This is a genomic window from Corynebacterium sp. HMSC055A01 (assembly GCF_001809405.1).
In the GTDB taxonomy this organism is placed as follows: Bacteria; Actinomycetota; Actinomycetes; order Mycobacteriales; family Mycobacteriaceae; genus Corynebacterium; species Corynebacterium hesseae.
This window is the reverse complement of the sequence record NZ_KV797557.1, coordinates 1-57,671: the sequence shown is the minus strand read 5'-3', so window position 1 is coordinate 57,671 and position 57,671 is coordinate 1. Positions and strand designations below refer to the sequence as shown.

40 protein-coding genes, 1 tRNA gene and 2 pseudogenes (1 of these 43 running past the window's edge) are annotated in these 57,671 nt (G+C 63.6%); 28 read left to right on the top strand and 15 right to left on the bottom strand.

Annotated elements, in window-relative coordinates:
- On the top strand, window positions 1-1,692 hold the 3' portion of the coding sequence (locus HMPREF2604_RS04160) for an ABC transporter ATP-binding protein (protein ID WP_070517736.1). 42 nt of this gene lie to the left of the window's left edge; 1,692 of the gene's 1,734 nt are visible here — the last part of the coding sequence; its start codon lies beyond the left edge, outside the window; the stop codon is at window positions 1,690-1,692.
- Window positions 1,693-1,709: 17 nt separating this feature from the next.
- On the opposite strand, the gene HMPREF2604_RS14040 is transcribed toward HMPREF2604_RS04160, so the two are convergent.
- Window positions 1,710-1,877 carry a hypothetical protein gene (locus HMPREF2604_RS14040; RefSeq protein ID WP_154736589.1) on the bottom strand — a complete coding sequence of 56 codons (168 nt, stop codon included), beginning with the start codon at window positions 1,875-1,877 and terminating at the stop codon, window positions 1,710-1,712.
- Between the two features lie 12 nt (window positions 1,878-1,889).
- On the opposite strand from HMPREF2604_RS14040, the gene HMPREF2604_RS13860 reads away from it, so the two are divergent.
- The 13 genes and pseudogenes from HMPREF2604_RS13860 (at window position 1,890) to HMPREF2604_RS04095 (ending at window position 21,771) form a co-directional block, all read left to right on the top strand.
- A complete protein-coding gene (locus HMPREF2604_RS13860) occupies window positions 1,890-2,264 on the top strand; it encodes a hypothetical protein (protein ID WP_141746424.1) in 375 nt (124 codons plus the stop codon).
- A 541-nt stretch (window positions 2,265-2,805) separates the two neighbouring features.
- Window positions 2,806-2,964 (top strand): annotated as a pseudogene (locus HMPREF2604_RS04150) (protein tyrosine phosphatase); the annotation flags it as partial.
- 94 nt (window positions 2,965-3,058) lie between these two features.
- Window positions 3,059-5,011, top strand: coding sequence for a glycosyltransferase (locus HMPREF2604_RS04145; protein WP_070563423.1), 1,953 nt, complete (start codon window positions 3,059-3,061; stop codon window positions 5,009-5,011).
- Window positions 5,001-5,528 (top strand): phosphatase PAP2 family protein, encoded by a 528-nt coding sequence (locus HMPREF2604_RS04140; RefSeq protein ID WP_070563420.1) that lies wholly within the window; start codon window positions 5,001-5,003, stop codon window positions 5,526-5,528. The genes HMPREF2604_RS04145 and HMPREF2604_RS04140 overlap by 11 nt, the downstream gene beginning before the upstream one ends.
- The gene (locus tag HMPREF2604_RS04135) at window positions 5,525-6,532 is read left to right on the top strand and encodes a decaprenyl-phosphate phosphoribosyltransferase (protein WP_070523811.1); all 1,008 of its coding nucleotides are present in this window, start codon (window positions 5,525-5,527) and stop codon (window positions 6,530-6,532) included. The genes HMPREF2604_RS04140 and HMPREF2604_RS04135 overlap by 4 nt, the downstream gene beginning before the upstream one ends.
- 48 nt (window positions 6,533-6,580) lie before the next feature.
- Window positions 6,581-8,326, top strand: a complete 1,746-nt coding sequence (locus HMPREF2604_RS04130) for an arabinofuranosyltransferase AftB family protein (protein ID WP_070523808.1) — start codon at window positions 6,581-6,583, stop codon at window positions 8,324-8,326.
- Window positions 8,327-8,470: 144 nt separating this feature from the next.
- Window positions 8,471-9,502 carry an alpha/beta hydrolase gene (locus HMPREF2604_RS04125; protein ID WP_070531877.1) on the top strand — a complete coding sequence of 344 codons (1,032 nt, stop codon included), beginning with the start codon at window positions 8,471-8,473 and terminating at the stop codon, window positions 9,500-9,502.
- A 302-nt stretch (window positions 9,503-9,804) separates the two neighbouring features.
- Window positions 9,805-11,718, top strand: a complete 1,914-nt coding sequence (locus tag HMPREF2604_RS04120) for an alpha/beta hydrolase-fold protein (RefSeq protein ID WP_369816029.1) — start codon at window positions 9,805-9,807, stop codon at window positions 11,716-11,718.
- A 10-nt stretch (window positions 11,719-11,728) separates the two neighbouring features.
- Window positions 11,729-12,253 (top strand): DUF732 domain-containing protein, encoded by a 525-nt coding sequence (locus tag HMPREF2604_RS04115; protein WP_070563414.1) that lies wholly within the window; start codon window positions 11,729-11,731, stop codon window positions 12,251-12,253.
- A gap of 54 nt (window positions 12,254-12,307) precedes the next feature.
- The gene (locus tag HMPREF2604_RS04110) at window positions 12,308-13,246 is read left to right on the top strand and encodes a cutinase family protein (protein ID WP_070531885.1); all 939 of its coding nucleotides are present in this window, start codon (window positions 12,308-12,310) and stop codon (window positions 13,244-13,246) included.
- Window positions 13,247-13,384: 138 nt separating this feature from the next.
- Entirely contained in the window at window positions 13,385-15,244 is a 1,860-nt protein-coding gene (locus HMPREF2604_RS04105; RefSeq protein ID WP_070563411.1) for a FadD32-like long-chain-fatty-acid--AMP ligase, read from the top strand.
- A 210-nt stretch (window positions 15,245-15,454) separates the two neighbouring features.
- Window positions 15,455-20,227, top strand: coding sequence for a type I polyketide synthase (locus HMPREF2604_RS04100; RefSeq protein ID WP_070563407.1), 4,773 nt, complete (start codon window positions 15,455-15,457; stop codon window positions 20,225-20,227).
- Window positions 20,224-21,771, top strand: coding sequence for an acyl-CoA carboxylase subunit beta (locus HMPREF2604_RS04095; protein WP_284847604.1), 1,548 nt, complete (start codon window positions 20,224-20,226; stop codon window positions 21,769-21,771). Before HMPREF2604_RS04100 ends, HMPREF2604_RS04095 begins: the two co-directional genes overlap by 4 nt.
- 270 nt (window positions 21,772-22,041) lie before the next feature.
- Here the strand turns inward: HMPREF2604_RS04095 and HMPREF2604_RS04090 are convergent, their stop codons facing one another.
- The 6 genes from HMPREF2604_RS04090 to trmB form a co-directional block, all read right to left on the bottom strand.
- Complete coding sequence (locus HMPREF2604_RS04090; protein WP_070563404.1) at window positions 22,042-23,055, bottom strand: HNH endonuclease signature motif containing protein; 1,014 nt, start codon at window positions 23,053-23,055, stop codon at window positions 22,042-22,044.
- A 127-nt stretch (window positions 23,056-23,182) separates the two neighbouring features.
- Window positions 23,183-23,530 carry a DUF3054 domain-containing protein gene (locus tag HMPREF2604_RS04085; RefSeq protein WP_070563401.1) on the bottom strand — a complete coding sequence of 116 codons (348 nt, stop codon included), beginning with the start codon at window positions 23,528-23,530 and terminating at the stop codon, window positions 23,183-23,185.
- Window positions 23,531-24,541 carry a lysylphosphatidylglycerol synthase transmembrane domain-containing protein gene (locus HMPREF2604_RS04080; RefSeq protein WP_070563398.1) on the bottom strand — a complete coding sequence of 337 codons (1,011 nt, stop codon included), beginning with the start codon at window positions 24,539-24,541 and terminating at the stop codon, window positions 23,531-23,533. It abuts the gene before it with no gap.
- Window positions 24,538-26,886, bottom strand: coding sequence for an MMPL family transporter (locus tag HMPREF2604_RS04075; RefSeq protein WP_070563395.1), 2,349 nt, complete (start codon window positions 26,884-26,886; stop codon window positions 24,538-24,540). The genes HMPREF2604_RS04080 and HMPREF2604_RS04075 overlap by 4 nt, the downstream gene beginning before the upstream one ends.
- Before the next feature lie 7 nt (window positions 26,887-26,893).
- Window positions 26,894-27,505 (bottom strand): NYN domain-containing protein, encoded by a 612-nt coding sequence (locus HMPREF2604_RS04070; protein WP_070523775.1) that lies wholly within the window; start codon window positions 27,503-27,505, stop codon window positions 26,894-26,896.
- Window positions 27,505-28,278, bottom strand: a complete 774-nt coding sequence (gene trmB / locus HMPREF2604_RS04065) for a tRNA (guanosine(46)-N7)-methyltransferase TrmB (protein WP_070563392.1) — start codon at window positions 28,276-28,278, stop codon at window positions 27,505-27,507. The genes HMPREF2604_RS04070 and trmB overlap by 1 nt, the downstream gene beginning before the upstream one ends.
- A 357-nt stretch (window positions 28,279-28,635) precedes the next feature.
- On the opposite strand from trmB, the gene HMPREF2604_RS04060 reads away from it, so the two are divergent.
- Window positions 28,636-30,456: a phosphoenolpyruvate carboxykinase (GTP) gene (locus HMPREF2604_RS04060; RefSeq protein WP_070531911.1), complete on the top strand. Its 1,821-nt coding sequence runs from the start codon at window positions 28,636-28,638 to the stop codon at window positions 30,454-30,456.
- Window positions 30,457-30,511: 55 nt separating this feature from the next.
- On the opposite strand, the gene HMPREF2604_RS04055 is transcribed toward HMPREF2604_RS04060, so the two are convergent.
- On the bottom strand, window positions 30,512-31,276 hold the full coding sequence (locus HMPREF2604_RS04055; protein WP_070563389.1) for a class I SAM-dependent methyltransferase: 765 nt from the start codon (window positions 31,274-31,276) through the stop codon (window positions 30,512-30,514).
- 24 nt (window positions 31,277-31,300) lie between these two features.
- Here HMPREF2604_RS04055 and HMPREF2604_RS04050 point away from each other — a divergent pair, with 24 nt between their 5' ends.
- Window positions 31,301-32,392 (top strand): glycosyltransferase family 4 protein, encoded by a 1,092-nt coding sequence (locus HMPREF2604_RS04050; RefSeq protein WP_070563386.1) that lies wholly within the window; start codon window positions 31,301-31,303, stop codon window positions 32,390-32,392.
- Here HMPREF2604_RS04050 and HMPREF2604_RS04045 read toward each other — a convergent pair.
- Together HMPREF2604_RS04045 and HMPREF2604_RS04040 are read right to left on the bottom strand one after the other, a co-directional pair.
- The gene (locus HMPREF2604_RS04045) at window positions 32,316-33,794 is read right to left on the bottom strand and encodes an MmpA family trehalose lipid delivery protein (RefSeq protein WP_083299166.1); all 1,479 of its coding nucleotides are present in this window, start codon (window positions 33,792-33,794) and stop codon (window positions 32,316-32,318) included. The genes HMPREF2604_RS04050 and HMPREF2604_RS04045 overlap by 77 nt on opposite strands.
- 12 nt (window positions 33,795-33,806) lie before the next feature.
- A complete protein-coding gene (locus tag HMPREF2604_RS04040) occupies window positions 33,807-34,781 on the bottom strand; it encodes a PorA family protein (protein ID WP_070563381.1) in 975 nt (324 codons plus the stop codon).
- A 53-nt stretch (window positions 34,782-34,834) separates the two neighbouring features.
- On the opposite strand from HMPREF2604_RS04040, the gene HMPREF2604_RS04035 reads away from it, so the two are divergent.
- Window positions 34,835-36,001, top strand: a complete 1,167-nt coding sequence (locus HMPREF2604_RS04035) for an acyltransferase family protein (protein ID WP_070563377.1) — start codon at window positions 34,835-34,837, stop codon at window positions 35,999-36,001.
- 159 nt (window positions 36,002-36,160) lie between these two features.
- On the opposite strand, the gene HMPREF2604_RS04030 is transcribed toward HMPREF2604_RS04035, so the two are convergent.
- Genes HMPREF2604_RS04030 through HMPREF2604_RS04020 form a run of 3 tightly spaced genes read right to left on the bottom strand, consistent with a single transcriptional unit; the run spans window position 36,161 to window position 40,138 of the window.
- Window positions 36,161-39,400, bottom strand: coding sequence for an alpha-(1->3)-arabinofuranosyltransferase domain-containing protein (locus HMPREF2604_RS04030; protein WP_070563374.1), 3,240 nt, complete (start codon window positions 39,398-39,400; stop codon window positions 36,161-36,163).
- A gap of 1 nt (window position 39,401) precedes the next feature.
- The gene (locus HMPREF2604_RS04025; protein WP_010188604.1) at window positions 39,402-39,599 is read right to left on the bottom strand and encodes a DUF2613 domain-containing protein; all 198 of its coding nucleotides are present in this window, start codon (window positions 39,597-39,599) and stop codon (window positions 39,402-39,404) included.
- Between the two features lie 32 nt (window positions 39,600-39,631).
- Window positions 39,632-40,138: a universal stress protein gene (locus tag HMPREF2604_RS04020; protein WP_070525873.1), complete on the bottom strand. Its 507-nt coding sequence runs from the start codon at window positions 40,136-40,138 to the stop codon at window positions 39,632-39,634.
- Window positions 40,139-40,196: 58 nt separating this feature from the next.
- Here HMPREF2604_RS04020 and HMPREF2604_RS04015 point away from each other — a divergent pair, with 58 nt between their 5' ends.
- From HMPREF2604_RS04015 to HMPREF2604_RS04005, 3 genes are read left to right on the top strand one after another with little or no spacing between them, the layout of a single operon-like run.
- Complete coding sequence (locus HMPREF2604_RS04015) at window positions 40,197-41,258, top strand: glycoside hydrolase family 3 N-terminal domain-containing protein (protein WP_101736121.1); 1,062 nt, start codon at window positions 40,197-40,199, stop codon at window positions 41,256-41,258.
- Window positions 41,259-41,292: 34 nt separating this feature from the next.
- A complete protein-coding gene (locus tag HMPREF2604_RS04010; protein WP_210384661.1) occupies window positions 41,293-42,984 on the top strand; it encodes a VanW family protein in 1,692 nt (563 codons plus the stop codon).
- Between the two features lie 3 nt (window positions 42,985-42,987).
- Complete coding sequence (locus HMPREF2604_RS04005; RefSeq protein ID WP_070563368.1) at window positions 42,988-44,760, top strand: ABC transporter ATP-binding protein; 1,773 nt, start codon at window positions 42,988-42,990, stop codon at window positions 44,758-44,760.
- Window positions 44,761-44,791: 31 nt separating this feature from the next.
- Here the strand turns inward: HMPREF2604_RS04005 and HMPREF2604_RS04000 are convergent.
- Window positions 44,792-44,865, bottom strand: a tRNA-Gly gene (locus tag HMPREF2604_RS04000).
- Between the two features lie 87 nt (window positions 44,866-44,952).
- Between HMPREF2604_RS04000 and dcd the strand changes: the two genes are divergently transcribed.
- The 7 genes and pseudogenes from dcd to HMPREF2604_RS03965 form a co-directional block, all read left to right on the top strand.
- The gene (gene dcd, locus HMPREF2604_RS03995; protein ID WP_070523734.1) at window positions 44,953-45,525 is read left to right on the top strand and encodes a dCTP deaminase; all 573 of its coding nucleotides are present in this window, start codon (window positions 44,953-44,955) and stop codon (window positions 45,523-45,525) included.
- 53 nt (window positions 45,526-45,578) lie between these two features.
- On the top strand, window positions 45,579-46,910 hold the full coding sequence (locus HMPREF2604_RS03990) for a UDP-glucose dehydrogenase family protein (RefSeq protein WP_198530969.1): 1,332 nt from the start codon (window positions 45,579-45,581) through the stop codon (window positions 46,908-46,910).
- A gap of 644 nt (window positions 46,911-47,554) precedes the next feature.
- On the top strand, window positions 47,555-49,081 hold the full coding sequence (locus HMPREF2604_RS03985; protein ID WP_070523729.1) for a SpaH/EbpB family LPXTG-anchored major pilin: 1,527 nt from the start codon (window positions 47,555-47,557) through the stop codon (window positions 49,079-49,081).
- A gap of 120 nt (window positions 49,082-49,201) precedes the next feature.
- Window positions 49,202-50,119, top strand: coding sequence for a class C sortase (locus HMPREF2604_RS03980; protein ID WP_070523726.1), 918 nt, complete (start codon window positions 49,202-49,204; stop codon window positions 50,117-50,119).
- Entirely contained in the window at window positions 50,112-50,939 is an 828-nt protein-coding gene (locus tag HMPREF2604_RS13855; protein ID WP_141746423.1) for a pilin N-terminal domain-containing protein, read from the top strand. The genes HMPREF2604_RS03980 and HMPREF2604_RS13855 overlap by 8 nt, the downstream gene beginning before the upstream one ends.
- Window positions 50,940-51,040: 101 nt before the next feature.
- The gene (locus HMPREF2604_RS03970) at window positions 51,041-54,622 is read left to right on the top strand and encodes a DUF6923 family protein (RefSeq protein ID WP_070563365.1); all 3,582 of its coding nucleotides are present in this window, start codon (window positions 51,041-51,043) and stop codon (window positions 54,620-54,622) included.
- 94 nt (window positions 54,623-54,716) lie between these two features.
- A pseudogene (locus HMPREF2604_RS03965) lies at window positions 54,717-54,962 on the top strand (UDP binding domain-containing protein); the annotation flags it as partial.
- Here the strand turns inward: HMPREF2604_RS03965 and HMPREF2604_RS03960 are convergent.
- A complete protein-coding gene (locus HMPREF2604_RS03960; RefSeq protein WP_070563359.1) occupies window positions 54,892-56,118 on the bottom strand; it encodes a YibE/F family protein in 1,227 nt (408 codons plus the stop codon). The pseudogene HMPREF2604_RS03965 and the gene HMPREF2604_RS03960 overlap by 71 nt on opposite strands.
- Window positions 56,119-56,239: 121 nt before the next feature.
- Between HMPREF2604_RS03960 and HMPREF2604_RS03955 the strand changes: the two genes are divergently transcribed.
- Window positions 56,240-57,589: an HNH endonuclease signature motif containing protein gene (locus tag HMPREF2604_RS03955; RefSeq protein ID WP_070563356.1), complete on the top strand. Its 1,350-nt coding sequence runs from the start codon at window positions 56,240-56,242 to the stop codon at window positions 57,587-57,589.
- The last annotated feature ends 82 nt before the right edge of the window (window positions 57,590-57,671 follow it).

The window sequence follows — 57,671 nt, the reverse complement described above, 5'->3', positions numbered from 1 at the left end:
ATGACGCTGGCGTGGCTCATTGCGTTGGCCGCGCTTGCCGCGCTGGCACAGGGTGCGGCGTTCGTCGCGCTGCTGCCGCTGCTGTCGGCTCTGGCCGTGGGAGATGATGCGACGGCGTGGCGTTTCACCGGCGTCATCGCCGGCCTCGCGGCCGCCCATGCGGTGCTGTCCCTCGCCGCGGGGACGGTCGGCAGGGCGAATTCCGCAGCGGTGCTGTCGTCCCTGCTGCGTTCCCTGGGCGAACGCGTGCTGACGTTGCCACTCGGGTACGTCACCAAGTCCACGGCCGGCCGCTTTTCGGAGATGGCGTCTTCGGGCATGGCGTTCGCGGCGTCCGTGCCGCACGTGATCCTGAGGCCCGTCATCGCTGCTGTGGTTGCGCCGACCGTCATCGCTCTCGGAATTCTGGCGGTGGATTGGCGCGTCGGGTTGGTTCTCGTCGCGTCGGCGCCGGTGCTCTTCTTCGCCTACCGGGCCATTGGCCGGGTTGGCGGGGAGTCGGACGAAGCGCATGCTGACGCCGTAGCTGCCGTCTCCGGCAGGCTGATCGAGTTCACCCGCGGCCAGCAGGTGATTCGCGCCGCGGGCGACGGTTCGGCGGCGGACGCGATGGTGGATGAGGCGATCCAGGCCCAACACGATGCGTTCGCGAAGGCGACGTCGACGCAAGGCGCGGCCATCGGACGGTTGGGCTCGGTCGTCCATGCGGTGTTCACGGCGGCGGTGGTCGTCGCCGTGGCGGTCGCCGCGACGGGCGGGATGTCACCGGCGCATTTGGCGCCGATGCTCATTGTGGTCGTCCAGTTCACCGGACCGATCACCACGGCGGGAGCGTTGTCCGGCGGTTTCGGCGCGGGCCGCAACACGTTGGCTGCGCTGCGTGACCTGCGGGCGATCCCCGCCCTTCCCGAGCCTGCCGCACCGGAGCTGCCCGACGGGCATGACGTGGAGTTCCGCGGCGTGAGCTTCGGGTACGGGGATAAGAAGGTTCTCGACGGCGTCAGCTTCCGTGCACCTCAGGGAGCACTGGTTGCCGTAGTGGGACCGTCGGGGGCGGGCAAGACGACGGTCATGCGGCTGCTGTCGCGTTTTCATGATCCGGACTCGGGGGAGATCCTCATTGGCGGGGTGCCCTTGCCTCGGATCGGCACCGACGGCGTAAACTCGCTGGTGACCCCGGTGTTCCAGGAGACGTTCCTCTTCGACGCGTCCGTGCGGGACAACGTGGTCTTCGCCGACCCCGGATTCGGTTCCAAGCCCGGCGACGGAGACCGCTTGCGCGAGGCCGCCCGGCGATCCGGGGTGGACCGCATCGTGGAGCTGCTGCCTTCCGGGTGGGATAACCCGGTGGGGGAGGAGGGGACGCTGCTGTCGGGAGGCGAGCGGCAGCGCGTCGCCATCGCCCGGGCGCTTCTGAAGGATTCCCCGGTGGTGCTTTTCGACGAGCCAACGTCCTCGCTGGATGCGGCCACTGAGCAGGCGATTGTCGGCACGATGGAAGCGTTGCGCGGCGATCACACCGTGATCGTCGTCGCCCATCGCCTGCACACCGTCCGCGATGCCGACCTCATCGTCGTGCTTTCGGAGGACGGGACGGTCGCAGAACGGGGCACGCACGATGAATTGCTGGCGAAGGGCGGCCGCTACGCCGAGTCGTGGACGTGCCGGACGGGAGGCTCCCCGGGCGCCTGATCCTCGTCCGTCGAGGACTATCGCTCCGGTCCGGTACCGGTGCAGTGGTCCCGCCACGCCGTCCCGGTCAGCGGGTCCTCGACGATGCCCTGGGCGACAGGGGCGTAATTGAAGCCGTAGTGCTCGGTGCGGTGGGCGGGGCACACGTCTTGGACGGTGATGTTGGTGACGCCGGGTTCCCGCACGAAGGAGTTTTAGTGGGGGAGCACGGCATTGTCGTGCCGCGTGCCCAGGAAGGTGTACCGCACGCTCGGTCGAGTGATGTCGCCGATGGTCAGCTCATTCAGCAGCATGGAACCGGAGATCTGCTGTTCCCAGGCAAGCGCGTTCGTTTTGCCGGCGTTTCGGGAGTATCCGTGGCGCATCTCGGGGTGGACGTCAAAGCGATCGGCTGCGCTGTGCTCCCGGGGCCCGTGGTTCGAGGCACCGGTACCGATGAGCTGTTCGACGACCCGGTCCCGGGAATGAGGATGACGGGCAATTCACCGTCCCGGGGTGGCACCGGAAGTCGTTGGCGCCGGGGGCACCAGACTGGGCTTGGCCATGGACAGGGCCCGGGCGGCCGCGGGTGAGGTTTGCCGGCGGCCGGGCCACCGGTCGGGAAACCGCCGTCCGACAGCGACGAGGGGATTCTCGTCACCTCGTCGGGGCGTGTTCCTATATAGGTTGTGAACTCCACGGGTGGGCTTGGGGCCTGACCCCCGGAGAGTAGACACGTCGGGGGTCAGGCCCATCCTTGGTTCCTCATTGGGGCATGTGATGGCGGGGATTTCTCTGAAGGTTTCGTTTTCCCTTGCTGGCGTTCTTTTTGCAGCATTTCTTGTTTGTACCGGCGTTTATCTCACTTGGGGAGCAGTTGGGAAGAGGTTCGCTAAAGTCGACTCTTTGAGCTGACTGAAATAGGAAGAAAGACACTCTGATCATGTGTTGCTATGAGGAGTATCCTTCTTATTGCACAGAGTTAATAGTTGTCAGTTAGCGAAAAATTAGTCAGTATTGTTCTCTACTTTCTCAATCTCCCTCCGATTCGACACTCTCTTGAGCCTCTGACAATTGCGGCCACGAGTTCGTGACCATCGAGGTCGATTTCCTTTTGGCGCCGCAATCATAGGCGACGAAGTCGGCAAGGACATCAAGATTTGGGATATCGCTACGGCAGAAACCGTAGAGGAGACCCGCGAGCTGGCTGACGACCTCGGCGCCCGCGTGCTTTACATGCTCAACCGTCTGGGCATCGAACCCATCTCGGAGGATGCACCCCTCTCGGCTTAGCTTTCAGCCGCGTGGGAACTCAGCTGAAGAGTGCGAAACCACTAATCTTGGTTCCTGAATACTGTCGAAACCTGTGTGGAGAACCGAAAATATCGTGACTGCCAACAAATCTGCTGCGTACGAACCCGTACAGCGCATCCTGCTGCCCAAGCGTGGCGAGCCGGTCGACGTCCGCATGCTCTACCTCATCGAGTCCGAGCAAAACCGCGAGCGCCTCAGCTGGAGCGGCCGCACCTCCGTGACCATCCCGGCCGGCGAGGAAGCCTCCTTCGAGACCTACTTCAACGCCTTCCCGGCCGCCTACTGGCGCCGCTGGTCTCAGCTGAAGTCCATCGTGCTGGTGATGGACGTCGAGGGCGAGGCCAACATTTCCCTCTACCGTTCCAAGCAGGATGGCCAGCGCATCGCCGTGGCCAACCACGTGGTGACCACCGGCCACCACGAGTTTGAGCTGCCCCTGAAGAACTTCGAGGACGGCGGCCTGCTGTGGTTCGATGCCTCTGCCGTTGAGGACACCGTGCTTGCCGACGCCTCCTGGTGCGCCCCCCACGCCCCGAACCCGCAGCTCCTACCGGACGGCAGTGAGTACCCGGCGCAGGACAAGCGCGTCGCCGTGGGCATCCCGACTTTCAACCGCCCCACCGATGCCGTCGCGGCGCTGCAGGCGCTGGCAGAGGACCCGGTGGTGGACGGCATCATCGACTACGTCCTTATGCCGGATCAGGGCAACCAGCACCCGGCGGACGAGCCGGGCTATGACGAAGCGGTGGCGCACTTCGGTGAGCGCTTCCGCGAGTTCCGCCAGGGCAACCTGGGCGGCTCGGGCGGCTACTCCCGCATCATGTTCGAGGCGCTGGAGAATACCGACTCGCCCTACATCCTCTACATGGACGATGACATCGCCATCGAGCCGGATTCCATCCTCCGTGCGGTACAAGCGGCGCGCTACGCCGCCAAGCCCTTCATCGTGGGCGGCCAGATGCTCAACCTGCAGGAGCGCTCCCAGCTGCGCACCACCGGCGAGCGCGTCAACCGCGCCGACTTCATGTGGGGCGCGGCCGAGCACGCCGTTTACGACCACGACTTTGCCAAGTACCCGCTGCGCGCCATCGGTGACGCCCAGTCCCACCTCGACCCGAAGAAGTACGACTCCCGCGCGCTGCACCGCCGCGTCGACGTGGAATACAACGGCTGGTGGATGTGCCTCTTCCCGCGCGTCGTCGCGGAGAGCATCGGGCAGCCGCTGCCGCTGTTCATCAAGTGGGATGACACCGAATATTCCCTGCGCGCTGCCGCCCACGGTTTCCCCACGGTGACCTGGCCGGGCGCTGCCATCTGGCACATGGCGTGGGCGGATAAGGACGATGCCATCGACTGGCAGGCCTACTTCCACCTGCGCAACCGCCTCATCGTGGCGGCCCTTTACCACGAGGGCGATGCGCGCGGGATTACCAAGTCCATCTTCAAGTCCACCCTCAAGCACACCATGTGCATGGAGTACTCCACCATGGCCATCCAGCTGGAGGCCATGAAGGACTTCCTGGCCGGCCCGGATCAGCTCTTCGACATCCTGGAGTCCTCGCTGCCGCGCATCGCGGCGATCCGCAAGGAATTCCCGGACGCCGTCATCATCGAGTCGGCGGATCAGCTGCCCGCGCCCACCGGCGCGCCGGGCGTGCCCACCCGCAACATCGGCGGCCGCCTGGGCAAGATCAAGAAGATTCCGTGGCTCATCAAGTCTGCCAAGCACCTGGTTACCAAGGAAGACCCGGCCCATCACGAGGCGCCGCAGCTCAACCTCACCCCGGAGGAGGCCCGCTGGTTCACGCTCTCCCGCGTCGATTCCGCCACCGTCTCCACCGCGGGCGGCACCGGCGTGGCCTTCCGCAAGCGCGACCGAGAGCTGGCCCTCGAGCTGGTGAAATCCACCCGCGAGCTGCTCAAGGAAATCGAGGAGAACTTCGATGACCTGCGCGCCGAGTACCGCGCGGCCCTGCCGGAGCTGACCTCCCGCGAGTCCTGGCGAAAGGTCTTCGATGCCCAATAAGCTGTCTATCGCCGAATCCCACGTCCTCGAGAAGATTCAGGACGTGGCCTTCGAGGCCCCCGGCGTTCTGCCCACCGCGCGGGGCTTAAGCCACTTCGGCGAGCACGCCCTGGGCTGGCTGGCTCTCTCTGGTCTGGGTGCTGCCGTGAGTTACCAGAAGCCGGCGCGCCGCCGCCAGTGGGTGGCTGTTGGCGTGGGCGCTTTTACGGCGCACGCGGCCAGCGTTGTGATCAAGCGCATTGTGCGCCGCAAGCGCCCGGATTATGACTACGTCAAGGTGGGCGTGAAAACCCCGTCTAAGCTGTCGTTTCCTTCTTCTCACGCGACGTCCACAACGGCGTTCCTCGTGGGTGCCGCGCACGTCATGGGAACCCCGGCACCGCTCGTCGGTGTGCCGGTCATGATGGCCTCGCGTATGGTGCTCGGGGTACATTACCCATCCGATACGGCGTTCGGCGCCCTGCTGGGGGCCGCCACCGCGGAAGCATGTCACCGCTATGAAAGGAAGACCGCATGAGCGAACGACCAAACCGCGTCGACGACGGTGAGCAGAGAGTCTTCCACTCTGAGCCGCACACCTCCGGCATCGATACCGGCCGCAAGCGCAAGCCCCCGAAGAACCTCGCCGACGGCATGGTCAAGGCCCTGCGCCCCAAGCAGTGGGTCAAGAACGTCCTGGTCTTGGCCGCCCCTGCGGCCGCGGGTGCGGACTCGCTGTTCCATTCGCGCGTGCTACTCGACGTCCTCCTCGCCTTCATCGTCTTCTGCATGGGCGCGTCCTCCATTTACCTCATCAACGATGCCCGCGATGTGGAGGCTGACCGTGCGCACCCAACGAAGCGCTTCCGCCCGATCGCAGCGGGCGTGCTTCCGGTGGGCCTGGCCTATGTCATGGCGGCCGTGCTTATCATCGGCTCGATTGGCCTGTCCTTCCTGGCCACGGCGGGCCTGCAGCTCGCCATCGTCATGGCCATTTACATTGGCCTGCAGCTGGGCTATTGCTTCGGCTGGAAGCACATGCCGGTGATTGACATCGCCCTGGTGTCCTCCGGCTTCATGCTGCGCACCATGGCCGGCGGCGTGGCGGCGGGCATCGAGCTGTCCCAGTGGTTCCTGCTGGTGGCTGCGTTCGGCTCCTTGTTCATGGCCTCGGGTAAGCGCTACTCGGAGATCCTTTTAGCGCAGCGCACGGGCGCCAAGATCCGCAAATCCCTGGAGGGCTACACGCCCACCTACCTGCGCTTCGTCTGGACGCTGGCGGCTACTGCCGTGGTCATGTCCTACTCCCTGTGGGGCTTCCAGCTCTCCAATGAGTCTGATGGCCCGGCCAGCGTGTGGTACCAAATCTCCATGGTGCCGTTCACCATCGCCATCCTGCGCTATGCCGCCGATGTGGACCGCGGCAATGGCGGTGCACCGGACGAGATCGCCTTGGAGGACCGCGTCCTCCAGATTCTGGCCCTGGTGTGGCTGGCATGCATCGCCATGGCGGTCTACATCATGCCGGTAATGGTGGGCTAGCCAGCGGCGATCGGGAACAGGGCAAGGCAAGTGCTAAACTCTCTCCTCATGCGAAAATCCGATACACGTACCGCGGCCGCGCTCAGCGCGCTGGCCTCGGTCATCGTGATCGGAGTTTTCTCGTTTTGGGGTGGATTCGCCCGCCGCTGGATCTCCGACGACGGCCTGATTGTCCTGCGCACTGTGCGCAACCTCGAGGAGGGAAACGGGCCCGTCTTCAACGCGGGCGAGCGCGTCGAGGCGAATACCTCGACGCTGTGGCAATACCTGATCCTCCTCGTGCGGTGGGTAACGAACGCCCCGCTGGAATCCATCGCCGTCAACCTGGGCCTCGTGCTGGCGGTTGCGGCGATGGTGCTAGGGGCGTGGGCCACGGCACGCGCCTTCTTCCGCTCGGGCCAGTTTGCCGCACCGCTGGTGGCTCCCGCGGGTGCGCTGGTCTACCTCGCGCTGCCCCCGGCCCGTGACTTCTTCACCTCCGGGCTCGAATGGGGCCTGTCCATCTTCTACCTCGCGGCCCTGTGGGCGCTGCTGCAGCACTGGGTGCAGTCCCGCGATAGCGCCAGCGCCTACTGGCTAGCGCTGTGGGCCGGGCTGTCCTGGCTCGTGCGCCCGGAGTTCGCGCTCTACGGCGGACTGGCCGGCCTGCTGCTCTTGGCGGCACACCGTAATTGGAAGGCGTGGCTGGGCATCCTCGGCGCGGCCCTTCCCATCCCCGCGGGCTACCAATTCTTCCGCATGGGCTACTACGGCCTGGTGACTCCGCACACGGCGGTGGCCAAGTCGGCGTCGTCAAGCGCGTGGGGCAGCGGCCTGAACTACCTGAAGGATTTCGTGGGGCCTTATGCCCTGTACCTGCCCGTTCTCGTGCTGGCGGGTGCGGCGTTGTGGACCTTCCGCGCCCAGCTGCGCCCGGCAGCGCTGCGCAGCGCCACGACCGTGACCTACCTGATGGTCGGGGCGGCGGCGGTGCACGTGCTGTACGTGCTGCGCGTCGGCGGTGACTTCATGCACGGACGTATGCTGCTGCTGCCGCTCTTCGCCGCCCTTCTCCCCGTTTTCGTGCTGCCGCTCAAGGGTCTTGTGTCTTCGCTCGCGGTGGCCTTCTGCGCGGTGTGGGCATTCATCATCGTGCTGCGCGGGCATCCGACGGATTGGGATGCCTATGAAAAGCCGCTGTCCATCGTGGATGAGCGTGATTTCTGGACCTATGCCACCCACCGCGAGGCGGGCCACCCGCCGCGCTCGGCGCGGGATTACCTGGGGATGAAGTTCATGCGCGGCTACGAAGAAGCCGGCGAGAAACTCGTTGGCGGAGATGCCCTGGCCACCATCTATGTGGAGGATAAAGAAAAGGACCTGCTCAACTGGCTCACCGTTCCGCGCGAGCCGGGAATGAACGAGCCACCGACGGTGTACTTGGTGAACTTGGGCATGACGTCGATGAACGCGCCGCTCAATGTCCGGGTTCTTGACACGATCGGTCTGGCCACGCCGATGGCCGCGCGCATGCCCCGCGAGGAAGGCGGGCGCGTGGGCCACGACAAATCCCTCGAGCTGGAATGGCAAGCAGCACTCACGGGCGCGGACATCGAGTATCTCCCGCCGTGGTATGACAAGGACAAGACCCGCCAGGCGCGCGCCGCGCTGGACAGCCCAGAAGTGCAGGAACTCATCGCTTCCTATAGCGCGCCCCTGACGTGGGAGCGCTTCCGCGCGAATCTAGCTTTCTCGCTGACCTCGGGGCGCACGCTCATGTTGCCGTCTGACCCGAGCGATTATCCTGTCCATTAGCTTGGTGTGAGCTGGGGAGCACCCCCATGGGTAGGCGAAAATTGCCAGGGTGCGTTACGCTAAACAAGATTCTTGTTATTGATCTGTAACTATCGCTGGCGTGTTGGCGATGTAGTAGTGGCAGTAAAAACGTTAAGGAGAAACATGAGTTCACTAAGCTCTGGCCTGCGGACTCGGGTCCTCTCAGTGGTGGCAGTCATCGCTGTGGCTTTGGGTCTGGTAGTGACCGCGGGTACGCAAGAAGCATCCGCCGCCAACCGGGACTGGCTGCGTGGCGACGCCACCGGTGCCTGCGAGTGGGACCGCGTCGGCTACTGGGTACAGCGCTGCGACGTGTGGTCCCAGGCAATGGGCCGCAACATCCCAGTGCAGATCCAGCCGGCTAAGAACGGCGGCAACGCAGGTCTGTACCTGCTCGATGGCCTGCGCGCTACCGATTCCACCAATGCCTGGATCAATGACGTCAACGCCGCGCGCACCTATGTAGACCACAACATCACCCTGGTGATGCCGGTGGGTGGCGCAGCGTCCTTCTACGCGGACTGGAACGGCCCGGCCACCTATGACTTGGTCAAGCCGGTCAACTACCAGTGGGAAACCTTCCTGACCCAGGAACTGCCGGCCTACCTGGAGGGCAACTTCGGAGTGGCCCGCAACAACAACTCAGTTGCCGGCCTGTCCATGGGCGCTACCGCTGCCATCACCCTCGCTGGCAAGCACCCGGAGCAGTTCCGCCAGGCGCTGTCCTACTCCGGCTACCTCACCACGACCTTGCCGGGCGCTCAGACCTTTATGCGCCTGGCGCTTCTCGACGCTGGCGGCTTCAACATCAACGCCATGTACGGGTCCATCATCAACCCGAAGCGCTTCAGCAATGACCCCTTCAATCTGATTCCGGAACTGGCTGCGAACGGAACGGATGTTTATGTCTCCGCCGCGTCCGGCATCCCAGGGCCGCTGGATCAGCAGCGCTACCGTCCGGAGCACATCGCGGCCGGCGTGGCCTTGGAAGGCTTTGCCAACGGCACCACCCGCCTGTGGGAGCTGAAGGCCCGCGCAATGGGCGTTCGCCTGCAGACGAATTACCCGGCGCAGGGCCTGCACAACTGGGAGCAGTTCGGATACCAACTCGAACGCTCCAAGCCACAGGTGCTTAACGTAATGAACGCCTGGTAATCATCTCCTGCGTGGCCGCCGTGCTCTTGAGCACGGCGGCTTTTTCATAGCCATGGTGGGCGTGTCCCCCTTCCCAAAGTCTCAAGTTAAACTTAAACTTGAGAACACATTAGACCGCTCACTACGCGTACGGTGGCGAGTTCCGCAGGAGGGGAACCTGCGGAGCCCGCTCGCGGTAGCGCGTGCCCTCATCTCGATTTACCCCTAACAAGGACTCTTCAATGCCGAACACTGCGTCAACTCAGCCCCGCCGGTCCGCCAAGGCTTCCGGCCTGCGTTCCCCGTCCGCAGCCCGCAAGGGCCTGACCATTGCTGCACTGCCCACCGCCGTGGCCGTGGGCTTTGCGCTGCTGCCTATTGCAAACGCGCAGTCTTCCGGCTCTTCCAGCGACGGAATTACTGATCTTCTGGGCAGCTCCAACCTCTCCGATTCCTTCGCCCCGTCCAATCCGCCGCAGCGTACCCCGGTGGAGACGGAATACCCGAAGATCGAGGGCTTGCCGGAGGGCGTGTCCGTGTCCCGCGTTGAGTACCTGACCAACCGCCACCTCAAGGTCTACATCAAGTCCGCCGCCATGCCGGACAAGGAGCAGGTTGTGCAGATCCAGCTCGCGCGTGACTGGTACTCCAACCCGGACAAGACCTTCCCGGAGGTCTGGGCTCTTGATGGCCTGCGCGCCCGCGACGACGAGTCCGGCTGGACCATCGAGACCAACATCTTGTCCCAGTACGCTGACCGCAACGTCAACCTCATCATGCCGGTGGGTGGCGAGTCCTCCTTCTACTCCGACTGGCAGAAGGAAGACAACGGCAGGCACTACATGTGGGAGACCTTCCTGATGAAGGAACTCATCCCGATCCTGGAGAAGGGCTACCGCTCCAATGGCAAGCGCGCCGTCACTGGCATCTCCATGGGCGGTACCGCCGCTGTCAACCTTGCTGAGCGCAACCCCTGGGCCTTCAAGTACGTTGGCTCCTTCTCGGGCTACCTCGATACCACCACCACCGGCATGCCGGAGGCCATTACCGCCGCGCAGGCCGATGCCGGCGGATTCACCTCCACCAACATGTGGGGTGACCTGTACTCCCAGGATTGGATCGACCACGATCCGAAGCTGGGCATCGAGAACCTCAAGGACATGAAGGTCTATGTCTCCGCCGGTAACGGCAAGGATGACTACGGCCAGATCGGCTCGGTGGCCAAGGGCCAGGCCAACATGGCCGGCGTGGGCCTGGAGGCCATCTCCCGCATGTCCACCCAGACCTTCGTTGATTACGCTAAGCGCGCTGGCGTCGAGCCGGTGGTCAAGTTCCGTCCGACCGGCGTTCACAGCTGGGAATACTGGCAGTTTGAGATGACCGAGGCATGGCCTTACATCGCTGATTCCCTCGGCCTGGACAAGAGCGACCGCGGCGCGGACTGCACCCCGGTTGGGGCCATCGCTGAGGCCACCAAGTCCGGCATCATCGGTAGCTGCGTGAACAACGAGTATGACGTCGCCGAGCGCGGCAAGGCCCAGGACTTCCAGGCCGGTACCGCCTACTGGTCCCCGGAGACCGGCGCACACGCCGTGATCGGCCGCATCGGCGCTCGCTACTCCGAGCTCGGTGGACCGACCTCCTGGCTGGGCTTCCCGACGACCGGCGAGGAAAAGACCCCCGACGGCCGCGGCCGCTACGTCCACTTCGAGCACGGCTCCATCTACTGGACCCCGGAGACCGGCGCTTGGCCGATCCCGAAGGACTTCTTCGATGCATGGGGCAAGAACGGCTTCGAGGGCGGCGACCTCAAGTACCCGGTTGCCGAGGCACGCAAGGTCGGCGACGGCCAGGTCCAGGACTTCGAGGACGGCGTGCTGACCCGCAACCCGGACGGTTCCTTCCACATCGTGCACGGCGCTATCGGCGCGAAGTACAAGGAGCTGAAGGCTGCTGAGTCCGAGCTGGGCTTCCCGGTTGGTGAGGAAAAGGCCGTCAACGGCGGCTTCTTCCAGGAATTCGAGCACGGCAACATCTACTGGTCCATGGACTCCGGCGCGCACTACATCCTCAAGGGCAAGATCTTCGATGAGTGGGGCAAGCACGGCTGGGAGCAGGGCGAGTTCGGCTGGCCGACGGAGGACTACACCTCCATTCCGGCCGGTGGGCTGACCCAGTCCTTCCAGCATGGCGTCATCCGTGAGGTCATGGGCCAGGTCCAGGCGGATAAGAAGTAGGAGAACCGCCATGCGTCTTTTCTGCGCGCGTCCCGCTGCGGCAGCCGGCGCGGCCGTGCTGCTCGCCGCCGGTGCCCTGTTGAGCGGTTGCGGTTCCGCCACCGTCGAGGAGGGCGAGGCCACCGACACCTCCGTGGCGCCGTTGGAGCGTTCCTCCGCGGCGAGCGGCGGGGCGTCGGCAAGCTCGGCGTCAGCTAGTGGGGCGTCGGAAAGCTCTTCGTCGGCGTCGCGCACCGAAGAGGAACAGGACGGGGAGCCGGAAGACCGCGGCGCACGCGAGATCTCCGAGATCCCCGCCCCCGCTCCCGCGCAAGGCCCAGACCAGGACTTCCTGGCTGCGGTGGCGAAGGCCGGCGTCAACGTCGACGGCGTGGAAGACCAAGTGGTGGGTGCCGCGCAGGCCTCCTGCCAGGGCGATGCCGTCACCGCACCGGCAGTGGCCGGACAGCTCATCGAGCAGGGCCGCACCGAGCTTAGCCACGAGGAACTAGTCCGGCTCATCACCGAGCAGGGCCGCAAGCTCTGCGCTCAGTAACGTGGCAGGGATTTTCCAGACAATCCCGTGCCTTCTCGAGGTAGAAATTTCTTCATGCGTAAAACACTTACCGTCCTTGCCGTCGTTGTTCTCCTCGCCGTGATTGGCGGGGGAGCGGTCCACTTCCTCAACACCCGTGAGGAAGGAGAGCAAGGAAACCTTGCGGAGCCCGCCCCCTCCCAGGGGGAGGGCGAAGAAAACGCAACCCCCGAGCAACCGGATTGGTGCCCGCGCGTGGAGTTCATCTCCGCGCCGGGAACGTGGGAATCCGCCGCGGACGATGATCCGATCAACCCGGGGGCGAACCCGAACTCCTTCATGCTGTCGATTACGAATCCGCTGAAGGAGGCCTACGTTCCCGAGGACGTTAAGGTGTGGACGCTGCCGTACACCGCGCAGTTCAAGAACATTAACGCGCAGCACGAGATGAGCTACGACGATTCCCGCAACGAGGGCACCTCGCGCCTGGAGGGCGAGCTGACCTACATGTACGAGACCTGCCCGAACACGAAGTTCATCCTGAGCGGCTTTTCGCAGGGCGCGGTCATCGCGGGTGATGTGGCGGACCGAATCGGCGGCGGCAACGGGCCCGTGCCCGCAGAGAGCGTGGTGGGTGTCGCACTCATCGCGGACGGGCGGCGCCAGGACGGCGTGGGCATTAACCCGGGCGCGCACGTCGGCGGCGTGGGCGCGGAGATTGCCCTGCAGCCGGTCTCGACGTTGATTCAGGGCATCGTCCCGGGTGCCACGATGCGCGGTGAGCGCGCCAACGGTTTCGGGGCGCTGGCGGACCGCACCTTCCAGATCTGCGCGCCGAATGACTCCATCTGTGATGCACCACTGGACGTCAGCAACGGTCTGGAGCGCGCCCGCGATCTTATCGACGCCAACGGCGTCCACGCACTGTATGCCTCTAATCCGGACACCATCGAAGGCACCACGGCCAACCAATGGGTGACGCAGTGGGCCAAGGACACCATCGACGCACAATAGCGCTTGGCGACGGCCTCCGTACGCCACCGCACCGCGCGCCATGTAACGGTCGGCGTAGTCCTTCTGATATTTTTAATGTCAAAAGTACGTGAAGCAGGGGTATGTGCCCCGCTCTACCCTACGAAGGAGCTTTCCCACATGGACCTGAAAGCCTTGATCGGCCAGTTCTTCGACGAGAAGGGCAACATCGCCCTGCCGCCCCACCTCACGTTGGCGGGCCTTGCCGAACACGTCTATGCCGCGGAGCAGCAGGCGGGTATCCCGGATCGCCCGGTCATGCGCCAATGGGTCTATAGCGATAACCCGGAGGGAACACCGCGCGATATCACCCGCTCCCAGGTCAATACCCGCATCAAGGCAGTGGCTGCGCGCCTGCAGCAGGTGGGCAAGATGGGGGACCGCGTGGCGATCCTGGCGGGCAACTCGCCCGAGTACATCTTCGGCTTCCTTGGCGCGATGTACGCGGGCATGACCCCGATCCCGCTCTATGATCCGAACGAGCCCGGCCACACCGACCACCTGCGGGCGGTCTTTGGTGACGCTAACCCGTCGATCGTTCTGACCAATAACATCTCGGCCGCGGCGAACCGCGCATACTTCTCGGACCGCCCGGCGGCCGAGCGCCCGCGCATCATCTCCATCGACTCCCTGCCGGATTCCCTGGCGCAGAGCTGGGTGAACCCGCTGGAGACGGAGGAGGGCAAGGCGGCCCTGGCCGCGCTGCAGACCGCGCCGGTGGACCACCCGGCCTTCCTGCAGTACACCTCCGGCTCCACCCGGACACCTGCGGGCGTGCTGCTGACAAACCGCAACATCATGACCAACGTGCTGCAGATCTTCACCGCGGTACAGATCAAGCTGCCAGCGCGCGTGGTGTCCTGGCTGCCGATGCACCACGATATGGGCATCATCCTGGCGGTCTTCGTGACGATTCTGGGCCTCAACCTGGAAATCATGACGCCGCGTGACTTCGTGCAGCAGCCCAAGCGCTGGATTGATCAGCTCAAGCGCCAGCCCATCGATGAGCAGCTGCAAGGTACCTATGCCGTGGTTCCGAACTTCGCCCTCGAGCTCGCCGCGCGCTACGGCGCCCCGGCGGAGGGGGAGAAGCTGGACTTCAGCAACGTCGATGGCATCGTGATCGGTTCGGAGCCGGTGACCGAGTCTGCGGTGAATTCCTTCTGGGAGACTTTCGGCAAGGAAGAGTTTGGCCTGCGCCGCGATGCCCTGCGCCCGTCCTATGGCATGGCGGAGGCCTCGTTGATTGTCACCACGCCGCAGACTCCGGAGCGCCCGGTCATTTCCCACTTCGACCGCGAGCGTCTGGCTCAGGGTGAGGCGGTCATCGTGGAGAAGTCCGCGGATTCCGTGGCCTATGCCTCCTGTGGCCAGAGCGTCGTGGCCCAGCACCTGACCATCGTGGACCCGGAGACCAAGACCGAGCTGCCGGATGGCCGCGTGGGTGAAATCTGGCTGCACGGCGAGAACCGAGCCGCTGGCTACCTGGACCGCGCGGAGGAAACCGCCTCGACCTTCCACAACACGCTGGGGGAGCGCTTGGCGGAGGGCACCCGCGTGCCGAATGCCCCGGAGGACAATAACTGGTTGGCCACCGGTGACCTCGCGGCAATCGTGGATAACCAGCTCTACATCACCGGCCGCCTCAAGGACCTCATCGTGGTCGCAGGCCGCAACCACTACCCGCAGGATATCGAGGGCACTGTGCAGGAGGCCTCGGGCCACGTCCGTGCGGACTCCATCGCGGCCTTCTCCGTGGAGGGCGGCAGCACCGAGGAGCTCGTGCTGCTCATCGAGCGCGCCGATGGCGCCAACCCGGCCGATGACGCCGCCGCGTCCGAAGCCATCCGCTCCGCGGTCTCCGCGAACCACGGCGTGACCCCGGCGGTCATCCAGTGGTTTAACGCAAACGAGATCAAGCGCACCTCCTCGGGCAAGATTGCCCGCCGTGTGGCCAAGAAGAGCTACCTCGCTTCTTAAAGCCCACGCCGCTTAAACCCCCGTTCCCGCGCCACTGCGGGGCGGGGGTTGCTGCTGCCTGTGGGCATGTCGGTTATGAAACCCAAGTTAACAAAGTGAGATAATTGGTCGATAACCCCTATGTACGCTTCGACGTGCGCGCTTTTGTGCTGCGCAAAATCGAATGCAGAGTTAGATATTTTTTAGTCCGCGTAAGAAAGCTAGAGATTTATGACCGTTGAAGAGCTTCGTGGCTGGTTGCGCACCTGGGTTGCGCAGACCACCGGCCTGTCGGCAGAGGAAATCACGGACACCAAACCGCTGGAGAATTTTGGGCTGTCCTCGCGTGACGCAGTGGTCCTTTCCGGCGAATTAGAAAACCTCCTCGGCATTAAGCTCGAGCCCACCGTGGCCTACGAGTACCCCACCATCGCGCAGCTGGCTGAGCGCCTGGTCAACGGTGCAGCCGCTGCAGGGGAGAGCGCACCGAAGGAGGCGTCGCCACGCCCGGCCACCATCGCGGGCGGTGACATCGCCGTCATCGGTTACGCTGGCCGCTTCCCGGGCGCTAAAAACGTTGATGAGTTCTGGACCATGCTCGTCGAAGGCCGCGCCGGCACCGGCCCGCTGCCTGTCGGACGCTGGTCGGAATACTCTTCCGATCCCATTACCAGCGAGAAGATTGAGCAGCAGAACACCGACGGTGGCTATATCGAGGACATCGCTTCCTTCGACCCCGAGTTCTTTGGCCTCTCCCCGCTGGAGGCGGCCAACATGGACCCGCAGCAGCGCATCCTCATGGAGGTCTCGTGGGAGGCCCTCGAGGACGCCGGCGTGCCTGCCAACCATCTGCGCGGCACGGCCACCGGTGTCTACATGGGCTCCACCAACAATGACTACGGCATGCTCATTACCGCCGACCCGGCCGAGATGCATCCCTATGCCATGACGGGTACGTCCTCGGCGATTATTGCCAACCGCCTGTCCTACGCTTTCGATCTGCGCGGCCCTTCCATCAACGTGGATACCGCGTGCTCCGCCTCCCTCGTGGCGGTCAATCAGGCGGTTAAGGACCTGCGCGTGGGTGCGGCTGATACGGCACTCGCCGGCGGCGTGAACATCTTGGCCTCGCCGCACGCCTCCATCGGCTTTAGCGAGCTGGGTGTTACCTCGCCCACCAGCGCCATCCACGCCTTTTCCGATGATGCCGATGGCATCGTCCGCGCGGATGCCGCGGGCGTGCTCGTGCTCAAGCGCCTCGAGGACGCCGAGCGCGATGGCGACACCATCCATGCCGTCATCAAGGGCACCGCGGTCAACTCCGACGGCCACTCCAACGGCCTGACCGCCCCCAACCCGGAGGCACAGGTCGACGTCCTCGAGCGCGCCTATGCCGACGCCGGCATCCGCCCGCAGGACGTGGACTACGTCGAGGCCCATGGCACCGGCACCATCCTCGGTGACCCCATCGAGGCCACCGCGCTCGGCCGCGTATTGGGCCCGGGCCGCCAGGCAGCGAACCCGACCCTGCTGGGTTCTGCCAAGACCAACATCGGCCACTCCGAGTCCGCCGCCGGCGTGGTGGGCCTCATCAAGGTCATCGAAGGAATGCGCCACGGCGTCATCCCGCCGAATATCAACTACGCGGGCCCTAACCGCTATATCGATTTCGACGCCGAGCACCTCGAAGTGGTCGAGGACCCGCGCGAATGGCCCGAGTACTCCGGCCAGAAGGTCGCGGGTGTCTCCGGCTTCGGCTTTGGCGGCACCAATGCGCACGTGGTGTTGACTGACCACCGCGGGCTGACCCACCAGGACGCCCCGCAGGTCGCCATCGGTGAGGGCCAGCCAGTAGCCCTGCCGGTCTCCGGCCTGCTGCCCTCCCGCCGTGCCGCAGCGGCTTCCGATTTGGCGGACTATATCGAGGCAGAGAACCCGAACCTGCTTTCCCTGGCCCGTACCCTTGCGCGCCGCAACCATGGGCGCTCGCGGGCGGTAGTGGTGGCGTCGTCAAGCGAGGAAGCTGTTAAGCGCCTGCGCCAGGTTTCCGAGGGGACCGTCTCCGTCGGCATCGCCGCCGCGGATTCTCCCTCCGTCCACGGCCCCGTCTTCATGTACTCCGGCTTTGGCTCCCAGCACCGCAAGATGGCCAAGGACATGATTGAGATCTCGCCGCTGTTCAAGGAGCGTCTGGAGGAGCTCGACGCCATCGTGCAGCGCGAATCCGGCTGGTCCATCCTGGAGCTGGTGCACGACGACGCCCAGACCTATAACACCGAAACCGCGCAGGTGGCCATCACCGCCATCCAAATCGCGCTGACGGATCTGCTCGCCACCTTCGGCGTGCGCCCGGCAGGCGTCATCGGCATGTCCATGGGTGAGATCGGCGCGGCCTATGCTGCGGGCGGAATCACGGCGGCCGACGCCATGCTCATCGCCTGCCACCGCGCGCGCCTGATGGGTGAGGGAGAGGCCTCGCTTCCCGACGATCAGCAGGGCGCCATGGCCGTCGTCGAGCTCTCCGCCGAGGAGATTGATGCCCTTCCGGGTTCCATCGAACCCGCCGTGTACACCGGCCCCGGCATGACCACCGTGGGCGGCCCGCGCGAGGAGGTCCTCGCGCTGGTGGAGCGCCTCGAGGGCGAGGGTAAGTTCGCCCGCGCGCTCAACGTCAAGGGCGCGGGCCACACCTCCGCTGTCGATCCGCTGTTGGGTGAGCTCTATGCGGAAATCGCTGGCATCGAGACCCGCCCGCTACACACGACGCTCTTCCCCTCCGTGGACCGCGGCAAGGTCTACCGCCCCGGTACGGTGCTGCACGATGAGGACTACTGGATCCGCATGACCCGCAAGCCCGTCTACCTGCAGGACGCAGCGGAGGCAGCCTTTGCGGCGGGCCACATGCAGATCGTCGAGATTTCCCCGAACCCGATTGCGCTCATGGGCCTGATGTCCACCGCCTTTGCCGCGGGCAAGGCGGATGCGCAGCTGCTCTACAGCCTGAAGCGCAAGGTGGATCCCACCGAGTCGCTGTTGGATCTGCTGGGCAAGCTCTACGTCGCGGGAACTCCGGTGAACTACACCAAGGTCTTTGGCTCCGGCGCGCTTGTCGCCGCCCCGCATACCCGCTTCCGCCGCCAGCGTTTCTGGACCAACGCTCGTCCCTCGTCGGGCGTGTCCGGCCTGCCGGGCGCGCGCGTGACGCTGCCGGAGGGCGCGGTGGCGTTCTCCACGAACGCCGACCAGGCGCCGAGCGCGCTGGCCATCCTGGAGGCCGCCGCCGAGGCCGTCACCCCGGGCGCGCACATCGCGGCGAGCGAGGAGCACCTCGACCTGCCCGCGAAGGGCGAGGTCACCACGATTGTTCGCCGCACGCTGGGCGGGCTGTCTGTGGCGGTGCACTACGTGGACGGAGCGACTACCAAGCTCATCGCGGAAGGTTTTGCCTCGACCCTCAACCTTGCAGAACCCACCCCGACGGCGGAGCCGAGCCTGCCGCAGGCCGTGACCGCGCCGCAGTTTGCTGATACTGACTTAGGCGTCGACGCCGTGCGCTGGGACCCGGAGAAAGAGAGCGTGGAGGAGCGCTTGGCGCTCATCGTGTCGGAGTCCATGGGCTACGACGTCTCTGATCTCCCGCGCGAGCTGCCGCTCATTGATCTGGGCCTGGATTCGCTCATGGGCATGCGCATCAAGAACCGGGTGGAGAACGACTTCCAGATTCCGCCGCTGCAGGTGCAGGCGCTTCGCGACGCCTCCCTCGCCGACGTCATCACCATGGTCGAAGAGGCCGTGTCCGAGCAGCCCGATGCCGCAACCGCAAGCGCCGACGCGACCGCCGACGCACCCTCCGCGCTCACCGAGAGCGACGACACCACCCCAGACGCCTCCGCGGTGAGCGCGAAGGGCGGCGAAGGCGTGGGCGTCGCCCCGCGCGATGCCTCGGAGCGCATGGTCTTCGGAACCTGGGCCACCTTCACAGGTACGGCCGCAGCCGGCGTGACCTCCGCGCTACCGCAGGTCAGCGATGAGGTGGCAGAAAAGATTGCCGAACGCCTCACCGAGCGCGCTGGCATCGAGGTCACTGCGCACCAGGTCCACGAGGCCGAAGCGCTGGAGAACCTGGCGGACCTCGTCCGCGAGGGCCTGGAGACTGAGGTCGAGGGCAATATCCGTGTCCTGCGCGAGGCCGATGGCCCCGCCGTCTTCATGTTCCACCCGGCCGGCGGCACCACCGTGGTCTACCAGCCGCTGACCCGCCGCCTGCCTGCCGACGTCGCCGTCTACGGCGTGGAGCGCCTTGAAGGCAGCCTGGAGGAGCGCGCCGCCGCCTACATCGAGGACATCCTGCACTACGCGCGCGGCCGCAAGGTCGTGCTTGGCGGCTGGTCCTTCGGCGGCGCGCTGGCCTATGAGGTGGCCTACCAGCTGCAGGAGCGTCAAGCTCGCGGCGAGGATACTGCTGAGGTTGCCTTTATCGCTCTGCTGGATACCACCCAGCCGGCTAACCCAGCGCCGAAGACACTGGAGGAAACCAAGGCCCGCTGGGGGCGCTACGCCGCCTTCGCCAAGAAGACCTATGGCCTCGACTTCGAGCCGCCCTACGAGATGCTGGAGACCGTGGGCGAGGATGCACTCATGGCCATGCTCGCGGAATTCCTTAGCTCCACCGACGCCTCTGAGCACGGCCTGTCCGCCGGCGTGCTCGAACACCAACGTGCGTCCTTCGTGGATAACCAGATTCTGGGCTCGCTGGATATGGGACGGTGGGCGTCGGTAAGCGTGCCCGTCATCCTCTTCCGCTCCGAGCGCATGCATGACGGCGCCATCGAGCTCGAGCCTGCCTATGCGGAGATTAACCCGGACGGTGGCTGGGGCGTTATCGTGAAGGATCTGGAGATTGTGCAGCTGCCGGGCGACCACCTGGCGGTTCCCGACGAGCCCGCAATCGGTATCGTGGGCAAGCACATGGAGGAATGGATCGAGGAGAAGATTCGGAAGTGACTAGCACCGCTGACAAGCTAGCGGACCTACGCGAGCGCCTCGAACGCGCCCAGGATCCCGGCAGTGAACGCTCCCGGGCGCGCCGCGACGAGGCTGGGCGTTCGACTCCGCGCCAACGCATCGCCGCGCTTCTCGACGAAGGCTCCTTCGTCGAAACCGGCGCCCTGGGCAAGACCCCCGGTGACCCGGATGCGATTTACTCCGACGGCGTGGTCACTGGTCACGGCCGCATCAATGGCCGCCCGGTGTGTATCTACGCGCACGATAAGACCGTGTATGGCGGTTCCGTGGGCGTGACCTTTGGTAAGAAGGTCACCGACATCATGGATTTGGCCATCAAGATTGGCTGCCCGGTTATCGGTATCCAGGATTCCGGTGGTGCGCGCATCCAGGACGCGGTGACGTCTCTGGCCATGTACTCCGAGATTGCCCGCCGCCAGCTGCCGCTATCTGGCCGTAGCCCGCAGATTTCCATCATGATGGGTAAGTCCGCTGGTGGTGCGGTGTATGCGCCGGTGACCACGGACTTCATCATCGCCGTCGATGGTGAGGCGGAAATGTACGTGACGGGCCCGAACGTGATCAAGGAGGTCACGGGCGAGGAAATTTCCTCCCACGACTTGGGCTCCGCGCGCCAGCAGGAGCTCAACGGCAACGTGTCTGTCGTGGTGCCCTCGGAGGATGAGGCCTTCGACCTAGTTCGTGACTTGCTGGATCATTTGCCTCTGACCTGCTTCGACGAATCCCCGGTCTTCGATGCGCCTTCTGATGAGGAGGTAGCCCAGGACACCGAGCTGGATTCCTTCATGCCGGATGATACGAACGCCGGCTACGACATGATGGACCTGCTCACGCAGCTTGGCGACGATGACGATCTCATCGAGATCCAAGAAAACTACGCCCCCAACGTCATCACCGCTTTTGGGCGTATTGATGGCAAGGCCGTGGGTTTTGTGGCCAATAATCCGATGCACTCGGCGGGCTGTATCGATGCGGATGCCGCCGATAAGGGCGCGCGCTTTATCCGTATTTGCGATGCCTACAACATCCCGCTGGTCTTCGTGGTGGATACACCGGGTTACCTGCCGGGCGTGGACCAGGAGAAGGCTGGTCTGATTCACCGCGGCGCGAAGTTCGCGTTTGCCGTGGTGGAGGCCACCGTGCCAAAGGTTTCGCTCATCGTGCGCAAGGCTTATGGCGGTGCATACGCCGTGATGGGTTCGAAGAACCTGACCGGTGATATCAACCTGGCGTGGCCGACAGCCCAGATCGCCGTGATGGGCTCGGCCGCCGCGGTGGTCATGATTGCCGGCAAGCAGCTCGAGGCTGCCGAGACCCCGGAGCAGCGCGCCATGACGAAGAAGATGTTCATGGACTTCTACGACGAGACCATGACCGCGCCTTATGTCGCCGCGGAGCGTGGCTACCTCGACGGCATGATTAAGCCCTCCGAGTCGCGCTTGGCTCTGCGCCGCGCGCTGCGCCAGCTTGCCGATAAGCAGGAGAAGGACCTGCCCAAGAAGCACACCATCTCCCCGCTCTAGCGTCGTTTAAGCCTGGCGATGAGGCGAAGAAGGCCTGCGGATCGCGCTGAATTTTGTGTCTCGGCGTAACATGTGAGCCTGTTTTATCCGATAGGCCTAAAGACTAGGAATTCAATCAAAGGAGAAACCCAATGCTCTCTAGCGTTCTTGACCTCAGCGGTGACATCATCAACCTCGTCATCATGCTGCTCAACCAGGCCGGCGTAGACGTTTCCGCCCTGAGCTCGAAGTAAGCCAGCGCTTCTAGCCCCTCCTTGCGGAGGGGCTTTTTTACTCCCAGACCGGGCTGGGGATGGGGACTGGCGGTCCACCGTCGGGAGGCAGCCACGCCATGCGGCCTTCGATGCGGTCGATGCGCCCGCGATACGTGGGGCGGGCGGGGTCATCGTCATTGATGGCGTTGTGGTACTTACATAACGGCACGAGATTGTCGAGGTTCGTCGGCCCGCCATCCTGCCACCTTCTGATGTGGTGCATTTGGCATTCCGCGGCAGGTCTTGTGCAGCCGAGCCAGGCGCACGTTGGATGCTCTGCGCTGAGCAGGAGCCGCTGTTTATCGTTGGCAAAACGGCTCCCGTAATACAGATTCACCGGCCCCTCGACCGGGTGGAAGAGCGAGACAAAGCCTCGCTCGGCAAACTGCGTGCGGAGAAATTCCGCGCCGGTCATGGTGCCACCGTCAGTTGCCTGCAGAATAATATCGTCGCCCTCACCGCGCACAATCTTGTCTAGCTGCTCTAGTCGCACAATGACGTGCGCATGCAAGGCTGGTTTCGGTGCGCCGCTGCCAGAAAAGACCTCATGGACGGCCTTCAGCAGGTCTTCGGAGGTGGCCTTAAGCGTGCCCACCAAATTCGCAATTTCGCGGGGACGGTCCGTGATGATGAGCTTATGCATACCGGTTGCACCACGCCGCACGCGGACGCCAGGAGTGGGCTCGGGTGTGAGCTCCGCGAGCCTGCGCTTCGCCACACCCGCAATCTCGCCTTCTGGGGTCGCACACAATTCCACGCGCAAGTCCCAAGCCTGGCGCGAGTTCTTGACGCGCGCCACATGCCGCTCAATCTGCAGCAGCGTATCCAGCGCATGGTTAGTCTCCCGGGCGCGGCGCTGCTTGGCGCTGAAAGCAGTTTGGCCAAAATAAACGCGGTGAAGTCCCTCGAGCTGCCGCGCCACGCGCGGCGTCGCGCCCAGCGCCAGCATGTCCTCGTGCGTGTGCCCCGCGCACAAGGAGACGACGTGCATGCCGCGAGCGAGTGCCCCGAGTAAGTCCCCCAACTTCATGCCACACACACTAAACCGGCCCGAAGTACCCCGCAACCGGAACGCTAAACTCCCAGCTCAAACACCAATGTGCACGGGTGTAAAAGGATGGGGGCAGGTCGACGGGTAACCGACTATGGCAAAGATTCTAGGCGCGGGAGCGGGAAGCAAAGGCCGCGATGGCTCGCCAGCCAAAGAAGAACAGCGCCGACATTACGGTGGCCACGATGAGGAAGGACCAGTGTGGCAGGCGGCCGTTGACCAGCATCCACAGGGCCATGCCGCCAATGATGGCGCTCAGCCACACGACGACGCCCTCTTTCCACAGGCCGCTCAGCTTCGATGCCATGATGATGACCCAGCCCACGAGTGCGCCCACGGTCCACGGCCAGAAGGCATCAACCCACGAGCTAAAGCTCAGACCACCGTGCGCCAGGCGGGCGCAGATGGCGAAGAGGGCGAGAGCGAGGACGTCGATAAGCGGGGCAACGCGCATTTAGGATTCCTTCCGGTTCAACGCCGCGTAAGAAAAGCCATCGCGGGCGTAGTGGGCGAAGTAGATGACCCATCCAATGATAGTGATGAGCGCAAAGGAAATAAGCCGGTAGATGATGGCCGCGGAGGTGGCGTGCACCACGGTCAGGCCCGTGGCCACCAGCGGGGTGATGAGCGCGGCCTCCACCGTGCCCACGCCACCGGGGGTGACCTGCGCGGAGCCAGCCAGCTTCGCCGCGAGGAAGGCCAGGGCCACACCGGCCAGGGTGGTGTCATCGGCGCCGGCGCGCAGCCACGGAATCTCCCCGGTCACCGCCCACACGGATGCCCACAGTGCGCCCATATCGGCCAGGCGGTGAACCAGCGACGCCCCGGCAACCACAGCAAAGGGGCCACGCGAAAGGTGGACCTCGCCCAGGTTGCGGACCTCCTGGATCGCGCGGTCCCGCTTCGGGCCGGGCCGCAGCTTGCGCAGCCAGCGTTCAAGGGTCACCGGGTGCGAGGTCAGCCAGAAAATGCCGCCGAGCGCCGCGAGCATGAGGACAACCGTGGTGATGAGCGACCCCAGCGCCATATCCGCGTTGAGGAAAAACACCCCGACGAGCCCAATGAGCGCGAGGAACATCGAGCTAATAATCGAGGACAAAAACAGGAAGTAGCTGCACAGCGCCACCGACGCACCCCAGCGGCGCTGCACCTGGAAGGTGAGCAAGGCCGAAAAGGCAGGGCCCGCCGGCAAGGTCGTGGACCAGGCATTGGAGGCCAGCGTAATGGCGTAGGTCTCGCGCAACGGCACCTTGACGCCGCCCGCGCCGATGAGCCGCTTCATCACTTCCGCCATGCCCGCGATGGAGAGCAGCGCGAAGAACACCACCAGCACCACGGGGAAAGGCTCAGCGTGGCGCAGGCGGTGCAGCCCCTCGGAGATGAAGTCCAGCTGGTCGCGGAAGAACCACGCCAGCGCGGCCAGAATCAGCAGGGAGATTATCCAGGTCAGCCAGTTCTTTTTCATCGACCATCCGTGGAATTGAGGCGCTTGACCAGCTCGGAGAAGGGGATGAGCTCGGTGTCGGTGTCGGCGCTGCGGTCCCCGCGTACAGGAGCATCGCTTGGCGACGCCTCCTCAACCTGTTCTGCCGAAGACACAGAGGAGTGGGGCGCGTCGTCCTGCGCAGCCGGTGCGGCCTCTTCGTAGTTCAGCGCTAGGGCGCTGGGCGCCGGTGCGGCAGCGGATGCGGTGGCCAGGGCCGGCTCGGCAGCTGGGGAGTTCTCGCCGCCGAGGCGGTGGGTCAGGCGTGTGAGGAAGCGCGGTGCCCACCAGTTGTCCTCACGCAGAAGGTGCATGACGGCGGGGACGAGGAGCATGCGGACGATGGTGGCGTCGATAAGCAGGGCGAAAATCATGCCGAAGGCGATGTATTTCATCATCACGATGTCCGAGAAGCCGAAGGCGCCTGCGACCACGATCATGATGAGCGCGGCCGCCGTGATGATGCCGCCGGTGTGTGCAGTACCCGCAGCGATGGCCTCGTCCGTTGACGCACCCCGGCGGCGGGCTTCCACCATGCGCGAGACCAAGAAGACCTCATAGTCCGTGGACAAGCCAAAGACGATGGCGATGATGAGCACCAGAATCGGGCTCATCAGCGGACCGGCGGTGTAGTTGAGCAGGCCGGAGCCGAGGCCGTCGACGAACATGAGCGTCAAAATTCCCAGCGTGGCGCCCAGGGAAAGCAGCGTCATGATGATGGCCTTGAGCGGCAGGATGAAGCTGCCGAAGACCAGCGCCATGAGGATGAAGGTGGCCAGCACCACGTAGAGGGCCATCCAGGGTAGCGTGTCGAAGAGCGCGTCGAGGGACTCGACTTCCATGGCCGGGGTGCCGCCGACATAAAGCTCCACGCCGTCGGGTGCCTCAATGTTCTCGAGCTCGTGGACGATTCGTGCGTAGTCCTCGCGGTCCTGGATACCGGCGCCGAGGACGGTGGTGCCGTCGACGGTCGCGGTCTTCGGGCCCATTGGCTCGGTAAGGCCTTGGATGGAGCGGGCTTGCATGACGACGTCGACAAGCTGCTCATTCGTCGCGTTCTTCACCACCAGCTTGACCGGCTCGGTGCGGAAGGAGGGGAACTGCTCGTTGAACTGATCCTGCGCCACGCGCGCGTCTTGGTTGGGCGGCAGGTAGGTCTCGTTGATACCGCCGAATTTCACGCCCAGCACCGGCAGGGCCAGCGCGATGAGCAGGGCGCAGATGGCGGTGGTCATTAGACCCGCGCGGCCCATGGCCCAGCGTGGCATCCGGTACCACCACGTGTCCTCGATGCGGCGCCCGCGCCGCGAGGTCTTTCGCACAGTCCACTTATCGATATTGTGACCCAGCATGCCAAACAACGACGGCAGCACCATGACCGACAGGAGTGCGGCGAGGCCGACGGCGGAGATGGAGCCGTAGGCAACGGACTTGAGGAAGGCCTGCGGGAAGAGGAAGAGCCCGGAGAGGGACACGGCCACCATCGCGGCGGAAAAGACCACGGTCTGGCCGGCGGTGGCGGTGGTAATCGCCACGGCCTCCTTGGTATCGCGGCCCTTGTCCAGCTCCTCGCGGAAGCGCGAAACCATGAACAGGCCGTAGTCGATGGCCAGGCCCAAGCCCAGCAGCGTGACGACGGCCTGCGCAAACACGTTGACCTGCTGGAAGCCGGCGAGGATCGAGAGGATCCCCAGAGAGCCCAGGATCGACAGGCCACCCACGACGAGCGGCATGAAGGCCGCGACGACGGAGCCGAAGACTACGAGGAGCAGCAGTCCGACGAGCGGCAGGGCGGCTTTCTCCGCGCGGGAGATGTCCTTGGACATGCCCTCATCCAGCGCGTCAGCCACGGCGGTGGCGCCCGCGACCTGCACGGGGACGTCGGCAGCGTGCAGCGAATCCTCGATGACGCGGAAGTCCTTGAGAGTCTGCTCGCCGTCGCCCTTCAGACCGATGGCGGCGAAGGCCGTGGAGTGATCCTGCGTGATGAGGTTCGGGTTGCGCTTATCAAAGTAGCTGGTCACGGAGTCGATCTGCTCCGGGTGCTGCGCCTTGAGCTCATCCAGGAAGGCCTTGGCTTCGGTGGCGTGGGCATCGGGGTCATCGAAAAGCAGGATGACGTCGCCGGAATTGTCCCGGCCGAAAGTCTCGAGCTCAATCTGCGCCGCGCTTGTCGACGCCGCCGAAGGATCCTCCCAGCCCTCCTGGCTCATCCGGTCACCCAGGCGGGTGCCGAAGCCGAAGAAGAGGCCGAGGATGAGACCCACGATGATGAGCGGGATGACCTTGCGGTGGGCATAGGAGAAGCGGCCCCAAGAATAAAACATGCGGCTCCTAATTGTGCTCGGGCGCGCGGTCCGGCAGCAGCGCGGACAGCGGGCGGAAAGGCTGCAGCCAGGCGCCGCCTGGAGGCAGGTTGTCCAGGTTCACGCGCGGCAGCGGTTCGCGGAAGACACCCTCGATGTCTTCGAGGTCGACGAACTCGATATCGGGATGGGTCAGCGCCCAGGAGGTGTGCTCGTGGAATCCAAGCACGCAGGTGGGCAGGCCGGAAGCGGAGAGCTGCTCAAGCAGGTGCTGGAAGTTCTGGCCGTCGGCAGAAGCCACGATGACACCGGAGAGGTTCTCGCGGTTGGCCTTGATGTATTCGACCATGTCGGGGTCGACATCATCGTCCTCGTGGAGCTTTGGCTTGGCAAACACGGCGAAGCCGACGTTGCGGATAGCCTCGACCCAGGGGCGGATGACGTCGGCGCCGCCGGGGCTGACGTTGGTGAAAACGGCGGCCTCAGGGGTGGCGTCGTTATCGAAGGCCAGGTCCACCAGCCAGCGGCCGATGGCGTCGAAACGCGGGCGGTAGGCGGCGGTGGGGCGCCCCCCGAGGATGGCGCCGAGCCCCATGTCCATGTTGGGTGCGTCCCACACCAGAAGGTAGGTTCCGGCCATTACTTCTTCTCCCACAGGTACTCGGTGATGACGTGTTCCTTATCCAGGCCTTTGCCCTCAAACTTGGTGATGACCTGGCGGTCGGTGAGGATGGGGCACTCCGGCCAGGGCCAGCCCTTGTAGTCGAGGGAAGGCTCGACCTCGACGAGCTCATTAATCCACTCGGCGTAGCCGGCGTGGTCGGTGGCCACGTGGAGCACGCCGCCGGGTTTCAGGCGGGAAGCAAAAAGATTGAGCGTGCCGGATTGGATGATGCGCCGCTTGTGATGGCGGGCCTTGGGCCACGGATCCGGGAAGAAGATGCGGATACCGTCGAGGGACTCGGGCGCGAACATGCGCATGAGAACCTCGATGCCATCGCCGCGGACCATGCGGATGTTCTCAATGTCGTTGCGGATGATGGAGCCCAGCAGCTTGGCCAGGCCCGGCTTGTAGAGCTCGACGGCGATGATATTGGTGTCCTGCTCGAGTGGCGCCATGGCTGCGGTTGAGGTACCGGTGCCGGAGCCGATCTCGACGATGGTCTTCGCCCCCTCGCGGCCGAACCAAGCGGGGATGTCGAGGGGTTCGTCGGCAAGCAGGCGTCCCAACTGTGGCCAGTGCTCCTCGAAGAGGGCGTTCTGGTTGTCGGTGAGGGTGCCGCGACGGAAGGTCACGTTGCCGAGGCGTGGGTAGTCCAAATCATTGTTGAACTCGGCGTTGAAATCCGTCTGGAGGCCGCGGCCGTGAGGCATCTGCGCGGCGGGATTCTGGGAAGAGTCTGCGCTATTCATCAGTTGACATTGTTCCCTTAAGCAGGGGTGAGGGGCAACGTGCCGCGCCGTGGAGGGTGGAGGGGCGCCTCGGTGGAGGACACACAGGACGCCGTGGGGGTAATAGGACGGGCGTACGGGATGAGCGATCTACAGAAACGAAACCCCCGTATGGGGGCGATTGGGGGCGGTGGGTGCCATATTTCACACTCCGCTGTCCTCGACATAGTCGGTATGAACTGGGTGGATATAACCGGGGTGGCGGGCATTACACATTCTGTTATCACCAGTGTCCGTACTCTGGTTGGTGAAACGTCGTTGGGGGAACCTTCGGCGAAATAAAGCACCCTGGCCACACCGACCACAGGAGAATGTGAGATGACCGCAACTATTAAGGGCCTTGTAGGTGAACTGCCCACGAAGAACGAGAAGCTTATTTCGTGGATCAGTGAGAGCGTCGAGCTCTTCCAGCCGGAAGAGGTCGTCTTCGTAGACGGCTCCCAGGAGGAGGCTGACCGCCTCGCCGCCGAGCTAGTGGAAAAGGGCACCCTGATTAAGCTCAACGAGGAGAAGCGCCCGAACTCCTACCTGGCTCGCTCGAATCCTTCGGATGTCGCCCGCGTGGAGTCCCGCACCTTCATCTGCACCGAGACTGCTGAGGACGCTGGCCCGACCAATAACTGGGCCCCGCCGGCAGCCATGAAGGAAGAGATGACCGAGGCCTTCCGCGGCTCCATGAAGGGCCGCACCATGTACGTCGTGCCGTTCTGCATGGGCCCGATTAGTGATCCGGACCCGAAGCTCGGCGTGCAGCTCACCGACTCGGCTTATGTTGTGCTCTCCATGCGCATTATGACCCGCATGGGCCAGCAGGCCCTGGACAAGATCGGGGACAACGGCGACTTTGTCCACGCCCTGCATTCCGTGGGTGCCCCGCTGGAGCCGGGCCAGGAGGATGTCGCCTGGCCGTGCAACGATAAGAAGTACATCACGCAGTTCCCGGAGACCAAGGAGATTTGGTCCTACGGCTCCGGCTACGGCGGAAACGCCATCTTGGCCAAGAAGTGCTACGCGCTGCGTATTGCTTCCGTCATGGCGAAGGAAGAGGGCTGGATGGCAGAGCACATGCTCATCCTGAAGCTCACCAACCCGGAGGGCAAGAAGTACCACATCGCGGCCGCCTTCCCGTCCGCCTGCGGTAAGACCAACCTGGCCATGATTACCCCGACGATTCCGGGCTGGTCGGCTGAGGTCGTGGGCGATGACATCGCGTGGATGAAGCTGCGCGAGGACGGCCTGTACGCCGTCAACCCGGAGAACGGCTTCTTCGGCGTGGCACCGGGCACCAACTACGATTCCAACCCGATTGCCATGAAGACGATGGAGCCGGGCAACACCCTGTTCACCAACGTCGCGCTGACCGACGACGGCGATGTCTGGTGGGAGGAAATGGGCGAGGCCCCGGAGCACCTCATCGACTGGCATGGCAACGACTGGACCCCGGCTTCGACCACCAAGGCGGCTCACCCGAACTCCCGCTACTGTGTGCCGATTACGCAGTGCCCGTCCGCTGCGCCGGAATTTGATGACTGGAAGGGCGTCAAGATTGACGCCATCCTCTTCGGCGGCCGCCGCGCCGATACCGTCCCGCTGGTGACCCAGGCCTTCGACTGGAACCACGGCACCATGATTGGCGCCCTGCTCTCCTCCGGCCAGACCGCTGCCGCCGAGGGAAAGGTCGGCGCCCTGCGCCACGACCCGATGGCCATGCTGCCGTTCATGGGCTACAACGCCGGTGACTACTTGCAGCACTGGGTAGATATGGGTGAAAAGGGCGGCGACCGTATGCCGGCCATCTTCCTGGTGAACTGGTTCCGCCGCGGTGAGGACCGCCGCTTCCTGTGGCCGGGCTTTGGCGAGAACTCCCGCGTTCTCAAGTGGATTGTGGACCGCATCGAGGGCAAGGTCGACGCCGTCGAGACCGTCGTGGGCCACACCGCCCGCCCGGAGGATATCGACCTCACCGGTATCGACTTCGACATCGAGGACGTCCGCGAGGCCCTTTCCGTGAACCCGGCCGATTGGGCTGGCGACATGGAAGACAACAAGGAGTACCTGACCTTCTTGGGCTCCCGCGTTCCGTCTGAGGTGTGGGACCAGTTCACCGCGCTCAAGGAGCGCGTTGAGTCTGCCTCCTAATCTTCGAGGTTAAACGGATGCTCCCCTGCGGGGGAGCTTTCGTCGTTTTAGGGGCTTAAGCGCGCAGGACGAAGACCAGGTTGGAGGTGAGGAACTCGCGCAGCACCGGCACCTTGAGCACCCACCAGGCCCAGGCAGGGTGGTAGCGCGGAAAGGCCGCGAGGAATTCTGCGCCCTGTGGACTAGGCGGAGCCACGCTGCGCGCCCAGTCCAAGCCCTCGCGGGCGGAGAGCGCAAAGAGTGAGGTGCCGAAGACGTTTTTCGGCGGGTGGCCGTGGATGCGGGCGTAGCGGTCGCGGGCGAACTCGCCGCCCACGTAGTGCTCCCACAGGCCGGTCTCGTGCCCGCCGAAGGGCCCCAGCCACACCGTGTAGCTCAAGATCACCAACCCGCCGGGCTTGGTTACGCGCAGCATCTCCTCACCCATGTCCCACGGGTTGGGGATGTGCTCGGCCACGTTGGAGGAATACGTGATGTCGAAGGTGTCATCTGCGAAGGGCAAGCTAGTGCCGTCGCCGCGCACGGCTTGGGCCACCTCGATGCCGGCGGCGGCCATCTCGCCCACGTCCGGCTCCAGCCCGACATAGCTGGCCCCGCGCTGGGCAAAGGCCGAAGCGAAATAGCCGGGCCCGCCCCCGACGTCGAGCACGCGCGCGCCGGTGAGGGAGAGGGAATGGTCGCGGGAGAGGGCGTCGACAAGCGCGGCGGTGTCCTCAGCCAGACCGCCATAAAAGACCGCGGGCGCTGTCTGCTCAAAGCGGAAGGAGCGCAGCAGTCGCCAGGAGCGGCGCAGGGTGGCCAAGGCACGGGTGCGTTTCATAACCCACTAGGCTAAAGCATCGTCATGAAAATCCTTCTTTTGTGCTGGCGCGATTCCACCCACCCGCAAGGTGGCGGCTCCGAGCGCTACCTCGAGCGCGTCGGGGAATACCTCGCTGCCCAGGGCCACGAGGTGGTCTTCCGCACCGCGCGCCACATGAACGCCGCCAAGCGCGAGCGCCGCAATGGTGTGCTCTATTCGCGCGCCGGGGCCAAGTTCAGCGTGTACCCGCGTGCGCTGTTGTCGATTTTATTGGGGCGCCGCGCTTTGCGCGGCGCTGACGTTGTGGTGGATACGCACAACGGCATCCCCTTCTTCGCGCGCCTGGCGACCCGCGCGCCCGTGGTGATTCTGACGCACCACTGCCACCGCGAGCAGTGGCCGGTGGCCGGGCCCGTGCTGGCGCGGCTGGGGTGGTTCCTGGAATCTCGCGTCGTCCCCGCGCTCTACCGCCACAACACATGGGTAACGGTCTCGGAGGCCTCGAAGCGCGACCTGGAGAAGCTGGGGATCCACGGTGCGCACATCATTGAAAACGGCGTAGACCCCCTGCCGGAGCACGTACCCACGCTGGAGCCCGAGGCCGATATCCACCTGGTGACCTTGTCGCGCCTGGTGCCGCACAAGCAGATTGAGCACGCCATGGACACCGTGGCGCGGATTCCGGGCGCGCTTCTCGACGTCATCGGTTCCGGCTGGTGGGAGTCCCAGCTGCGCGAGTACGCCCGGGCCCACGGGGTGGAAGACCGCGTGCGCTTCCGCGGTCAGGTCACCGAGGACTATAAACATGCGCTCCTCGCGCGTGCCGACGTGCACCTCATGCCCTCCCGTAAAGAAGGCTGGGGACTGGCAGTCATGGAGGCGGCCCAACATGGGGTTCCCACGGTGGGTTATACATTCGGCCTGCAAGACAGCGTTATCGACGGTGAGACCGGTGTCCTGGTGCAGCGCGAGGAGGAGTTCGCGCAAGCGGTGCGCACGCTTGTCGACGACCCCTCCCTCCGCCACCGTTTAGGCAACGCGGCACGCGAGTTGGCGGCTACTTTTTCGTGGGAGAAAACCGGTGCGCGCTTCGAAGAGTTGCTAGAAGCGGAAGTGCGCACCAGGCGGCGCTAAGCCCCCACGGGGCGGGTGCCGGTTGCGCGTTGGTGGTGGCAACGATGCCTCCCGCTTCGACGACCGCGCCCACGCCGAGCTCCTCCAACCGGGCGAGGTCGCGCGTGTTCCAGGCTTCGGTGGCCGCCAGGTAGCGCGGCGCAGGCTGATCCACGTTTATGCCGTCGACGGTGAGCTCGCCGGAGTCGAGCTTGTTGGCGGCCTTGGAATAGGGGTCGAGGGCAATGCCGCCGTCAAGCGGCACCATGGCTGAGCGGTCGGCGAAGAAGGTCAGGCGGCCGTCAAGGTCTTCGACGAGCTGGCGGTCGATGCCCGTTTCGCGTGGGAGTAACACGGCGAGCTCCCGCGGTGCATCGGGAGCCTGGAGCAGGCAGGCGCACAGCGCGAGTGCGGCAGGAAGTTGGCGCAGGGATGCGATACCCGCCACGGCCAGCGGCAGGGCGAGCAAGGTGAGCTTGGAGGAATCGCGCAGTAGGCCCGCACCGGGGACGTGCTCCACGGCGAAGGCGGTGAGACCTGGGGCGAGTGCGCCGAGGATGGCCAGGCCCATGCCGAGAACCGCCAGGGCCGCGAGCGGGCGCAGCTCGCGCCGGGGAAGGCGGGCAGCACCTAGGACGGCGAGGGCGGCGACGGCCAGGCCTGCCAGGGCGAAGCCCTGCTCGCGGGAGGCCGGTACCGCCGCGGCATTCCAGATGCCGCCGAAGCCGAGCAGCGAGCCGACCGCACCCACGTAGGCCTCCGCGCGCGGGGCGAAGGCCGCGGCCTGGGCGGCGGGGTCGCCGTGGGTTCCCGGATTTCCGGCCATGAGGCTTGGAACTAGCCACGGCAACCACAGCAAGACTGAGCCGCCCGCGAAGAGCCATCTTCTTCGCCCTTCGCGCTCACAGACAACCGCGATGAGTCCCCCGAAGAGCCCGCCGGTGGGCGTCAAGGACGCGGCCCACAGCGTCAACCACGCCACGCGCGGGCGCGCATGGAGGCAACCCCACGCGATCACGGGCGCTAACCAGGCGGCGACCGCCAACGACCACTGGCCCTGCAGGAGGCGCTCGATGATAAAAGGATTGGCCACCGCGCACGCCATCGCCGCGGCTGCCGCCCACGGGCCGGACTCGCGCGCCCACCGGCCCGCCACCCACGCCGAGGCGCTCGCAGCAGCAAGGATGAAGACCCGAGCCAACCACGCCCCGCCGAACAGGGCAAGCACCCCGTCCTGCGGGGCGTTGCGGGCGGGAAGGTCACCGGCGCCGAAGGCAGAGGCGCTCAGGGCTGGGCGGTCAAGCAACACCATGTCGCGCCACAGGAACTCGCCGGGCAGCACGAAGGGCCAACACACCGCGAGCACGAGCGCCACGCCCCAGGCGCAGAGGGCAGTGCGCACCGCAAGGGATGCTCGGGACACAGTCACGGGCGCCTACGCGCTCTGCGCTGCATGGCGGCGCATGAACATCGCGGCCGCCACCGCCAACAACACCACGCCGATGGCCTTGCCCAGCCAGCCGACGAGGCTCAAGATTTTGACCGTGTCGATCACCCGGCGAACCGAGTCGAGGCGTTCGGTGCGGGTGGAATCGGACCAGGAGAGGGGGACGTCGAGAAGCGCACGCTCGTGTGTGTCATCGGCATCGACCATGGCCTGGGCCTGGCGCGCGTCCGTGGCCCAGAAGATGCGCGGGTGCTCCTCCTCGTTGACGATGGTGCCGGTCGTGGGCTCCACCCACACGGTGCGGCTCACGGCGTAGAAAGGTTCGAGGATGACATGCGATTTCGGCTTGAGGTCGTAGCGCTCCAGGGACTCCGCGGAGTAAAAATCGCCCGCGGGGCCGGAGCGGTGGGCTTCGAAGGCGAAGACCTCCCCGAGCGAGACTGGCGCGACATCCTGGTGGAAGACGTAGGTGGGGATGCTGTCGAGCTTTTCATCGCGCAGGAAATCGATGGGCTCCGTGTCCTGGGTCAGCGGATCGAAGAAGGGATAGGAGCGCTGCTCCGCGCCGGAGGGGAAGAAGTAGCTGATGCCGTCGCGCTCCACCCGGTCTTCCACCTGTACGTCGAAGGCGGGCAGCTCGATGTGCTGCGTCGTGTTCGGCCCCGCCACCGGGTAGGTGGATTCGCGGTTGAGCTGGGATTCCTCGGTGATGTGCGCGATGGTCTCGCCGTTGAAGGTGAGGTCCACGGTGGACTGCGCGCGGGCCACGGAATCCTTCATCGCGGGGGCGGTGGTGGTGTGGCGGGTGAACGTGGCTCCGTCGTGCTCCGCGTGGATCTCGAGGTTGAGGTCCCTGGGCAGCGGGCGGGATTGGTTGTTATACAGCGGCGGAAGGATGGACCCGAGTATGAGGAACACCGCGGCGGCAATCGTCACCTGCGCTAGGCGGGAGCGAAGGAACACGTCAGCTCCGATCGGTCGAGGGATTCACTGCAGAAATAGTATCGTAGTGGGCCATGCGCTTTCTCCCTGAGCTCGAAGGCGTGCGTGCGCTGGCAGCATTGGCAGTCGTGGTCACGCACGTGTCTTTTCAGACGGCCACCGGCTGGGCCTGGGCTGAGCGCCTGGATTACGGGGTGGCGGTCTTCTTCGTCCTCAGCGGTTTCTTGTTGTGGCGCCGGCGGCACGCGCACACGGCGGGGCAGTACGTGCTCTCCCGCGTGGCGCGCTTGGCGCCGTTGTATGTGGTGTGTGTGGTGGTCGTGCTCGCCTTGCTTCCCGACGCTTCCCCCTTAACCCTCCCGCAAGTCATCACCAACCTGACTGGCACGCAGCTCTATATTGCCGATGGCCTGGTTCCCGGGCTCACGCAATTGTGGTCGCTGTGTGTGGAGTTCGCCTTCTATGCGGTGTTGCCGCTGTTGGCGTGGTTGTTGGATAAGCTCTCGGCGCGCCCGCGGGTTGCGCTTATTGCTGGAGCTGGCGTGCTGAGTTTGTTCTGGGGCTTCCTGCCGTTTGTGGCCGGGTATGAATCCGGCGATGTCAATACGCAGATTTGGCCGCCCGCGTATTTCTCGTGGTTTGCGGTGGGAATGCTGGCCGCGGAGGCGGAGGCAGCTGGCGTGCGTGTGCGCGCCGGGCGCATTGTGCGGCCCGCTTGTTGGGCGGTGGCCGCGGGCTGTGTGTGGCTGGCCAGCCGCGAGTGGTTCGGCCCGCAGGGCTTGGTGCATCCAGAACCGGGTGAGTTTGCGCGGCGCATTGCGGCGGGGGCGGTGTGCGGGGCGTGCATCGTGGTGCCGGTGGCGCTGGCCCCGCGGGAAAGCTGGCTTTCTTCCGAGGTGATGCGAGCGCTGGGCCGCTGGTCTTATGGTGTTTTCATGTGGCACGTAGCGGTGCTGGCCATTGCCTTCCCGCTGTTGGGCGTGTCTGCTTTCTCCGGCTCTGCCGGGGATTTCGCGGTGGTGTTGGTCTTCACGGTGGTCGTTAGCTGTGTGCTTTCTGCTGCGACCTACGCGCTTGTCGAGGTCCCCGGCCGCGACCTCATCCGCTCCTTCGCCCGCGGCCGCATCACCATTCCGCGTTCGCTGCCGCGCCTCGCCGCCGATTCCGCGAGCTCTGGCGGTTCCGGATCCCTTGCCAACGCCGCCGGTTTTACTGATTCCGCCGGTTCGGCGGGGCCGTAGACGGCACTTCACACATGGCATTTTCCAGAAGGCATTAGTCAAACGGTTTACTTGACCCCAAACAAACCTTTTACATCGCCGCAGATGGTTTCCCTGCCCCCAAAGACACCTTTTGACTAGTACCTTTTGAGGGAAACCATCTGGGGCGGGGCCGGGTACTTAGGACGTGCGGCGGGATGGGAGGCAGGCACACGTGATGGCCGCGGCGCAGAGCAGTTGCACGAGCAGCGAGTCGCCGGCGTAGCCGTCCGTGGGCCAGGGTGCGCGGGCGAGCATCGCGCCCGCAGCCAGGGTCAGCGCGCCCGCCAAGTAGTCGGAGCGCAACGTGGTCCAGCGGGTGATGGCCCACGCCGCGGCCGCGGCGGCAACACCGGGCAGGCCCGCGACGAGCGCCATCGTTGCCGCGATGAGCAGGGCTAGAAGGACACGCGCCGAGGTAGACGAGTGGGTAGCAGGGCTGGACGAGGCGGTGTTGTGTGCCGTGTAAGCAGCGGAGGCGGCGGGGGAAGCGGAGTGAGGGCGGGGGCCGCGGGCCATGACGAGCAGGCACAGCGCGGTGGTCAGCGCGGCGAGCGCGCCGCCGAGGCCCAAGCCGACGCGATAGGCGCGGTCGGCAGCAAAAGACATGTGGAAGGTGCCGCCGGCACCGGCGGGAATGAGGAAGGCCTGCGTGTCGGCATCGATGGAGCGCGGTTCGAGGGGCAGTGGTTCCGAGCTGGAGGCAGGCGTTGAGTCCGGCGCTGAGTCTTGTGCTGAACCTGGCGTCGAGACCGCAGCTGTGCTGGGGGAGCGCAGCTCGCCGCGCAGGCCTTCGTTGAAGGCACGGCCGGTGATGAGGAGGCGGTCGTGGTCGGCGGGCTCGATGGTCTCACCGGCAGCGAGCGGGGTATAGCCGTGGTCAGCACCGGATGTGGCGGCTGAGCCGGCGGAAGACCCGGCTGCGGCTGAAGAGCGGTCAGAGGAAGCGGGAAGGGGCGCGGGCAGGGAGGATGCGGTATCGGTCAGCGCCGCCCAGTCGCCGGTGGTGCGCAGGAGGTGCTGACCGGCGGGCAGGTTGAGGGTGGAGTTGGGGGCGTGGGGGGAGCCGTCGATAAGCACTGTCTTCTCACCGGAGACCCGCACCGTCATGTCGCGCGGGGTAGTAAAGGAGCGGATGAGGATGTGCTCGTTGTCCTGCTGGAAGAGGAACTGCTCGGCATCGGGCGAGGTATCGGGCACGGTGACGATGCGCCGCGGGGTGGGCTGATCCACGATGGAGGCTTCCGCAATTCCGGTGCGGCGCTGCGGCTCGATGCGGATGGTGGAGGCTTTCGCGCCGGGCACGCGGATATCGCGGGCGCGGTAGGCCTCCATGGTGACCGTCACCTTGGAGTCGCCGTTGTGGATGGTGACCTCAGTCGTGCCGGTGGTCATCAGCCGCAGCGTGGGCGAGGTCCACGTGGAATCGGAGTGCAGCTCCAGCCAACCGGAATCGCCGGGCGCGGGCCACCACGCGGTGGAGTTCTCGTCGTCGACGGCCGCTGTAAGAGAACGCGCCGGGTTCGCCCCGCCGAAGGCAGAAGCATCCGCGGCAGAGGAGGACGCGGTGACGCGACCATCGTGCTCCACCACCTGGGTCAGCGGGCCGGCGGAGGGGTAATCGCGCAGTCGATTGCGCACGGTGGAAGGGTCATCAGGGGCCAGCGGCGCGGAGACCGGGCCGGAAAGCGTGCCGTAGTTGCGGTCGCGCAGCGCAGGCGTATCGGTGACGATGTCCGCGTCGGAGGAGACGAGCTCGTGAGGGCCGGAGAGGAGCGCGAGCGACTCGCCGCCGCCCGCCACGCGCGGCGGATCCGCAGGCGCCAAGTTCATGGAGAGGTCGCGGTCGAAGACGACGACGTCGACCTCCCCGAAGGTGTGGACCTCGCCCGGAATATGGGTTGCAGAACCAGAAGTCAGGTCGTGGCGCACCGCAACTGCCCCGATTCCAAGGCGCTGCAACACCACGGGTGCGGTGGCAGGGTCGCGGGAAATCTGTGCCATCGCACCGTCCAGACCACGGATGGCCTCGGGCGGGATGAGGGGGACGGCGTCGCGGACGGCCCAGGGGACGTCGAGAAGCGGCTGCGCCGGCTCATCGCGCGTCCAGCCCCAGTCCTGCCGCGCAAAGGAGGCCGGTGGGTAGATGAGCACGCGCGTATCCAGGCTGTTCATGAAGGAGGCGGCCTCCTGCCAATAGTCGGGCACCTCCTCGTACGCGCCCTTCGGCAGCAGCCTGCCCGCCCACGCCGGGGCGGTCGCGCCCATCACCACGAGGCACACCAGAAGGCCCGCTGCTTCACGACGCCCCAGTGCCAACGTCCGCGGCAACCTCACCAGGGCGGCAATCGCGGCCACGCCGAGAACCAGCGGGATGCGCACCAGCGGGTCGAACTTGTGCACGTTGCGCAGCGCGGCCAGAGGGCCATCGAGCGCGTCGAGGTACCAGGTGGCATGCGTGCCGAGCACGGCCACCCCCACCAACAGCATGAAGGCCCACTCGCGCGGCAGCCGGGCCAGGCCCATAAGACCCAGGGCGGCCACGGCCACGGTGACAAGCACGAAGACCGGCTCGGTGGCCAGCTCGTTGCCAGCGACGCGTTCGGTATCCACAAACGGCGCCCAACTGGTGGTGCCGCGCAGGATTTCCGCCAGGTTGAGCCACCGCGTGGTCACGCCGGCGGACTCGATGAATTCCGTGAAAGGCGGGGCATAGCGGCCCAGGATGAGCAGCGGGGTAATCCACCACGCGGATACCGCAGCGCACCCAGCCAACCACACCAGGCCGGTCTTGCCCGCGCGCCGCCACAGCAGGATCACACCCGCCGGCAGGCAAGCGGCGAGTGTGGCCGTGGCGTTAACCGCGCCCATGCACGCCACCGCCACCACCGAGGGTGCGGCATCCCGCCAGCGCAGACGGCCCGGCCGCAGGAAGGGCAGCAGCACCCAGGGGGCCAGCATGACCGGCCAGGTCTCCGAGGAAATCGCGCCCAGCGTGGTCAGCGTGCGCGGGGAGAGCGCATAGAGGAGGCTGCCCATCAGCGCGGCATAGCGCGGCGCGGCGGGAAGCACTGTGCGGACCACGCGGAAGAAGCCCAGGAAGCCCACGGCCAGGACCAAGAACCACCAGGCGCGCTGCGCTATCCAATCCGGAAGCGGATCCGCCAGCAAGAAGAACAAGCCCTGCGGGAAGAGATATCCATAGGCCTGGTTCTGCAGCTGGCCCAGCGTAAAAGTATCGGTATAGGCATGCAGGGCGCCGGCCAAAAACCTAGCCGGGTTGGCCACCAGGTCGTGCTTGGTATCGGCGGCGGTCAGCCCCCACGGCTGCACCAGAACCACGAGGGCTAAAAAGAAAAGCCCCCCGATGCGTGCACGCACGCTACTCGCGGGAGCCGTACTCCGGCCCGCCCATCACGGCGTCGGAGGCCTTGACGGAATTATCGTTTGGAACGGCATCTGCCTGCGAGAACTGCGCGATGCCCAGGATGGTCACGACCCCCAGCGCTACGCCAACGACCGCGCTGCCCAGGGCCGGGCCCAGGGTGCGCTTGTTGAGTGAATCGCTGTCGAATGCCATGGCGCCAGATTCTAGCAGCTCGATGCCGCCTTTTAGGAGTGGCTCTCCGCGGCGTCGTCGTCCTCTTCATCGTTCTCCGGCGGAACGATGAACACCGGCAGGCCCGCGTTGCGCACGATGTACTCCGCAGTGGAGTTATTCCACAGTGAGCGGAAGCCCGTGAGCGCGCGGGTTCCGGTGACGATGACGTCGATGTCGAGTTCGTGGGCGGCGTCAACAATCGCGCTCTGAATCGTCGTCACCGATTCCACCAGGTGGGCATGGCCGCGCAGGCCAAGAGACTCGGCCTTGGCAATACCGCGGTGGCAGATGGCGAGGGCCTCCTCGTAGGCCGGGTCATCCTCCACGCTGTCTGGTGAGACCGTGGATTGGTGCAGCCCGGTGCGGCTGACCGCGCGGGCGGCCTGGCGCGCGGACGGTTCCCAGGCGGTGAGGATTTCGACATCGGTGGGGCGCAGCAGCCGCGCGGCGTATTCGAGGGCGCGGTCGGCGCGGTCGGAGCCGTCATAGGCAATGAGCATGGTCTCTCCGTTATTCATGTGACCATCCTAACAACCGGTTGTTGCCCGCGCGGGTGCTTCAGGCACACTGGTGTGCATGAAAAAAGCAATGCCCGCCCTCCTGTTGAGTGCTATCTGTGCGCTGAGCGCGTGCAGTACGGAGCCTGAGCTTTCCGATGCCCCGCCCAGTGAAACCAGCGCCGCGGCGTCGGGTGACACGTCGGACGATGCGGCACCACAGGAAGCCGCGCCCGAGGACGTCCGCGCCCGTGCCGCCGCCAAGCTCATGCCGCCTGCGCTGAACTATGACGATGCGCGCGCGAAGCTGGAGGCCGGCGTGGGTGGACTCTTCATCCCCAGCTGGGCCGACCCGGAGCTGCTGGGCGATGGCCCCCGCGGCCTCAACGCCCTGCGCGAAGAGATGGGCCGTGACTTTGAAGTCTCCATCGATTTCGAGGGCGGGCGCGTGCAGCGCTTCTCCGAAATCTTGGGCGATTACCCCTCCCCGCAGGCCATGGCGGAAGGCCATAGCCCGGAGGAGGTCGAGGCCCTGGCCACGGAGATTGGACAGAGCCTGCGTTCCCACGGCGTGACGGTGGACTTCGCCCCCGTGCTCGACGTGGACGGGGGAGACCTGGAGGTCGTCGGCGACCGCGCCTTCTCCACCGACCCACAGGCCGCCGGCGAGTATGGCGCGGCCTTTGCCCGCGGTCTGCAGGCCGCCGGTGTTAAGGCCGTGTTCAAACACTTCCCCGGTCACGGGCGCGCCTCCGGGGACACGCACTTGGGTGAGGCGGTGACCCCGCCGCTAGAGGAGCTCTCTGGTCACGAGTTCGTGCCTTTCCACACGGCAATCCCGCAAGCCCCCGAGGCGGCCCTCATGATGGGGCACCTCGTGGTACCAGGCCTCGGCGATGAGCCCGCCTCCCTCAACCCGCGGGCCTACCAGCTGGCCCGCGAGGAACTCGGCTTCGAGGGCACCATTTACACCGATGACCTGGGAGGAATGGCCTCCATCTCGGAGAATTTCAGCGTGCCGGAGGCCGTGGCCGCAGCCCTTGCCGCAGGTGCCGATATGCCGCTGTGGTCCACCGACGATGACATCAACGCGGTCATCGACGCGGCCGCCGAAGTCGTGGCCCAGCACGAGGGCGACTAGTAAAAACCAGCTGGCAGCCGTTAATCTCGTACACGTGAAAAAGGCAATCGGACATAGCCAACAGCGGCGCAAGGGGCTCCACGTGGCCCTTGGCGTGCTCGTTGGACTTCTACTCATCGCCGGCATCGCCTACGCGTGGGACGTCATGGCCAACCAGCACAAGGTTCCGCGCGCGACGTCGGTCGGCGGCGTGGACATCTCCCGCATGGAGCGCACCGCCGCGGTGGAGAAGCTGGAGCAGGAGCTTGGGGACGTCGCGGCCCAGCCCGTGGATATCCGCTCCGGGGAGAAAAGCTCGCAGCTTATCCCCCAGGACTCCGGCCTGAGCCTGAACTACCAGAAGGCCGTCGACGGCATTCCTGACGCCTCCCTGAACCCCTTCTCGCGCCTGTACAGCTTCATCAAGCCCACCCAGGAAATCCCTGTCGCCGTGGACATCGATGAGAATCAGCTCTCCGGCCAGCTCGAGCGCGTGGGCAACGAGCTGAAGATCGAGCCGAAGGACGGAAACCTGGAGCTTATCGACGGCTCCCTCAAGGAGACCGCACCCGTATTGGGCCAGGCGGTGGACGAGGGGGAGTTGCACGAGGGCGTCGTCAAGCACTGGCTCGACCCCGAGGGCGTCGACGTCGAGCCGATGGTGGTGGAGCCTCAGATTAATGATGAGGCGATTGAGGCCATGCGCACCGGGGATGCCGCCCGCGCGCTGGATAACCCGCTCACGCTGAAGGGCGAGAACAACACCACCGGCACCTTGCGCAAGCCGGAGATTTCCCAGTTCGTCTCCATCGCCGCGGAGGATGGCGAGCTACGCCTCAAGGTGGATAAGAACCGCGCGCGCGAGCTTTTCCAAGAGCGCATGCAAGGCTCCGAGGTGCCCGGCACCAACGCCAAAATTTCCTTCAGCGGCAACGACAAGCAGATCACGCCCTCGGTGGATGGCTCCATCATCGACTGGGAGAAGACCCTCGAGGGCTTCGAGGACCGTGTGAGCAGCGAGGACGACCGCGAATGGGATGCCGATTACAAGCCGGACCCCGCAGACTTCACCACGGAAATGGCAGAGAAGGCCACCTTCGATGAGACCGTGTCCGAGTTTTCTACCGGCGGTTTCTCCGGGGCCTCCGGCACCAATATCCGCCTGGTGGCCCAGGAGGTCAACGGTGCCGTGGTCAACCCGGGTGAGACCTTCTCCCTCAACGGCTACACCGGCCCGCGCGGTACCGCGCAGGGCTATGTGGAATCCGGCATCATCATCGACGGCCACGCGGGCAAGGCCGTGGGCGGCGGCATCTCTCAGTTCGCCACCACCTTGTACAACGCGGCCTACTTCGCCGGCATGGAGGACGTGGCACACACCCCGCACTCCTATTACATTTCGCGCTACCCGGCTGGCCGCGAGGCCACCGTGTACGAAGGCGCAATTGACCTGCAGTTTAAGAACACCTCCAACCACCCAGTGCGCATCGAGACTGACTTCGGCAACGACATCACCGTGCGCTTCAAGGGCGTGAAGACGGTCGACGTCGAATCCATCAACAACGGCCGCTGGGCCAAGACCGAGCCGCAGCGCAAGTCGGTGAGTGAGGACTGCTCGCCGTCGTCCGGCGCGCCGGGCTTCACGACGTCCGATACCCGCGTAATTAAGGATCTGTCCGGCAAGGAGATCTCCCGGGAGACCACCACCACGGTCTATGACCCGCAGCCCATCGTTACCTGCGGTTAAGCCATGACCCGGCCGATGCACACCGCGGTGAAGGACCCCGCGGACGTCGATCAGCTGGCCCAGCACCCGGTGAAGTTTGCTCGCGTCGCCGGCCTGTTTGCCGCGCACCGCGGCACGCTACTTGTGGTGGTGGCGCTCATCATCGCCACCTCCGGGCTGACGGTGGTGCAGCCTTTCCTGGTACGCCGCACCGTGGATGAGGCCATTCCTGAACACGACACCGCGCTGCTGCTGTGGCTCGTCGGCGGCATGCTGGCCATCACCGTGGTCTCCCAGGCCATCGGCGTTATTCAGTCCTTCCTGTCGGCGCGGGTGGGGCACACCATCATGCACGAGCTGCGCACGCAGGTCTTTGCCAACCTGCAGCGCCAATCGCTGCAGTTCTTTACCAATAACCGGGGCGGCGAGATCCAATCCCGCCTGACCAATGACATCGCGGCGATGCGCGGCATGGTGACCACCACCGCGACCTCCGTGGCTAGCAACCTCACCATGACGGTGGCCACGTTGGTAGCGATGGTGGCGCTTTCGCCCACCCTCTCGCTTTTGTCCTTGCTGGTGCTGCCACCCGCCGTGTGGCTCACCCGCCGCGCCGCCGTGCTGCGCCGCAGCCTCATGGAGAAAAACAGCCGCGCGCAGGCGACGTTGCAGCAGACCATTTCGGAGAACCTGTCCGTGTCCGGCATGCGCCTGGCGGCCACGCTGGGCGCGCAGGAGCGGGTTTATGACGGGTTTGAGACAACCTCGCGCTCGCTTATCCGCTTGGAGCTGGAATCGCAGCTGGCCGGGCGCTGGCGTATGGCGCTGACCCAAATCATTTTCGGCGTGATGCCGGCGCTAATTTACCTGGTGGCTGGCCTGCGCCCGGGGATTACGATTGGCACGCTCATCGCCTTTTCCACCCTGCAGACCCAGATTTTCCGGCCCATTACTGGCCTGCTCAACGTGGGTGCGCAGTGGGTGGCGTCGATGGCGCTGTTCAGCCGCATCTTCGAGTACCTGGATCTGGAGCCCGAACTCACTGAGGCCACCCGGCCCGCCCAGCTTGCCGACGCCTCCCTCACCCTCCAGCACGTCTCCTACCGCTACCCCGGCACCGACACCGACGCGCTTTCCGACGTCTCCCTTTCCATCCCCGCCCACACCACCACCGCGCTTGTGGGGCATACCGGCTCCGGTAAGTCCACGGTGGCCGCCCTTCTGGCGCGCCTTGCCGACCCGACAGAAGGCACCGTGCTCTTAGGCGGGGTAGACCTGCGTGACATTCCGCCGGCGCAGCGCGCGGCGGTCATCGGCGTGGTTTCCCAGGAGACCTACCTCATCCACGGCACAGTGCGGGAGAACCTCCTCTTCGCGCAGCCCGATGCCAGCGAGGAGCAAATGTGGGCGGCCCTGCACGCCGCCCGCGTGGATGAGGTCATCGCCGCGCTTCCCGAGGGACTCGATACTCTCGTAGGCTCGCGTGGTTACCGTTTCTCCGGCGGGGAGCAGCAGCGCCTCTCGCTCGCGCGCACGCTGCTGCGCCGGCCACAAGTGCTCATTCTGGACGAGGCTACCTCGGCCCTCGATAACGAAACCGAACGCGCCATCCAGGATGCAGTGCTTGGAGCGGACGCCACCCGCCTGGTCATTGCGCACCGTCTGTCCACCATCCGTGACGCCGACCAAATCATCGTCCTCGACGCCGGCCGCGTAGTCGAGCGCGGCACCCACGCCGAGCTGCTTGCGTGCGGCGGTGCCTATGCGGCGCTCCTTCGCGCCGCCGACGAGACCTAAAGCAAAACCCAGCCTGAGCTGGGTAAATAAGTGGAGCCGACGACGGGAATCGAACCCGCGCCAGCAGCTTGGGAAGCTGCAGTTCTACCATTAAACTACGTCGGCGCAATGCAGAATCTGCATCGCAGTAAAGCTTAGCACCGCCGCCGCCCGAGGCCATAAAAGACCCAGTGGGGAGGTAGACTGTGTGCCGTGCTTCTTTCCGATCGTGATATTCGTGCCGCCATCGACTCAGAGGGGCCTGATGCCTTGGGCATTGAGCCTTATGACGCAGAGATGGTCCAGCCTTCCTCAATCGATGTGCGCCTAGACAAGTTCTTCCGCGTGTTTAATAACTCGCGCTACACGCATATCGACCCCAAGCAGGAGATGCCGGACCTCACCAGCGAGGTGGAGGTGGCTGAGGGGGATGCCTTCGTGCTGCATCCGGGTGAGTTTGTGCTCGGCGCAACGCTGGAGAAGTTCACCCTGCCCGCGAATTTGGCTGGACGCTTGGAGGGCAAGTCCTCCCTGGGGCGCTTGGGCCTGCTGACGCACTCCACGGCCGGATTCATTGATCCGGGTTTCTCCGGACACATCACGCTCGAGTTGTCTAACACCGCGAACCTGCCCATTACCTTGTGGCCGGGGATGAAAGTGGGCCAGCTGGCTATCTTCCAGATGTCCTCGCCGGCGCAGGCCCCGTATGGTTCCGGCGCACTGGGGTCGAAGTACCAGGGCCAGCGCGGGCCTACACCGTCGAAGTCCTATCTGAACTTCCGTTAAACTTTTCGTTCTCGCCGCGCGCTTCAGGTCAACCGCGCCTAAAATTCCCGGTTATGCGTATGACTGTGATTGGTACCGGCTACCTGGGTGCGACGCACGCCGCCTGCATGGCGGAACTCGGCCACGAGGTACTCGGTGTAGATGTTGATGAAAGCAAGATTGCAGCTCTCAAGAACGGCCGCGTGCCGTTCTACGAGCCCGGTCTTCCGGAGGTGCTCGAGCGCAACATCGAGTCTGGCCGCCTGGGCTTTTCCACCAGCTATGACGACGCCGCGGAATTCGCCAACCTGCACTTCCTCGGCGTAGGAACGCCGCAGGCCCACGGCTCCTATGCGGCGGACCTAACCTACGTGAAGTCCGTCATCACGGAGCTCGTGCCGCGCCTCAAGGGCGAGCACATCATCTTCGGCAAGTCCACCGTCCCCGTGGGCACCGCAGCGGAGCTGCAGAAAATGGCGGATGAACTCGCCCCGGAGGGCACCAGCGTGGAGATTGCCTGGAACCCGGAGTTCCTGCGCGAGGGCTATGCCGTCAAGGACACCATCACCCCGGACCGTATCGTCCTCGGCGTCGGCGAATTCGCCGAAAGTAGAGCCGAAGAGGTCGCCCGCGAGGTCTATGCCCAGCCGCTGGCACAGAACACCCCGTTCATCGTGACCGACCTGCAGACCGCCGAGCTAGTCAAGGTCTCCGCCAACGCCTTTTTGGCCACCAAGATTTCCTTCATCAACGCGGTCTCTGAAATCTGCGAGATTGCCGGTGCGGACGTGGTCAAGCTTGCCGACGCCATCGGCTACGACGAGCGCATCGGCCGCAAATTCCTCGGTGCTGGCCTCGGCTTCGGCGGCGGCTGCCTGCCCAAGGATATCCGCGCCTTCATGGCGCGCGCCGGCGAGCTGGGTGCGGATCAGGCGCTGACCTTCCTGCGCGAGGTCGACGCCATCAACATGCGCCGCCGCGATCGCGTCGTGGACCTGGCCAAGCAGGCTTTCGATGGATCCCTCCTCGGCCACCGCGTCACCGTTCTGGGCTGCGCCTTCAAGCCCAACTCCGATGACGTCCGCGATTCGCCGGCGCTCTCCGTGGCCGGTTCGCTCTCCCTGGCTGGTGCCGCCGTCACGGTCTATGACCCGGAGGGCATGGAGAACGCCAAGAAGGTATTCCCAACCCTCAATTACGCGCCGACTGCCGACGCCGCCCTCAAGGACACCGAGCTGGTCATCCTCGCCACCGAGTGGCAGGAATTCCGCGACCTCGACCCGGCGGAGGCCGGCGAGCTCGTGGCCCGCCGCCACATCATCGACGGCCGCAACGTGCTGGACGTCGACAAGTGGCGCAGCGCCGGCTGGACCCTCGATGCTCTGGGGCGCGTCCTGCCGGCCTAATGCCTACAATCGCCGAATGCGTTGTCTCATCGCCCTTGGGGGTGGGCGGTGATTCCTAATTGAGGATTCGGTGCAGAGCTTTGGTCGCCTTTGAATGAAAAGGGGGCGAGGCGTCTACTTCTGACAGCAGTTTTTCAGCTTCCGCAAAATCGAAGCTGAAAAATACTGTCAAGAGTATCGGCTATTTGAGAGTTAATGGGAAGTATTTCAAGGGTCAAAGGGGGTAAAGGCCTGAGTTATAGTTCCAGTACAGCACCTATTCGGCACCCCCGAAAAGGGTCCTGAATGTTACTGGTGTTCCGCAACTATGTGCGAGATTCAGGGTTGGGTGAATGTCTGCAAGTTTTAAGTGTATGTCGGTGTCCAGCCTATATTTATGCTGGTTATTGTTGCGGCCGTGGTGACGGATAGTCGTGGGTTATGGCTGGATGAAGTTTGAATCCATCAAAAAGATGTAGTATCGGGCTGTCGTGCAGGCAGTTGGGTGACAGGGGAAATCGACTTAATTTTAAGCAAGTGGTAAGGTTTCAAATGGAGCCCAAGCTGGGCCCAGAAAACTTGAGAAGTTCTTGAGCACTCAATTTTCTCTCATCGCTGACCGCAACGGGCCCAGCGAATACTGAATCTCCGAAAGGAATCTCACCATGGCACTTGTCATTAAGAAGACTGCCGCAATCGCCATCGCAGCGGGTCTCACTTTTGCTGGCTCCGCAGGATTGGCTATTGAGAATGCAGCCCCGGCCGCTGCACAGGCGGAGCAGCCGGGCAACGAGGCTGGCTACTCCTTGACCATCACGAAGCGTGACCTCAATGGAGACAACTACGGGACGTCTAATGGTTCGAAGCTGGATGAGGCTAAGATCCCGGGTAAGACCCCAGATACTCCTGCAGGCTTCAAGTTCTCGATCATTCGCGTAACTCCAGCTACGGGTGCTGACAAGAATGATGCTTCGAAGGCCACTCCTGTTGAAGGTGCAACTGCTCAGGAAGGCACCACTAACGACCAGGGTGTCATCGAGTTCACCGGCCTTGAGGAAGGCGTCTACCGCGTCTCCGAGCTTGAGGTTCCAGCAAATTCTGGCTTCGTTCCCGGGCCTGACTTCTTGGTTTCCGTACCCGTTACCAATGAGAACGGCACTGGCCTGATCAATAACGTTCACGTTTACCCGAAGAACACCCGTGCTGGCATTGAAAAGACCGTTCAGGATAAAGACAAGCACGGTGGTCAGGACTACACCTACACCATCAGCTCTGACATTCCGAAGGCAGTTTCGAGCTTGGACAAGCTTGTAAGCTACCGAGTTGTAGATGCTCTCGATGGTCGTCTCGAAGCTCCGACTGCTGACAAAATTGAAGTTCGCCTGGGCACCAGCTGGGATAGCGCAACCAAGGTGGATTCGAAAAACTACGATGCTGTCATCACTCCCGCACCGTCGGCAGACGGGAAGCACAACATCAACCTTCAGTTCAATGACGAAGGCCGTGCCCTCTTGGCTGGACAGAAGGCGGGCACCAAGGTTCTGACCCGCATCACTACGAAGGCGCCTAAAGACGTTGAGGTCATCCCTAACAAGGCCCAGCTGTATTTCAACACCGGTAATGGTGAAGGTGAGTACAAGCGTGAGTCCGAAGAAGTAAAGACCTACTGGGGTACCCTCAACATCAACAAGGTTGGTGAGGACGGGACGACCCCGCTTCAGGGTGCAGAGTTCCGCCTGGTGAAGTGCCAGGCCGGTGACGGCGGCTACACCCAGGTTCAGGGCACCAAGGAACTGACCGTCAACGATCAGTCTTCCTGGACCACTGGCAAGGACGGCAAGATCTCCATCACTGGAATTCACGCCACCGACTTTGCCAACAATGCCGATGACAACACTCTGCTGTGTGCACAGGAGACCAAGGCTCCGACCGGCTTCCAGCTTGATGAGCGTTTGGTTCCGTTCGTAATTAAGCGCACGGACGAAGGCACCCAGACTGCTCCGAACGTTACCGGCATGAACGGCATCGAGAACGTGAAGGTCGAGAACCTTGCGTACTCCTTCGACCTGAAGAATAAGCCGAGCGACCGTTTCCTCCCGAACACCGGTGGTATGGGTATCACCGCTCTGGTTCTCGCTGGTCTCGCCATTGTGGGCGCCGGCGTATTCGTTGCCCGTCGTAACGCTGCTTAAGCGTGCTGTGCATTGCTGGTCTAGCGGCCACTGAACGCTAAACCAGCATGCGGCGTACCCACGCGGGGAGGCGCCTTTCAAAAGTATCCCCGCCCCTTTTAAACAAAGATTGGACACAGCATGAGCATCGCAACGCGCACACCTGCGCACAAGCACAGGCAGCAGCGCTCGCTAATGCAGCGTGTCGTTCTGCCCGTCGTTATCATTCTCGCCGGTCTATGCGTGCTCATGTACCCAGTCTTGGCTACGCAGTGGAACAACCACCTCCAGCAGCAAGTCACTGAGGAGTACGAGCAGGAGTTCCGGGATGCTTACCATGCTCAAGAGGCCAGTGAGCAGGTTGAGGCGGCGCGCAGCTACAACGCCGCGCACACCAACGGCCCGATTTTGGACCCGTGGCTTACTCGCATCAGCGAAGACAATATTGAATACCAGGAGTACCTCGACCAGCTCAGCGGTGCACCGGCGATGTCCCAAGTTGTCATCCCCGCTATCGACGTAAAGCTGCCGCTTTACCACGGCACTAAGGACTCCACCCTGCAGCGCGGATTAGGCCACCTCTATGGGACGTCTCTTCCCGTCGGAGGCGAGGGAACTCACGCGGTTATCACCGGTCACTCGGGTCTGACTAATGCAACCATGTTTGATGACCTTGAAGAGCTTAAAGCGGGCGATGCGGTTTATATTTCTACGTTTGGCGAGCGAATGAAATACCAAGTCTATGAGACCGAGGTTGTTTTGCCGGACCAAGTAGACAACCTGCGTGCAGATGGTGATCGTGACTTGCTGACCCTTATCACCTGTACTCCCTACGGCATCAACACCCACCGTTTGCTTGTTCATGCGGAACGCGTGCCGATGGACCCGGACGAAGAGCAGCTTATCGACGAATCCGCCTCCATCTTCCAATGGTGGATGTGGTTGTTGTTGGGTATCTCCCTCCTGGTCCTCATAGGACTCATCTGGTGGGTCTACCGGGAAAGCAGAAAAGCACTCACGCCGAGGAAGCTCAAGAGGAAAAGGAATCATAATGCGTAGGACCAAATACGTAGCGGCGATTGCTGCAGCAACAGTACTATCCTCGGGGCTCTTCCTACCCGCAGCAGATGCCCGCGTGATTAGTGGAAATGATCGAGGAATTGTTGCAGAAAGCGTCGATTCGCAGCGCTCAATCTCACTGGTAGTAGAGAAGGTCGCCACGAATCCTTTCGATCCTGTTCCCGCCGGTGAGAAGCCTCCTGCAATTTCTGGTGCAACCTTTACCTTGTCGGAAGTTAAAGGCATCGATGTCACCACATCTGCTGGCCGAGCAGCGGCCAAGAACATGGAGCTCGATGATGCTCGTGCTCAGGGCCTCGTGCGTGTCGCATCCCAAACAACTGGGGATGACGGACGTGCTCACTTCGAACGCCTTAAACCAGGGCTCTATCTTCTCGAAGAAGACGAACCGGACAGCGCGTTCGATTATCATGTCTCATCCCCCAAGTTGATTATTCTGCCTCTGGCCAATCTTGAAGGAACATCGTTCACTTATGAGAACGTCGTGGTGACTAAGTGGGATAAGGACAAAGATGTTCCTCCTCCGTCGACAACTCCGGTAACAACGCCCCGAGATACTCCGCCACCAGAAGACACTCCGCCGCACAATCCTGGCACCCCTTCGAAAGAAACGACACCCCGAGTTCCAACCGGGCCGCATGAAGAACCCCCCACGAGCGAGCCGCCAGTCTCAAGCAACGGCGACTCCCCACTGGCGTCGACAGGTGCGAACGTTCTCTGGGCCGTAGGCCTCGGCAGCATGCTCGTACTACTCGGTGCCGTACTCGCACGGCGCAACGGAAACAAGCAAACACAGTAAACCGCGGACTCTAGGAAAGAACGATTATGCGAAACTTTAAAAAGCCTGCAGCACGTACTGCGAGCTCGCGTACCCGCAACGCGATACGAGGAGTCTCCGCTGTGGTTGCTTCCTTCGCCCTTGCCGTGGGCCTAGGAACCTATCCGGTTGAGGTATCGGCGCAAGAATCCGTTTCCCCTTTAGAAACAGAGCCTGCCGAAACTGAACAGGCGGTTACGGTAAAGCGGGAGAAAAATGTAGACCGCATCACCGTCGAGGACCCCCAGGGGTACGCATGGGATTTTGGGTTCAAAGCTTCCTTGGAGGATGTGTTTGCCATCAAGCGTGTTGGCAAGGGTGAGATCAAGGAGATCCGCAAGGTAACTATTGACGGGCATGAGATTGAACCTGAGTTCTACGGATTCGTGAACGCCGATAAGAACAATGACAAGGACGCTGACGATCAGGAAAGCTACTTGGCCTTTGATATCCAGGCGTTGTACTCGGCTCCTCCGCGCATGGTTGAGTTTGAGGTTGAGACCACGGATGAGGCTGAGTACTCCGTAGCTGAAGCCGACGAAGTACCGTCCAAGGAGGAACTCAAGGAATCTGGTTTCGGTATGAAGGCCTCCGAGACCATTGCAGAAGAATCAACGGAATCCGAGGCCGATACTAATGCACCTGAAGAAGCCGATGCTTTAGAGCTGTCCCCAGAGTCGACCAACGGTGGACGTCTTCGTGCAGCGCAACCGGGTCCTGTTTATGGTCAGCCGGGCGTATACGACCAAGAGCTGTCGCTGTCCAATCCCCAGCCGAAATTCCTCAACGGCAATCCAGAGTTGGGCATGACCGTGAACGAAACCGGTGAATGGCGGATGACAAGGTTCGCTATTAAGAAGGACCGAAATGATTCCAATACCAAGTCGATCACGGGCCCCGTTCGCATCCGCGTTGTGCGCAATGGCACGACTGTTGTAGACCGTACCTTTGAGGATCTCTATGAGAAGGAATGGAATTGGAATTCTCTTAATAAGTCTTATGACACGGAATTCCAGCTCATTCCGAAGGTGACTGATCTATATTTCCAAGGTGGCGACATCATCATCTTTAACCCAGTCGCACCTCCGAATGGCACGTATGCAGTGCAAATCTGGGGCCAGGACATGGACAATGAGTCCCAAGGCCACCGGGTCAATGTCACCGGCAACGGGGTTGAGTTGTCGGAACAGAAGACCGAGGGTGAGGACCCGTATAAGACTACGTTTACGGTGAAGGAGAACTCTCTCTTCGAGAATGCTCACCTCACCCTGAGTCCTTCCGCGCGACTCGAAGACGTTTACTTTGAACTGCCCATTGAGGGTTTGGGAGATGGTGTCACGCTTGAACACGAGGTAAAAACGTATTCGGATCGCGTCGAAATCACATGGTTCCCAACCAAGGATGGACAGCGGCTCAGCTCGGTCAAAGTTGCGAAGGATTCCCAGGTTGTTCTCCGCACCTCGTACCGTTCGGAGCCTACCCGCTCGGAAGATCTCGTCATTAACGGCTCGCGTGACAAGGACTGGGTGATTGAGCCTGAGCCAGGGCTTCCGATTGCCCCGATTGAAGAGAAGGATGTTCCCCCAGTAACTCCTTCAGGCGAGAAGTGTACCCAGCGCGATACAAAACCCGACAGCCGTCAGCCTGCTCGTAGCCTTACTGCTAGTGAGGCTCTGTACGGCACGAGGCGGTTTGTGGTGGCCAGCCCGAACAGTAGTAAAGACCGTATTTCTTCGCAGCTCTACCTGCAAGTACAAGATGAGACGGGAAACTATAAGACCCACGAAGTCGGGCCGAAAAGCGGATGGGTTTACAACGCAATCGCTTACAACGATAAAGATAACTACATCTATGCGATTAGTGAGCCTAGGACTGTAGATTCTGTCGGCCACATCGAGGACCCGTGTTTCCCTGCTGGGCATTTGCTTCAGATTAACCCCTACACTGGTGAGGTTTTCGACCTCGGACGCGTGCAAGGATTCCTTGGCGAATTACCTGAGCACGCTAGCAAAGTCGGTGAATACTCCAATGATCTAGGCAGCGGCATCAACGCGGGTACCTTCGACTCGAATGGAAAGTACTGGGTAGCTGCGTCATCAAGCTGGGGAGCCGGACGGCTCTACGAGGTTGACCTCGATCGGCTCACAGCAACTTCTAAGAATAAATTCCCCGCAAAACAAGCGGCTGCTACGCCATGGTCCATCGGACAAAATTACCGTACCGTATCTGAGGACATCGTAGCTCTTTCGGATGCCCCCAACTATGCGTGGGGAATTCAAAGCGGGTGGGCAAACCCAAGCACTCCGCAAAAGATCTGGCTTGAACGAATCAATCTCTCCACTGGCAAAGTTGATCGCATCGATATCACTAACCTGACTATGCCGTCCGGCCAGACCCTGTTTGGTTTTCTCGGGAACCCGAATAAAGCGCCGGTATGGGGACAAGGATGGGCAGAATCTGGCGATACCTTGGCCTTTGGCTTGGGCGGTAGCTCTTCCAAAGGGGGCGTAAGCCAAATTGTGGAAATCAAGGTCGGTAATGCTGCGGCCAGCATCGGAAGTGTGAAGCCGAGAATTGTTGGGACGAGAACTGCGCCCAGTTCTTATAACACTGACGGTACATCGGCAATTGCCCCTGATACCGTGCCTGAGCCGGTTGATCCTTTGGTGGAAAAGGATGCTGTTGAGGATCACGCAATTGCTAACGGCGATGGCACCTACAACCTGAAGTACACAATTACCGTGACCAACCCAGATAAAAATATGGGCGCAATCTATGACGAGGTTGTTGATAAGCCGGAGTTTCCGAACTCAGTGAAAATTCTGAAGACCTCGTGGACCAAGACTGATGAATTTGGTCGCAAGGCGGGATCCGGAATTCAGCAAGGAGCCGGCCCGTTCAAGCTGGCTGGATACGCTGAAATCCAACCTGCGGGTACCAAACAGTTTGGTCAAACCAGTAACGGTAAGCACGTCTTCGAAGTCGAGATGCAGGTGGCGATCGACGCAAATGCTGCAGCACCTAAAACTGGTGAATGCAAACCTGGACAAGGTTTCTTCAACACTGCCATTGTTGGAAATAAAGAAGATGATGGCTGTGTTCCTTATCCGGAAGAAGGAACCGATACGGTTCGTCTGCACCTAGCCAAGATTTCAAGCGATGATCTCAACAAGGAGAACGTCCTTGCTGAGGCAGAGAAGCTCAAGACCGCGGAGTTCGAGCTGCGTACGCTCGACAATGAGGGCAACGAGACGGGTGTTGCTACGAAGCTAACTTTGAATCAGGAAACCGGCACTTTTAGCTCGGAGGAACTCAAGCCGGGGCATTACCGCCTCGTTGAGACTAAGGCTCCGGAGTCCTACAGCCTGCTTACAAAGCCAATTGACTTCAGGGTGTCTGTGAGCGGTCAGGGCAAGGACGTGAAGGCGGATATTACCTTCGACGACCCAGAGGGCATTGAACTCATTGCTCAAGAGGTGGATTACAGCAAGGCTCCGAGCCAATGGAACCTTTCTTCAAAGGACGTGGTGATGACAGTCGCCAACGTATTCCAAGGCGATCTTCCCAAGACAGGCGGCGTTGGTTTGTGGGTACCAACGTTGGTTGGTCTGACCATCATCGGTCTCGGCGTGCTTCTCGCGACGCGACGCCGCCAGCTGAGCTAGAACCCACCCCTCAGGGGATGAGCACCCGAAAACACTAGAGGTGTTGTGAGAGGAAACCTCACAGCGCCTGTTGTGTTTTGCTACGAGGCTGAGGGAGAACGCTAAGAAGGTGTTCCCGACGTTGAATTACGTGGCGTCGGCAAGCGAGGCACTCAAGGACACCGAGCTGGTCATCCTCGCTACTGAGTGGCAGGAATTCCGCGACCTCGCCCCGGCGGAGGCCGGCGAGCTCGTGGCCCGCCGCCACATCATCGATGGGCGCAACGTGCTCAGCGTCGATGCTTGGCGCGAGGCCGGCTGGACCGTCGAGGCGCTTGGTCGCGTCCTTCCGGCACAGTAAACGCCGCAATCGCGGTGGTCAGCGGTACCGCAAGTGTCAAGGCCATCGCGCCCAGCAGGGAGCGCAGAACCTCCGTGGCGACGAGGTCACTGGAGAGGATCTGCAGGGCTGGGCGCTGCGCCGCCGTGATGAGCATCAGCAGGGGAAGGGCCGCGCCGGTATAGGTCAGCACGATGGTGTACACCATGGAGGCGATATGGTCGCGGCCCACTTTCATCGCTGAGGTAAAGAGCGTGCCGGGCCGCGCGGCCGGATCGGCTGCGTGCAGCTCGCGCACGGTGGAGGCCTGCGCCACCGCGATGTCGTTGAGGCTGCCCAGCGCGCCCACAATGAACCCGCACAGCAGCACGCCCACAACGGGCACCCCGGGCATGTAGAGCAGCAGCTTGAGATTATCCTCCGAGCTGGAACCCGTCAGTGCCGTGCTGCTTATCGACGCCCACCCCAACGCCCCCGACAACCCCAGCGCCACCAATGCTCCTCCTAAGGCGGAGGCTGATTTCCAGTTCACGCCGTGCACGAGAGGAACGGCGAGGAAAAGGATGGCCGCGCAGGTAACGAGCGCCAGCGGCAGCGCCGAATGGCCCTCGATGAGGGAGGGGATGAGGTAGAAGAAGACGATGGCCAAACTGATACCTAGGCCCAGCAGTGCTCGCAGCCCATGCCAGGCGGCGAAGCCGACGATGACAAGGGCCGCGATGATAGCCCACAACGCAAGGTTTCCATTGCGCTGAAAATCAGCGAAGGCATAGGTGCCGTCGCTGGAAACTGTCAGAATTACCTCGTCACCGGGGTGGAGGGTCGGGTCACTGGCCACGCCATAGAATACGAGCTGCGTCTTGCGGCCTGCGTCTGCGCCGGAGGTCAGGTCAATGAGGGCGCGGGAGCAGGAGGTGTCGTCGCCCTCGGCGGGGATGAGCGGGGCCTCATCGAAGGCGCGGCCCGTGTGGGGATCGGAGCACAGGTGGTTATCCACGGTCTCGACGGTGCCTTCGACTTGTGGATGATTGAGGGCGTAGGTGGTGGAAAAGTCCGGGCTGGTGTGCTCGGATGGCGGGGTGGTGGGGCGTAGTAGAAACAAACCCGCAAGCGTTATCAGAGCGGTGAGGCTAAGAAAACTGATGAGCCCAGTACGCCACGGATTCAGGTTAGTCATGCCTATCATTGTGAATGAGTTTCATTAAAAAGAAAACTAATGATGACGCGATCAACAAGTTATCCACAGGCTGGCGGCGGCGCCGTTGTGCGGTGCGGGTGGGGCGTTTAGCGTTGCTGGCATGAACCTTGTTGAAGCGCATCTACGCAGCCAGGCGGCAGGCATCGAGCTCGTCGCCGGCGTTGCGGGGCTCAGCTTTGAGCAGCTGCGGGCGTGGGGTCCAGAGTCCGTGGCGCGTTCTCTGCTGGCGCTTTTCGACGTCTACTTTGCCTCCACCTCCTTCACCCGCAAACAAGCGCGCGCTATTGCAGCGGCTCGCGATAATGGCCACGACCTGCCCACCCTGCTGCTCATTGAGCGCTTCGCTGGGCGGCTGAAGAAACAGCGCGAGGCATGGGATCTGCGCATTGAGCTGTGCGGAATCGCTGGCGATGAAAAGGCCGTGGCCCGCTATGCGCGCAAGCGCATTCGCGAGCTCAGCCCGCCGCCTGCGCCGAAGCCTGGCGTGACGATTCGCCGGGGAAAGGAGCTATCCAAGCTCACGCTCACGGCTCCGGCTGCACTCATCGAGGACCTGCGGCCCAATATCGATGAGGAGGATCCTGTGGGTTCCTTCACGGCCGCGTTTCGCGAGGGCCGCCTCGCCCGCCCGGTAGCCCAGACCCTCGCCGTCATGGAGCTTCCCGAGTACGCCACAATCCTGGGTCGCCTCGGTGATCCGTCCACCCCGCGCCCCGACTCCGCCGCACCCGCTGCTGACGGCACGCCTCCTCTCCCGCCCGCCACCACAGCGCCGCCCACCCCGCGCCTTAATTCCACTGCCGCATCACCGTCTAATGTTTCTGACGAGTCTGCCAGCGATGAGGCCTCCGGCTACGCAGCCACAGCAACCAGCGACCGTGTGGCGCCGGATCTCGGGGACATCGTGATTCAGCTATCCAACGGCGCCAAGATCACGGGCAAAGAGCTCATCGAGCGCGAGCTCGCCGAAGAAGGCCTCGTCATGATTGTTGACCGCGTCAAAGGCCCCGTGGAACTCCACCGCACCCAGCGCGTCGCCTCGGAGAAGCAGCGCATCATGGCCTGCGGCGAGCAACCCACCTGCGCCTGGGATCGCTGCCTGTGCGGCGCCGATTATTCCCAGATACACCACATCACAGAATGGAGACACGGCGGCGAAACGAACCCCGAGAACCTCACTCCGCTGTGCAAGTACCACAACGCCATCAATGGCCTCCCGGGCCGTGGCCGCATTGTGCGCGAAAACGGCAAGATTAAATGGGTACCGGCCGGCCCCCGCGATCCGCGGGAACCGGCCCACCCGCATCGCGCGCCGCGCGCCCAGCGCATCCGGGAGCATCGTGACGGCACAGCAAGCCACAGCGGTACTGAGCCAAGCACCCGCAAACCCGCCGCGCCGCCGAAATCCACACCTTCCGAGCCGGGAAGCCCCGCTCCGCCCGACCGCTAGTGCTCGAGGCAAGGGGCCTCGCACGCTTTTGCGCTGAGCGCGCCCCTTTACGGGCCCTTCCGGTTTTAGAGTGCGTTGATTT

Bases quoted from the DNA above. Each gene is read 5' to 3' on its own strand.
- HMPREF2604_RS04140 (WP_070563420.1), top strand. From the start codon at position 5,001: ATGCCCAATAAGCTGTCTATCGCCGAATCCCACGTCCTCGAGAAGATT.
- HMPREF2604_RS04135 (WP_070523811.1), top strand. From the start codon at position 5,525: ATGAGCGAACGACCAAACCGCGTCGACGACGGTGAGCAGAGAGTCTTC.
- HMPREF2604_RS04130 (WP_070523808.1), top strand. From the start codon at position 6,581: ATGCGAAAATCCGATACACGTACCGCGGCCGCGCTCAGCGCGCTGGCC.
- HMPREF2604_RS04125 (WP_070531877.1), top strand. From the start codon at position 8,471: ATGAGTTCACTAAGCTCTGGCCTGCGGACTCGGGTCCTCTCAGTGGTG.
- HMPREF2604_RS04115 (WP_070563414.1), top strand. From the start codon at position 11,729: ATGCGTCTTTTCTGCGCGCGTCCCGCTGCGGCAGCCGGCGCGGCCGTG.
- HMPREF2604_RS04110 (WP_070531885.1), top strand. From the start codon at position 12,308: ATGCGTAAAACACTTACCGTCCTTGCCGTCGTTGTTCTCCTCGCCGTG.
- HMPREF2604_RS04105 (WP_070563411.1), top strand. From the start codon at position 13,385: ATGGACCTGAAAGCCTTGATCGGCCAGTTCTTCGACGAGAAGGGCAAC.
- HMPREF2604_RS04100 (WP_070563407.1), top strand. From the start codon at position 15,455: ATGACCGTTGAAGAGCTTCGTGGCTGGTTGCGCACCTGGGTTGCGCAG.
- HMPREF2604_RS04090 (WP_070563404.1), bottom strand. From the start codon at position 23,055: ATGAAGTTGGGGGACTTACTCGGGGCACTCGCTCGCGGCATGCACGTC.
- HMPREF2604_RS04085 (WP_070563401.1), bottom strand. From the start codon at position 23,530: ATGCGCGTTGCCCCGCTTATCGACGTCCTCGCTCTCGCCCTCTTCGCC.
- HMPREF2604_RS04080 (WP_070563398.1), bottom strand. From the start codon at position 24,541: ATGAAAAAGAACTGGCTGACCTGGATAATCTCCCTGCTGATTCTGGCC.
- HMPREF2604_RS04075 (WP_070563395.1), bottom strand. From the start codon at position 26,886: ATGTTTTATTCTTGGGGCCGCTTCTCCTATGCCCACCGCAAGGTCATC.
- HMPREF2604_RS04070 (WP_070523775.1), bottom strand. From the start codon at position 27,505: ATGGCCGGAACCTACCTTCTGGTGTGGGACGCACCCAACATGGACATG.
- trmB (WP_070563392.1), bottom strand. From the start codon at position 28,278: ATGAATAGCGCAGACTCTTCCCAGAATCCCGCCGCGCAGATGCCTCAC.
- HMPREF2604_RS04060 (WP_070531911.1), top strand. From the start codon at position 28,636: ATGACCGCAACTATTAAGGGCCTTGTAGGTGAACTGCCCACGAAGAAC.
- HMPREF2604_RS04055 (WP_070563389.1), bottom strand. From the start codon at position 31,276: ATGAAACGCACCCGTGCCTTGGCCACCCTGCGCCGCTCCTGGCGACTG.
- HMPREF2604_RS04050 (WP_070563386.1), top strand. From the start codon at position 31,301: ATGAAAATCCTTCTTTTGTGCTGGCGCGATTCCACCCACCCGCAAGGT.
- HMPREF2604_RS04035 (WP_070563377.1), top strand. From the start codon at position 34,835: ATGCGCTTTCTCCCTGAGCTCGAAGGCGTGCGTGCGCTGGCAGCATTG.
- HMPREF2604_RS04025 (WP_010188604.1), bottom strand. From the start codon at position 39,599: ATGGCATTCGACAGCGATTCACTCAACAAGCGCACCCTGGGCCCGGCC.
- HMPREF2604_RS04020 (WP_070525873.1), bottom strand. From the start codon at position 40,138: ATGAATAACGGAGAGACCATGCTCATTGCCTATGACGGCTCCGACCGC.
- HMPREF2604_RS04015 (WP_101736121.1), top strand. From the start codon at position 40,197: ATGAAAAAAGCAATGCCCGCCCTCCTGTTGAGTGCTATCTGTGCGCTG.
- HMPREF2604_RS04005 (WP_070563368.1), top strand. From the start codon at position 42,988: ATGACCCGGCCGATGCACACCGCGGTGAAGGACCCCGCGGACGTCGAT.
- HMPREF2604_RS03990 (WP_198530969.1), top strand. From the start codon at position 45,579: ATGCGTATGACTGTGATTGGTACCGGCTACCTGGGTGCGACGCACGCC.
- HMPREF2604_RS03985 (WP_070523729.1), top strand. From the start codon at position 47,555: ATGGCACTTGTCATTAAGAAGACTGCCGCAATCGCCATCGCAGCGGGT.
- HMPREF2604_RS03980 (WP_070523726.1), top strand. From the start codon at position 49,202: ATGAGCATCGCAACGCGCACACCTGCGCACAAGCACAGGCAGCAGCGC.
- HMPREF2604_RS13855 (WP_141746423.1), top strand. From the start codon at position 50,112: ATGCGTAGGACCAAATACGTAGCGGCGATTGCTGCAGCAACAGTACTA.
- HMPREF2604_RS03960 (WP_070563359.1), bottom strand. From the start codon at position 56,118: ATGACTAACCTGAATCCGTGGCGTACTGGGCTCATCAGTTTTCTTAGC.
- HMPREF2604_RS03955 (WP_070563356.1), top strand. From the start codon at position 56,240: ATGAACCTTGTTGAAGCGCATCTACGCAGCCAGGCGGCAGGCATCGAG.